We start from the raw sequence: 57,671 nt of genomic DNA on the forward strand, positions 1-57,671 counted from the left end.
GCCGGCAGCGGCAGCGTGCCGTCGTTGCGCAGGAGGACCAGCGACCGGCGCGCGACCTCGAGGTTGAGTTCGGCGTGCGCGGCGGCTCCCACCGCCGCCTCGATGCGCTCGGGTGCGGGCCGGCGTCGGTCCTCGAACAGGCCCAGCTCGAACTTCAGGGTGAGGATGCGCCGTACGGCGTCGTCGAGGTCCGCCGAGGTCAGACGGCCCTCCTCGATGGCGGCGAGCGCGCCCTCGAAGAACCCGGGCGTGGTCATCACCATGTCGTTCCCGGCGCGGACGGCGGCGGTCGCCGCGGCGGTGAGGTCCGGCTGCACCTTCTGCTCCCAGACCATGCGCCCGACGTTGTCCCAGTCGGTGACGAGGGTGCCGGTGTAGCCCCACTCGCCGCGCAGGACGTCGGACAGCAGCCAGTCGTTGACGGTGATGGGCACGCCGTCGATGGTCTGGTAGCCGAGCATGAACGTGCGGCAGCCCTCGCGCGCGACGCGCTCGAACGGGGGCAGGTGCCACGCACGCAGTTTGCGGCGGGACAGGTCCGCCTCGGACGCGTCGCGGCCGCCCTGGGTCTCGGAGTACCCGGCGAAGTGCTTGGCCGCGGCGAGGATCGCCGTCGGATCGCTCAGGCCGTCGCCCTGGTAGCCGCGTACCGCTGCCGAGGCGAGCTCGCCGATCAGGTGCGGGTCCTCGCCGAAGGTCTCGTTCACGCGCCCCCAGCGCAGGTCGCGCGCGATGCACAGCACCGGGGAGAAGGTCCAGTGGATGCCGGTGGCGCTCACCTCCACGGCGGTCACCCGTGCCACCCGCTCGACGAGCCCGGGGTCCCAGGTGGCGGCCATGCCGAGCTGCGTGGGGAAGATCGTGGCGCCCTCGAAGAAGGAGTGGCCGTGGATGCAGTCCTCGGCGACGAGCAGCGGGATCCGCAGCCGGGTGCGGTCGGTCAGCTCGTGCGCGGCCCGGATCCGTTCGGGCGAGGCGTGCAGGATGGAGCCGGCCTGGCGCCGCAGCACGTGGTCCTCGAGATCGTCCCGCGCGTCGAGCTGCAGCATCTGCCCGACCTTCTCCTCGGGCGTCATGCGGGCGATCAGGTCGGAGACCCGGTCCGCCACGGGGAGGGCGGTGTCGAGGTAGGGCAGATCGATCACGCTGGTCACGCAGTGCTCCTCTTCGTTCGCTTCTTCTGCAGCCGTGCTCGTTCGCCCGCGGACCGCAGGCGCGGATTGACGTACTCGTCGATGCCGAAGCTGATCAGGCTCAGCGCCGCGCCGAGCAGCGCGATCGCGAGGCCCGCGGGCACGTACCACCACCAGAACTCCGGGAACGCGCCGTTCTGCTGGGCCCAGTACAGGATCGTTCCCCAGTTGAGGTTCGTGATCGGGATGACGCCGACGAACGCCAGCGTCGTCAGGCCGAGCACGGCGGCCGTCACGGTGCCCACGAAGCTGGAGGCGATGACGGCCGTGAGGTTGGGCAGCATCTCCACCGCGATGATCCGCCACAGCGGCTCGCCGTTGGCGCGGGCCGCCTGCACGAAGTCCCGGCTGCGCAGCGACATGGTCTGCGCGCGCAGCACGCGCGCGCCCCACGCCCAGCCGGTGATCGCCAGGACGGCGGAGATGAGGAACAGGCTCGGGTCGTCGTACTGCGACGCCACGATGATCATCAGCGGGATCGCGGGCAGCACGAGGAACACGTTGGACAGCGCCGAGAGCGACTCGCCGCGCCAGCCGGTGAGGAACCCGGCGCTCACGCCGACGATCACGGCGACGAGGGTGGCCAGCACGCCGGCGGTGAGGCCGACGAGCAGCACGCCGCGCGTGCCGTGGGCGATCTGGCTGAAGATGTCCTCGCCCAGGTGGGTGGTGCCGAGCCAGTGCGTGGCCGACGGAGGCTGCTTGAGCGCGGTGTAGTCCTTCTCCAGCGGCCCGAACGGGGCGACGACGTCGGCCAGCGCGGCGAGCAGGGCGAACAGGCCGAGGATCACGAGGCCCGTGATCGACTTGCGGTTGGTGAACATGTCAGACCTCCCCCTGCCGGGTGCGCGGGTCGAGCGCGGCGTAGGCGACGTCGGCCAGGAGGTTGGCGACGAGCACGGTCAGGGTGATGACGAGGAACAGGCCCTGCATGAGCGGGTAGTCCTTGGCGTTGGTGGCGTCGAGCAGCAGCTTGCCGACGCCGGGGTAGGAGAACACGAGCTCCATGACGAGCGTGCCGCCCACGATGAACCCGAGGGCGAGGGCGAAGCTCGACAGCTGCGGCAGCACCGCGTTGCGGGCGGCGTAGGCGAACACGACGCGGCGCCGGGACAGGCCCTTGGCCTGCGCGACGGTGACGTAGTCCTCGTCGAGGACCGTGATCATCATGTTCCGCATGCCGAGCACCCAGCCGCCGAGGGACGCGAGCACGACGGTCAGGGCCGGCAGGGTGCCGTGCGCGATCACCTCGCCGATGAACTGCGCGCTGAACTCCGGCGTCGTGCCCTTGCCGTAGGCGTGCGACGCCGGGAACCAGCCCAGCCCGGTCGCGAAGACGGCGATGGCGATGAGCCCCATCCAGAAGTACGGGACGGCGGAGAAGAAGGTCGCCACGGGGACGATGACGTCACCGCGCCCGCCACGGAACCAGCCGACGAGCGTGCCGAGCGTGGTGCCCAGCAGGAAGCTCAGCACGGTCGCGATGCCGACGAGGCCGACCGTCCAGGGCAGGGCCGAGGCGATCACGTCGGCCACGGGCGCCAGGCCGTGGGAGAACGACCGGCCGAGGTCGCCGGAGAGCAGCAGCACCCAGTAGTCGGCGTACTGCTCGGCGAGCGACTTGCCGGTGTCCAGGCCGAACAGGGTGCGCAGGGCGTCGGCCGCCTCCGGGCTGACCAGCCCCTGGTTCTTCTGCAGGTAGGCCGAGACCGGGTCGCCCTTGAGCATCCGCGGCAGGAAGAAGTTGATCGTGATCGCCGCCCAGGCCGTGAACAGGTAGAAGGCGGCGCGGCGCAGGAGGAGTCTCATGAGCGGCTCCCGGTGGTGTCGGCCGTCCGGCCGCCGCCGAAGTGGCGGTCCGGGTCGGGTGAGGCGTCCCGCAGCGCGCGTGTGTACTCGTGCCGCGGGTGGAGGATGACGTCGTCGGACGGACCGCGCTCCACGACCCTGCCGTGGTGCAGCACGACGATCTCGTCGCTGAAGTGGCGGGCCGTGGCCAGGTCGTGGGTGATGTACAGGACGCCGAGCCCGTCGGCCTCCTGGAGTTCTGCCAGGAGGTTGAGGACGCCCAGGCGGATGGACACGTCGAGCATCGACACGGGCTCGTCGGCCACGAGCAGCGCGGGCCGCGACGCGAGCGCCCGCGCGATGGCGACGCGCTGTCGCTGCCCGCCGGACAGCTCGTGGGGGCGGCGGGCCGCGAGCCCGGGTTCGAGGCGGACCTTCTCCAGCAGGCCCGCCACCTCGTCGTCGACCCCGGCACGCGGCACGACACGGTCGAGCAGCAGGGGCCGCGCGATGTGGTGGTGCACCGTGTGGTACGGGTTCAGGGACGCGAACGGGTCCTGGAACACCATCCGCACCTGCTGCCGGTAGGCCCGCAGCCCCCGCCCGCGGCGCGGGATCGGCGCGCCGTCGAGCAGCACCCGGCCCGAGGTCTCGCGTTCCAGCTGGGTGATGATCTTCGCGATCGTCGACTTGCCGGAGCCGGACTGTCCCACCAGCGCGACGGTGCGGCCGGAGGTGATCGACAGGTCGACGTCGTCGAGGGCGAGCATGTGGCCGGAGCCGCGTACGCGGTAGCGCTTGGTCAGCCCGCGCAGTTCGAGCGTCGTCATACCGCGGCCCCCTTCCGGACGAAGTCACCGCGGTCGCCGGTCAGGCTCGGGAACGAGCCCAGCAGGCGCTTGGTGTACTCGTGCCGCGCGGCGTGGTAGATCTCCGACGCGGTCCCCACCTCCACGACCCGCCCCGCGCGCATGACGGCGATGCGGTCGCTGATCTCCAGCAGGAGCGGCAGGTCGTGCGTGATGAACACGACGGAGAACCCGAGCTCCTCGCGCAGCCGGGAGATCTCCTGCAGGATCTCCCGCTGCACCAGCACGTCCAGGGCCGTCGTCGGCTCGTCCATGATCAGCAGGCGCGGCCGCAGGGCGAGTGCCATCGCGATCATGACCCGCTGGCGCATGCCCCCGGACAGCTCGTGGGGGTAGGACCGCAGCCGGTCGGCTCCCACCCCGACCATCTCGAGCAGCGCCCCGCAGGTCGCGGTGCGCTCGGCGCGGCCCATGGCCGGGCGGTGCCGTGTGAACACGTCGGCGAGCTGGGCGCCGATCGTCAGGACGGGGTTGAGCGAGTTCATCGCGCCTTGGAACACCATGGCGACCTGGTCCCAGCGCAGCCGGTCCATCTCGGCCGGCGAGAGCGTGGTGAGGTCGACGTCGCCACCGGCGGCGCCGTCGACGGCGTGCAGCACGACCTGGCCACCCGTGATCTCGGCGGGAGGCCGCAGCAGCCGCTGCACGGCGTAGGCGAGGGTCGACTTGCCGCAGCCGGACTCCCCGGCCAGGCCGAGCACCTCGCCCTGCCCGACGGTCAGCGAGACGTCGCGCACGGCCTCGACCGGCGGGTCGACGTCGTAGGTCACGCTGAGCCCGGACACGCTCAGCACGGGGTCACGATTCACGAACGAACTCCTGTCTGTGTCCGCGGCGCCCGGATGTCGTGGGCCTGCCCGGCGCCGCGGCGCTCGCCGCGCGGCGGTAGGCACGCCCACGACCCCGGTCCCAGGACGGGATCGGTGAGGGTCAGCCCTTGGCCTCGAGCGAGGTCAGGATGAGCACGGCCGTCGGCTGCGTCGGGTCGGGGCTGGTGTAGGGGTCGTCCTCACTCGGCCAGCCGACGTAGCTGCGTGTGTTGTACTCGCCGATGAACGGGCGGTTGCCGACGGGCATGATCGGCACCTCCTCGACGAAGATCTCCTGGACCCGTGCGAGTGCCTCGGCGCGGGCCGCGTCGTCGGTGGCGGTCAGGTACTCGTCGAGCGCCTTCGTGGCGTCCGGGCTGTCGAACCGGCCGAAGTTGTAGTCCGCGGCCTCACCGACCGGCTTCAGCCAGCGGCCGTCCATCGCGTCGCTGTACAGGTCGTACGGGGTGGCGCCGGTGTCGGTCCAGTGCAGGATCGCCTGGAAGTCACCCTCGGTCTTGGCCGTCCACCAGGAGTCGGCGTCGGGAGTGTCGAGCGTCGTGGTGACGCCGAGTTCCTTCGCGGCGTCGGAGATCAGGCTGATGCCGGTGACGTAGTCGCTCCAGCCCTGCGGGACGCTCAGCTCGAACTCGACCGCCTCGCCGTCGGGGTCGACCAGGGCCTCGCCCACGCCCGTGTAGCCGGCCTCCTCGAGGACCGCCTTCGCGCCCTCGACGTCGACCTCGTACGTCTGGCCGGCGTACGCGGGGGCCACGAACTCGTCACCGGCCGGGCTCGGGAGACCGGTCACGGACGTCAGGGGCGGGACCCCGCCCTCGCGGGCGATCTCGGCGTGCTTGCCGCGGTCGATCACCATGTTCATGGCCCGGCGGAAGGCGACGTCGTCGAACGGCTTCTCGGTGGTGTTGACGAACATCGCGTCGATGCCGAGTCCGGTGGCCGCCCAGTAGACGTTGTCCTCGTCCTTGTCGACGTACGCCGACTGCACGTTCGGGATGAACGCCTGCGCCCAGTCCGCCTCGCCGTTGGCCAGGGCCGTGGTGAGGGCGGTGTTGTCGTTGTAGGACACGTAGTACAGCGTCGGCACGGCCAGCTCACCGCCCCAGTAGTCGTCGCGTGCGGACAGCTCGACCGACTGCGTCGTGAACTCGGTCAGCGTGTAGGGACCGGTGCCGACCGGCTCCGGGTTCTCGTACGTGGTCGGGTCCTCGACGTCCGCCCACACGTGCTCGGGGACGATGAACCGGTGCAGGACCTTGTCCTGCTTGGCGTACATCGAGCCGGCGAACGCGATCGTCACCTGGTCGCCGTCGGTGGTGACCTCCTCGATGCCCAGGGCGGCGGTGTCCAGCTCCGGCGTGTCCTGGAGGAGCCCGAACGTGAACGCGATGTCGTCCGCGCCGAACTCCTCGCCGTCGTTCCACGTCACGCCCTCGCGCGCGGTGACGGTGAGGGCGGTGTAGTCCTCGTTCCACTCGAGCTCGGACGCGAGCCACGGGCGGACGTCGTCGGACGGGTCCACCATGTTGACGAACGCGAGGGGTTCGAGGATCGCGTTGACGTACCCGAGCGTGAGCGCCGACGAGTCGCCCACCCAGGGGTTGTTGGATTCGGTCGTGATCGCGCCGTCGGGCTTCGCGATCGTGAGCGAGCCGTCGCCGGGGGCGACCGACTCGTCGTCGCCGCCGGCGCCGCCCGCGCAGGCGCTGAGCAGCAGTGTTGCGGCAAGAGTCGCGGCTGCTGCCGCGATGGAGCGTGAGGCACTACGCCTCGGACGGGACGTCGGTGTCACCTTCGTACTCCTCGTCGTCGAGTGGCTGTCGAGCACAACTTACTACTCTGTAAGTAACTTTGTGAAATGCTGGGGCCCACGGCGCCGTCACCACGGCCGACGGCGCCGCACCGCTTACACTCGGGACACCGCGACGACACCGGACGGACCACGCCCGACGGACGACGCCGGCGGGCGAGGCGGTCCGGGCAGGACCGGCCGGGCAGGACAGACCAGGCAGGACAGACGATGCGCGACAAAGGTGTGAACGACCCGCGATGAACTCGACCACGCGACAGCCCCGACGCTCCCGGCCGGAGACCCTCGCCCGACGCGAGCGGATCCTCGAGGCCGCCATGACGACCTTCGGGGCGCGCGGATACAACAAGGGCCCGCTGACGGAGATCGCGGAACAGGTCGGCATGACCCACGCCGGAGTGCTGCACCACTTCGGGTCGAAGGACCAGCTCCTGCTCGAGGTGCTCCGCTACCGCGACGAGAGCGACGTCAAGGACCTCGAGGGCCAGCACATCCCCGGCGGCATCGAGCTGTTCCGGCACCTCGTGCGCACCGCCCTGCTCAACGCCCGGCGCGCCGGGCTCGTGCAGGCGTACGTCGTGCTCTCGGCCGAGTCCGTCACCGAGGGACACCCCGCCCGGGACTGGTTCGTGGAGCGCTACCGCACGCTGCGCCGCGAGGTCGGCGAGGCGTTCCGCGCCGTCTGCGCCGAGCGGGGCATCGACGAGCCGGCCACCGTCGACCGGGCCGCCGCCTCGATCCTCGCCGTGATGGACGGCCTGCAGGTCCAGTGGCTCCTCGACCCCGAGCAGGTCGACCTCGCCGAGTCGAGCGCCTTCGCCATCGAGGCGATCGTGGCCCAGGTGCTGGATCCCCGCGAGGCCCTCTGAGGCCCGGCGCGGCGGGACCGACCCCCGATGGGTGGTCCCGCCGCGCCGTCGGCCCGTCACGGATCGATCAGCTCGTAGTCCTCGTCCATGACCGCACCCCGGTGCGGCTTGTACAGGTCGTAGCCCCGCGGGTCGCACTGGAGACCGCCGTTGATGCAGTGCTCCACCAGCCGGCGCAGCACCTCCGGGTCCCAGGCGTTCACGAAGTCGTAGTGCCACGACTGATCCGAGCCGCTCACCAGCGCCACGTCGGTCATGTCACCGTCCACCGGCCACGCGATCTTGAACTCCAGCATCGGCACCGCCACCGGGTGACTCATCGGGCACTGCCCCGCCACCGGGTACGCCATGTGCGCCGATCCCTGCGCGTAGAGGCGCTCGCCGTCCCAGCAGCTCGGCGCCTGGTACCTGATGTTCAGCTGCGTGCCCGGAGCGCAGTGGTCGGGGATCGACCAGTTGTGGGCGCTGTCGCCGCACTCCCAGCCCTCGACCGCGCCCGGCGCGTCCCGGAACTCGTCGGGCGTCGCCATCATGTCGCCCGCCACGAACCGCAGTCCCTCGGGGAACGGCACCACCCGCGTGTAGTCGTCGATCCCGGACTTGTAGTACACCGTCATGGGGATGTCCGGCGCGACGGGTTCACCGCCCTCGGTGAGGGCCGGGTACCAGTACGCGGACCGGTCGTGCGGCACGGTGCACGAGGTGGCCGGGTTCGCGTTCAGGCTGTCGGGCGTGGTGAACGCGTCCGTGGAGCGGTTCCCGATGAACGTGTGCAGGTGGGACGCGCCGGGCTGTCCGGGGAACACGATCGGGTCGTCCGGGCCGAAGCGCGAGAAGGTGCAGTTGGCCTGGAACTCGTGGTGCGTGACCTCGTCGTCGGGATACTCCGGCGGGTCGCCGGGATCGGTCGGCTCGCCGTCGCCGAAGACCTGGAACTCCCACAGCGAGTAGCCGTAGTGTGTCGCGCGCTCGCTCGCGGCGAGCTGGACGTAGCGGCCCGTGACGGTGACGGGGAACGACTGATCGCCGCCGGCGCCGTCCGTGACGTCGGCGACGGTCGTCCACGTGGTGCCGTCCTCGGACACCTGCAGCGTGAACGCGGTCGCGTACGCGGCCTCCCAGTCCAGGTCGATCCGGTCCAGCGCGTAGGACGCGCCGAGGTCGACCCGCAGCCACTCGTCGTCCGACGGGTTGCTCGCCCAGCGCGTGGCGGGGTCGCCGTCGACGGCGAAGCGCGGACCCAGGTTGGCGGCCTCCGAGCTGGACGCGGCGGTGAGGCCGCCCTGCGAGAGCAGGGTGCCCGGCTCGGCGGACGCGCCGGTGCCGACCGCCGTGACGGCGGCGGCGATCAGGGAGCCGACGGCGGCCCCGGCGAGGGTTCTTCTGACACGTGATCTCATGGTTCTCTCCTCCGTGCGTCGTTGCGATGGAGTGGTGGTGGAGTGGTGCTTCGGGCCGTTCCGGGCCGGGCGGCACTCAGTTCTGGTAGACCCCGAGCTCGTACAGGGAGTAGCCCCACTCGGTGCCGCGTTCGGTGAGGTTCAGGCGCACGTACCGGCCCGTGCCGGAGACGTCCAGGTCGTCCACTCCCCCGTCGCCCCCGGTGACCGAGCGGATCGTGGTCCATGAGGCGCTGTCGTCGGACACCTGCACGTCGTAGGCCTTGCCGTACGCCGTCTCCCAGACGAGCTGGAGGTGCTGGAACGAGCGCACCGACCCCAGGTCCACCTGGAACCAGGCGGACGGGCCCCACTCGCTCGCCCAGCGCGTGGTCGTGTCGCCGTCGACGGCCTGACCGGGCGTGAAGTTCCCGTTGTACGGGTCGAACGACGACGCCGACGCCTCGGCGCCGAGCGCGATGTTCTCGCCGTCGACGTGCGGCGCCACCACCCGGAACGACCGCGTCTCCACACCGACGTTGCCCCGGCCGTCCTCGGCGAAGACGTAGACCTTCCAGACGCCCAGCGTGTCCGGCGCCGTCACCCGGTAGGTGCCGGGAGCGGTCTCGGTGAACTCCGCGGCCGCGATCCCGCCGGCGCCGTTGACGTACTTGCTGTTCAGCATGACCACGGGCGTGATGTCGTCCCCGTCGGGATCGGTCATGTCGACGGACACCGTGAACTCGCCGCCCGCCTCGACCGAGGCGGCGTCCGGCACGTCCATCGCGGTGATCTCCGGCGGCGTGTTCAGCACCGACGTGTCCACGCCCCAGGTTCGCGCGATCGAGTAGTAACCCAGCCGCTTGTTGTCGCCGGGGATGACGTTGAACCACACGCCGCCGAAGTCGCCCTCGATCCCGAAGTGGAAGAACGTGGCCCCCAGGGCGACGCCGTCGTGCTCGCGCAGGCACCGCCAGGAGTTCACGTAGGCGGCCGCCTTCTCCAGGTCCGAGGGCTCGGCCGGCACGCCGTGGGCGTCGTCGGGCACCTCCCACTCCCCGGCCGCGCCGCCCTCCGTGAGCAGGTACGGCCGGTCGTGACCGCCGGACTCCCAGGCGGCGCGGATGTTGCAGACGTCGCCGTACGAGTTCACCGACAGCAGGTCCAGGTCGGGCGCGCTCCGCTCGATGTACGGCCAGGCGCCGGTCCAGGCGTCCGTGCTGGTGGTGGGGTGATGCGGGTCCGCGGCGTGGACGGCGACGCTGACGTCGTTCACGAAGGCCGCGTACGCGTGCCGGACCTCCTCCAGGTCGGTCCCGGAGAAGCAGTCCTGCAGCCCGAGGATCGACTCGTTGCCGATGTTCCACATGAGGACGGCCGGATGCTCCTTGTAGACGTCGACCCAGTGCAGGATGTCGGCCCTGGCCTCGGACTTGTAGGCGTCGTCGGTGCGGTAGTCGATGCACCCGCCGGAGCCCGGGCCACCGCCCGGGAGCAGCCAGAAGCCCATCACGACGCGCACGTCGTGCGCCGCCGCGGAGTCGAGCAGCGTGCGCGTGTCGGCGCCCGTGCCCCACGTGCGCACGGTGTTGGCGTTGGTGGCCGTGAGCATCGGCAGGTAGTGGTCCGCCGTGTGGAACGACGGGCCCCAGGTGAACCCGCGCACCGTGTACGGCTGCCCGTCCACGGTCAGGTCCCAGCTCCCGTTCCCGCCGGTCACCTCGACGTGGCTCGGTCCCGTCCCCGGGACGGGGACGTTCGGGTGGCCGGGGTCGACGACGTCGGGGTCACCCGGGTCGCCAGGGTCTCCCGGGTCGGCCACGCCGAACACCCGCATCTCCCACAGCGAGACGCCGTAGCCGCCGCTCCGCGCGGTCGAGTGCATCCGCACGTAGCGGCCGGATCCCTGGAGGGCGATCACGTCGTTGCCGCCGTCGCCCGCGTCGGTCGAGGTGAGGGTCCGCCAGGTGGTCCCGTCGTCGGAGACCTGGATCGAGTACGACGTCGAGTACGCCGCCTCCCAGTCGAGCTCGACCCGGTCCAGGGTCACGACGCTGCCCAGGTCGACCCGCAGCCACTGGGGGTCACTGAACTCGCTCGACCAGCGGGTGCCCGGGTCGCCGTCGACGGCGGCGGCCGCGGGCGTGTAGTCGGGGTTCTCCTCCGACGACGCCGTGGCGGGCATGCCCTGGGACAGCAGCTCCGGGGCGGCCTGAGCAGGGCCCGCCGGGGTGAGGAACGCCGCCGCGACGAGGGCCGTCGTCACCGCGGCGAGGCGGCCCGCGCGGATCCTGTGCCGGCCGGTGCGCGTTCCGGCGCGGGTGCCGGCGCGTGGGATGGTCATGGTTGCTCCGTCTCCGTCGCCCCGCGATGCGCGGGGATCCTGGTTCGTCGTCGAGCCGTCGCCCGGCCGCCACGATGCGACCGGATACGATTGGGAGAGCGCTCTTACCGATGTCGAGTCTGGACGGGGATACTGGCGGGCGTCAAGAGGTTCGGGCGCCGACATGCCCTCGGCTTTGCTGTCGTAAGATGATTGAAGATAATCGTTTATCCTTTCTCGCGAACCACGACCTGCCGGCGGGCCGGGATGCGATACGCCGGCGCGGCGATCTTGGGCAAACGCTCTCACCCTGTTATCGTCAAGCCGTGACGGAGGACCTGCGGCAGTCGGTACCCACGCTGGAGGACGTCGCCCGGGTGGCGGGCGTCTCCCGCGCGACCGTCTCGCGCGTCATCAACGGCAAGCGCAAGGTCGCGGCGACGGTCCAGGAGACCGTGCTGGCGGCGATCGCCGAGACGGGGTACGTGCCCAACCGCGCGGCGCGCTCGCTGGTGACCCGCCGGACCGGGATGGCGGCCGTCGTGGTGTCCGGGTCCGCCGCCGGCCCGGGCGAGGAGGCGGACCCGTCGCGCGCTCTCTCGGACCCGTTCTTCGGGCGGGTCGTGGGTGGGTTCGTGCGGGCGCTGCGGCGCCACGACGTGCACCCGGTCCTCCTGTTCGCCGACACGCCGGAGGCCGAGGACCAGGCCGTGAACTACCTGCGCCTCGGAAACGCCGACGGCACGCTCCTCGTCTCGACGCACGGCGACGATCCGCTGCCGGGACGCCTGGCCGAGGCGGGCCGGCCGGTCGTGATGTTCTCCCGCCCGGCACGGCCGGTCCCGGTGAGCTACGTCGACCTCGCGAACGCCGACGGCGGCCGCCTGGCCGCGGAACACCTGATCGCGCGCGGATGCCGGTCGCCGGGCCTGGTCACCGGCCCGCTCGGCGTTCCGGCCGCGCGTGACCGAGCCGACGGCTTCCGCGACCGCGCGGCCCGCCACGGCCACGCGTACGTGCCGGGCGCCGCCGATGACTTCACCTTCGCCGGGGGCGAGGCCGCGACCGAACGGCTCCTGGCCGAGTGCCCCGAGGTCGACGGGATCTTCGCCGGGAACGACCTCATGGCCCAGGGCGCGCTCCACGCGTTGCGCACGCACGGCAGGCGGGTGCCCGACGACGTCGCCGTCGTGGGCTTCGACGACAGCCCGGTCGCCACGCAGACGCGGCCGCTGCTGACCACGGTGCGACAGCCGGCCGAGGAGATGGCCGCGACGATGGCGGACCTGCTCGTCGAGCGGATCGAGGATCCGGGGCTGCCCCACCGCTCGGTGATCTTCGACCCCGAACTGGTGATCCGCGACTCGACCTGAGGGGCTCCATCCCCGCCCTGGCCGCGTGCGGCGGTCACGCCGAGCTACGGATCACCAGTTCCGGGGCGAAGGTCACCACGCGGCCCGGCCGCGCCGCGTCGTCCGGCGCGTCCGCTCCGGGGTCCGTGCCGGGCTCCCGGACGCCCATGCCCTCCAGGAGGAGCTCGGCCATCCTCCGGGCCATGTCCTCCACCGGCTGGCGGACGGTGGTCAGCGGCGGATGTGCCTGCGCGGCGGCGCTCGAGTCGTCGAAACCCACCACGGCGACGTCGTCGGGCACGCGGCGGCCCGCCGACTGCAGCGCGGTGCTCACGCCGTCGGCCATGAGGTCGTTCCCGGCGAAGATCCCGTCGACCCCGGGGAACCCGGCCAGGAGCCTACGCGCGGCAGCCTCTCCGCCGGGGCGGGTGAAGTCGGCATCGGCCACGGCAGGGCGGCCGAGTCCCGCAGCGGTGACGGCGGCGACGAACGCGTCGAGGCGGGCGCGCATGAACGGTGCGTCGGTCGGGCCCGTCACCACGGCGAGCCTCCTCCGGCCCGTCGCCAGCAGGTGCTCCGCGGCCAGCCGCCCGCCCGCCGCCTGGTCGAGATCCACCGCGGGCACGCCGCCGGGCATCGCGCCGCCCGTGATCCGCGCGGACAGCACGACGGGCACCCCGAGCCCGACCAGCCGCGCGGGCAGCGGGTCGTCCGCGCTGGAGGTGATGAGCAGGACGCCGTCCACGTGCCCCTGCCGTACGTACCGGACCACCTGGTCGTGCGCGGGCGGGTCGGCGGGCATGATCGCAAGGTGGACGTCGCGCGGACGCAACGCCTCCTGCGCCCCGGCCGTGACGCGACCGAGGTACGGGTCGGTGAAGATGCGCTCCAGGAAGGGCAGCGGCGACCGGTGCCCCGGTGGCTCCGAGACGACGAGCGCGACCGAGCCGGTGCGGCGCGTCACGAGCGACCGCGCGGCGAGGTTGGGAACGTATCCGGTGTCCTCGATCGCCCGCCGAACGACGTCGACGATCGCCGGGTCGACCGTCGGCACGCCGTTGATCACCCGGGACACCGTCGCCCGGGACACGCCGGCCACGGACGCCACGGCCTCCAGCGTGGGCCGGCCGGAACTCGCTGACGCCATGCGCCAGTTATACCGGCCGGCCCTCGCCGGGGTGCGGCGATGCCGACAGATGTCGGCATCCCGGCTGTCTCGCGGGTGGCTACTGGTAGACGCGGACGTAGTCGATCACGTACCGCGACGGGAACGGCGTCGTCCCGTCGGGCGGCCCGGGCCAGTCACCGCCCACGGCGAGGTTGAGGATCATGTAGAACTCGTGGTCGTAGATCCAGGGACCGCGGGTCGCCTCCACCGTCGCCTTGTCCGCGTAGAAGACCTCCTGGCCATCGAGGAAGTACCGGATTCCGTGGCTGTCCCACTCCGCCGCGAACGTGTGGAACCCGTCGGAGATCTTCCCGCCGCCGGGCAGGCCGTAGCTGCCGCCGTACCCTCCGGCACCGTTGTAGGCGGGCGCGTGCAGGGTGGAGTGCGCCTCGTGCGGCTCCTGGCCGATGAACTCCATGATGTCCACCTCGCCGTTGTACGGCCAGGGGCGGCCCTCCAGGAAGTCGGTGCCCATCATCCAGAACGCCGGCCACAGCCCGCGCCCCTCGGGAACCTTGACGCGCGCCTCGAACCGCCCGTACTGCGCGTGGAACCTGTTCGACGTGTTCATCCGGTGTGACGTGTACTCGCGGCCCTCGTAGGCCTCGCGGCGCGCCTCGATGACGAAGTTGCCCTGGCCGTCGTGGAAGCCGTTGCCCTCGGGGGTGTAGTACTGCTGCTCGTTGTTGTTGGGCAGGCCGGGATCGACCGTCCACCTCGACGGGTCGGCGGGCGTTCCGGCGGCGCCGTCGAACTCGTCGCTCCACACGAGCTCGAGGTCGTCGAAGTCGGGATCGGCAGGCTCGGCGGGCGGTTGCTGCGGTGCCCCGCCGGTGCCGTACACCTGGAACTCCCACAGGGAGTAGCCGTACGGCCCGCTGCGGTCGGTCATGTGCACGCGCACGTGCCGGCCGTCGGCGTCGAGCGGGATCGTCTCCTTGAAGCCTGAACCGCTCGTCGTGGAGTGGACGGTGATCCAGGTCGCCCCGTCGGCGGACACGTCGACGCTGTACGACGTCGCGTACGCCGGGTCCCACTGCAGGACGACGCTCGTCACGTGCGCCGTGGCCCCCAGATCGACGGCGATCCAGCCCTCGTCGGTCCAGCCGGTGTCCGCGTCGGTGGCCCAGCGGCTGGCCGGGTCAAGGTCGAAGGCCTTGTCCGGGGAGCACTCCCAGCAACTGGAGTCGTGCTGCTGGGAGGAGGCGGAGCCGGGCCTGCCGTACGACAGGAGGGTCTCGTCGGACGGGTCGGGTGGCGTGCCGTCCCCGGGGCCGAAGACCTGGAACTCCCACAGGGAGATGCCGTACGGCGTGGCGCGCTCGGTGGCCACGAGGCGCACGAACCGGCCGCTCCCGGAGATGGCGAGGGTCTCGTCACCACCGGTCGAGTCGGCGGTCGAGTAGATCGGGGACCAGCCGGCGCCGTCGTCGGACACCTCGATCCGGTATCCGGACGCGTAGGCGGCCTCCCAGTCAAGGGTGACGCCATCGATCTCCTGGACGCTGCCGAGGTCGACGCTGATCCACTGGCCGTCGGACCATGCGCTGGACCATCGGGTGCCGGGGTCGCCGTCGACGGCGTTCTCCCCGGTGCTCCAGTCGAACTCGGCGCTGGACGTGGTCACGGGCCGCCCCTGCGAGAGGGGCTCGGGCGCCGCGAGCGCGGGTGTCACGGTGATCGCCCCCGTGACCAGGGCCGCGGCCGCGACTACGGCCGCGAACAGGCGGGATGTTCGCCGCATGACGTGCTCCTTCGAACGTCGGACTCGTGCGGGTCGTGAGAGAGCGCTCTCTCACTCGCAACCCTGGCGGACGGGAGGCGCGGGCGTCAAGGGTTTCGCGGAAAGTCACTGACAGTTCAGTTAGCATTCTGGAGCGCGGGCCGGCGGCACGTGTGGTGCCGCTCGGTGGCGCGTGTTGTGCCGCTCACAGTTCGTTGACCTGTGCCGACGCGGTGCATAGCGTCGCAGTATGGATCTCTTGCCCGATCCGGTGTGGCCCATGGTCCTCCTGGCCGTCGTCCAGGCCGTCGATGCCGCGCTCTGCGTCAAGCCCGTCGACTGGCCCGTGGGCCAGTGCCTGCGTGGCGTGAACTTCCCGGAGCGCTGGTGGTGGGTGTTCCCGTGGATCAAGGCGGCCGCGGCGCTGGGTCTGGTCGCCGGGATCTGGGTGCCCGCGCTGGGGACCGTGACCGCCGTGGCACTGGTGGTGTACTTCGCGCTCGCCCTCGGCTATCACGTCAGGGCCCGCAACCTCGGGATCTTCTTCGTGAGCGCCCTGGCGATGTTCGCGCTCTGCTCGGGCGTGCTGTGGTGGTCGTTCGTCGCCTGAGACACCGGTGTCAGAAGAGGGCGTCCTGGCCTGGGGCGTCCGGCGCGGCCGGTGCACCTCGCGACGGCTCGGCCGATGCGGGCATCGCCCCCTCGGGATAGGCACCCTCGTCGCCGCGGGCCGGTCCGGGACCACCCGAACCAGAACTGCCCGGCCCGGGACCGCCCGGTCCGGAGGAGCCGGATCCGCCGCGGGTGCCGCCGTCGTCGTCGACGGCCTTGTCGGGGCCGCTGTCGAACCGGGAGGCGGCGCGGCCCAGGCCGCGCTCCGCGAGGAGCGGCTCGGCCCGCTCCCACAGCCAGTCCTGGTAGCGGCGATCGACGTAGGCGCGATCGCCGAAAATGCGCCGGTATCCCGCCGCGTGCTGCGGGAATTCGCGTCGCAGCCACTCCAGGTACCACTCCCTGGCGCCCGGCCGCAGATGCAGCGGGAGCACCGTCGCCCCTGTGGCGCCCGCCTCGGAGACGGCGTCGAGGAGGCGCGCGAGGTGGTCGCGGGAGTCGGTGAGCCACGGGAGCACGGGTGCGACCATGACCCCGCACGGCAGGCCGGCCTCCCGGATGGCGCGGATCAGCGCGAGCCGGGCGCGTGGCGTCGGCGTGCCGGGTTCGACCCTCTGCTGGAGTTCCTCGTCCGCGAAGGCGAGGGAGACGCCCAGTCCGACCTCGACCCGCTCCGCGGCCTCCGTGAGCAGCGGGAGGTCGCGGCGCAGCAGTGTGCCCTTGGTGAGGATCGAGAACGGGGTACCGGAGTCGGCCAGCGCCGAGATGATCCCGGGCATCAGGCGGTACCGGCCCTCCGCACGCTGGTACGGGTCGGTGTTGGTGCCGAGCGCGACGGACTCGTGACCCCAGGAGGGCCTGGCCAGCTCCGCCCGGAGGACCTCGTCCACATTGACCTTGACCACCACCTGGGAATCGAAGTCCGCCCCGGCGTCGAGGTCCAGGTAGGTGTGGGAGCCGCGGGCGTAGCAGTTGTGACTGATCACGCCGTCGGCGACGAAGTCCCCGGTGCCCGTGGTGATGTCGACCAGGTCGGTCTCGTGGCCCAGGTCCTCGACCGACACCACCGTTCGGCCGGGGGAGGTCCGCACGAGCCGGCCGACGACGTCGACGGGAGACGGAGCACCGGAACCCGGGAGACCGGGCCCGCCGACGGGATCGATTCCCGCGAGACCGTCGCCCGGGCGCAGCACCGGGCGCTCGGCACGCGCGGTGCCCGGATCGACCGAATCGGCCGACGGGTGGCCGTGCGGCACGCGTCCCGCGGACGGCGCGAGGCGGGCATCCGCCTCGTCGGCGGAGGCTCCCGCCACGTACCGCCAGCCGTCGCCGGTGAGGAACCGGTGGTCGCCGCTGGCGACGAGGGTGGTGCCGTCGGCGGTCGTCACGCGATATGCGCGCTTGACCGTACGCCACGCGTCCCGGACGTCGGTCTCGACCAGGACGCGGCGGCCGCCGTCGGGCAGCGTGCCGATGACGCGGTCGCCCGGGACGAGGTCGCCGATGGGACGCCACGTGCCGTCGCCGAGCAGTACCGGCGTGTCCGGCGCCAGGCAGTAGCGACAGGCATGACTGCAGCCGCGGTAGGGGTTCACGGTCCAGCGGAACGGCATCCGGGACGCGGCCGGAACCTTCGACAGCGCGCTCCGGGCGACGACCTCGTGGAACGTGACGCCGTCGAACTCCGGGCTGCGGACGGCACGGATCAGCCCGGCCGTGCGCAGCGCGGGGAGCTCGAGTCCCGGCAGCGCGCCGTCGTCCGTGGTGAGTTGCTGGCCTGCCCATCGCACACAGAGATTCGAACACATGTTCCCATGGTTCGCAACTCTTCGGCCGCGATATGCGTGATATGTGCGCAATGTGATGGGGCGGAGCGGCGGCGCAGGACCCGGTAGGGCATCGCGCCGCCGTGTCCTGACGCGCGTGGTCGGGCGTCACATGCCGCGGACGTTCAGCAGGACGTTCGGCGACCCGCGCCGCGCGTCCGAGGCGACGCCCGTTGTGCCGCCGGTCACGAGCGCGGAAGCCTCGGGGTGAAAACGTACCGACGGGCGCTCGGGGCATACCAGATTTTCATCACTGTTGATGTATGCCCTCGGCGAGGCGGGCTCGCCTGGCCTGGCTACTTCCCGGACTCGGCGCCGGGCACCGCGCGGGGGTGCAGGTCCTCGGCCGGGGGTTCCCATGTCGTCGCGTCGGCGTCGACCTGCTCGCCCGAGCGGATGTCCTTGACCGAGCCGGTCAGGCGGCCCGCGAGAGCAGGCGCGCCGGCGTCCTCGGGGGCGGGGACCGCTGTGGCGGGGGCTGCGTCGGCGGGGGCACTGTCGGCGGGGACTGCGTCGGCGGGAGTGGAGTCCGCGGCGGCGGCGTCCGCGGCGGCGGTGCCCGCGGCGGCGTCCGCCGGCGCGGACGGCTCGGGCGCGGACGGCTCGGGCGCGGACGGCTCCGGTGTGGAGGCCTCCCCGCCTGGCTCGCCCGGGAACCAGACGAACGGGATCCCGCGGCGATCCGCGTACCTGATCTGCTTGCCGAACTTCGCGGCGGTCGGGGCCACCTCGCACGGGATGCCCCGGCCGCGCAGGGCGGAGGCGACGGCGTCGGACACCGGCCGCGTCTCCTCCGTCGTGACCGCGACGAGCACGGCGGCGGGCACACCACGGGTGGCGGTCACGAGGCCGCCGGAGAGCAACCGGGACACGAGCCGGCTGACCCCGACCGACAGGCCGACACCCGGGTAGGTGTTCTTCCCGTCCGACGCCAGCGTGTCGTACCGGCCGCCGGAGCAGACCGAGCCGAGCTGCTCGTGCCCCACCAGCACCGTCTCGTAGACCGAGCCGGTGTAGTAGTCCAGCCCGCGGGCGATCTTCAGGTCCGCGACGACGACGCCGGGCACCCTCTCCCCCGCCGCCACGACGAGCGCCTCGAGCTCGGCGAGCCCGGTGGTGAGGAGCTCCGTCACGGCGCCGTACGACTCCGCGAGCGTCCGCACGTCGGCGATCACCGACACGTCGGAGCCGCTGATGCCCGCGAGCGCGAGGCACGCCTTGGCCTGGTCCTCGCTCGCCCCGCACTCCTCGACGAGGAGCGCGGCGACCTTCTCCGGGCCGATCTTGTCGAGCTTGTCGATCTGCCGCAGCGCGCCCTCGACGTCCGACAGGCCGATGCCGCGGTAGAACCCTTCGGCGACCTTGCGGTTGTTGACGAGGATGCGTACTGGCGGCAGGCCGACCTCGCGCAGGGCACCGAACGCCTCGGCCATGACGAGGGGGACCTCGACCTCGTAGTGGTACGGGAGGTCCCCGGAGCCGACGACGTCGATGTCGGCCTGTGTGAACTCACGGAACCGGCCCTCCTGAGGGCGCTCACCGCGCCAGACCTTCTGGATCTGGTACCGCTTGAAGGGAAAGGAGAGCCTGCCGGCGTTCTCCAGCACGTAGCGGGCGAACGGAACGGTGAGGTCGAAGTGGAGTCCGAGCTGCTTGTCGCCGCGCTCCCGCTGACCGGGCTCGTCGAGCTCCTGGAGCCTCGAGAGCACGTAGACCTCCTTGGAGGTCTCGCCTTTGCGCAGCAACTGCTCGAGCGGTTCGACGGCCCGGGTCTCGATCCCGGCGTACCCGTGCAGCTCGAACGTACGACGCAGCACGTCGAGCACGTGCTGCTCGACGACGCGGTCCTGCGGGAGCCATTCGGGGAAACCGGAGAGTGGAGCGATACGGGCCATGCGTCAGATCCTCCCACGGGAGGGGGACATCGAGCCCGGGCTTTCCACAGGGCAGGCGCCGCTCACGGCGTGGACAAATGCAGTTCACCCCTGCCCGGCGCGGCACAGGCAGAATGTCCTGGCCCGCGATGCCTACACTGTCCCCGCACGGACTGCAACGGCCCAGGGTCCCACGATGACCCGCCCGGCGCGGGACGCGTGCCCCGGATGAGCAGCGAGCGGAGAGGAGCCCGGCGACGGTGTCGACCAGCAAGCAGCGTCAGCGCGCCCAGCAGGCCAGGAAGCAGCAGGCGAAGCAGGAGCAGCGCAGGGCCGCCCAGCGGGCTCGCCGACGGCGCCTGACGGCGCTGATCGCCGGTGTGGCGGCGTTGGCACTGGTGGCGACATTCGTGGTCGCCGCGCTGGTGAACACGGGCCCGGCCGAGGCGGTCGAGTGCGATCCGGGCACCACCGACGCCCGTGCGGATCACGAGCTGCCCGATCCCGGCGTCGCCGAGGACCGTACCTGGACCGTCACGCTGCACACGTGCGCGACGGGTACCGAGCAGGACATCACGCTCGAGCTCGACGGTGCGGCGGCTCCGCAGGCGGTGGCCAGCTTCGTGACGCTCGCCGGCGAGGGCTACTTCGACGGCACCGGCTGCCACCGGCTCACCACGTCCGGAATCTACGTGCTGCAGTGCGGCGATCCGACCTTCACCGGCACGGGCGGCCCGGGCTACGAGTTCGGGCCCATCGAGAACGCCCCGGAGGACGACGTCTACCCCGCCGGCACCGTCGCGATGGCGCGCCAGGGCGGTAACGGCGAGTCCATGGGCTCCCAGTTCTTCCTCGTGTACGAGGACTCCCAGATCCCGTCGGACGAAGCCGGCGGATACACGGTCTTCGGGGAGATCACATCCGGCCTGGACGTCGTCCGGGCAGTCGCGGACGAGGGCGTGGCCGATGGCGCCACGGACGGCGAACCTGCCGGCCCCGTCACCATCGAAGGAGTTGAGACCCAGTGAGCGAGAGCACCGAGCAGGGAAGCGGACCCGTCGAGGACGGGGCCGCCACCGAGCCCGTGGCCGAAACTCCCGAGACACCCGCGGACCAGGAAACCGCGACGCCGGAGCCGGCCCCCGAGGCCGCGGAGGAGAGCACGGCGGAGCCCGCTACCGAGGCCGCGGCCGAGCCGGCAGCGACCGACGAGCCGGCACAGGCCGACGAACCGACGACGACGGATCAGCCGGCAGCGACCGACGAGCCGACGACGCCGACCGGTGAGCCGGCAGCGACCGACGAGCCGACCCCGACGGGCGAGCCGGCAGCGACCGACGAGCCGGCTGCCGAGGCACCGGCGGTGCCCGCAGCCGAGGCCGCCGCTGCCGAGCCTGCCGAGCAACCCTCGGCGGAGACGGCTCGGACGGACGAGCCGGACAACGACGCAGAGCCCGAGAGCCAGGCAGAGTCGACGAGCGAGGCGGTGCCCGAGAACGAGGCAGAGCCGGAGAGCCGGACGGAGCCCGAGAACGAGGCGGAGCCGGAGAGCCGGACGGAGCCGTCGGGTGCGGCGCCGGAGAAGCCGGAAGCGAAGCCGGCCGAGCCGGCGCCGGCCCCCAAGCCCTCCGTCCCGAAGCCGTCGGAGGTTCCCTCGCCGGCGGCGCTGGCCAAGCCGCGGCCGCCCAAGTCCGGCGTACCGCGCCCGGCGACCCCGGCCGCGCGCCCTGCGGCCGCCGCGGCCCAGTCCACGCCCGCGGCGCCGGCGCCCGTGCCCGTGGTCGACGACGCCGCTGCGACGGCCGAGGCCGAGAAGCACGGCCGCGTCGCCGAGGACGGCACCGTCTACGTCGTCGAGAAGTCCGGTGAGCGCGCCGTCGGCCAGTTCCCCGGGGTCGGCACGTCGGAGGCGCTGAGCCTCTACGTCCGGCGCTACCTCGACCTCGTCGCGAAGGTGTCGCTGTTCGAGACCCGCCTCGACAGCGCTGACCTGTCGGTCAAGGAGATCGACCAGACCCTCGCCAAGCTCGCGGAGGAGACGGCCGAGCCGGCCGCCGTCGGCGACCTCGACGGCCTCCGTTCCCGAGTCGAGGGCCTCAAGGGCCGGGCCGCCGAGCGCCGGGCCGCGCTGGAGACAGAGCGCGCGGCCGCCAAGGCGGAGGCCGTCAGGGCGCGCGAGGCCATCGTCGAGGCGGCCGAGAAGATCGCGGGCACCGATCCGAGCAAGATGCAGTGGCGCCCGGCGGGCGAGGAACTCCGCGCGCTCCTGGACCGCTGGAAGGCGGCCCAGCGCGGAGGCCCGCGCATCGACCGCGGCACGGAGGAGTCGCTCTGGAAGCGGTTCAGCCACGCCCGGACCGCGTTCGACCGCGAGCGCCGGCACTTCTTCGCGGATCTGGAGCAGCGGAACAAGGAGGCCAAGGCCGCCAAGGAGCTGCTGGTCTCGGAGGCCGAGGCGCTCTCGGACAGCACGGACTGGGGCTACACGGCCGGGGCCTACCGCGACCTGATGTCCCGCTGGAAGGCTGCCGGCCGTGCGTCCCGCAAGGACGACGACGCGCTGTGGGCGCGGTTCCGCGCGGCTCAGGACAGGTTCTTCCAGGCGCGTGATGCCGCCAACGCGGCGATCGACGCCGAGTACGGGGAGAACCTGAAGGTCAAGGAGGAGCTGCTCGTCGAGGCGGAGAAGCTGGTCCCGGTGAAGGACCTCGCGGCGGCCAAGCGGGCGCTGCGCGGTATCCAGGACCGCTGGGACGCGGCCGGCAAGGTGCCGCGGCGGGACATCCAGCGCGTCGAGAACCGGATGCGGGCCGTGGAGAACGCGATCCGCGACGCGGAGCAGGAGCAGTGGCGCCGCAGCAATCCGGAGACGAAGGCCCGGGCGGAGGGGGCGGCCGCGCAGCTGGAGTCCGCGATCGCCGAGCTGGAGTCCGACCTCGAGTCCGCGCGCGCCAAGGGCGACGATCGCAAGGTCTCGGAGCTGGAGTCCTCCCTGGCCGCGCGCAGGTCCTGGCTGGAGCAGGTCGTCCGGGCCGCCGAGGACAGCACGGCCTGATCTCTCCGGCCTGCTCGCCGTCCGCGGCCGGCGGACACCATCGGCGGGCGACTCGGCAGGCGTGGCACCCCGTGTGGCCCCGGCACCTGTGGACAGCGGGTGCCGGGGCTGCGCCGTCCCCTGCATAGGCTGGGACGGTGCGACTCGCCCAGCTTCTCGACCCGCGGCCCGCGCCGGTCCCGCCGGTGGTGACGCCGGCCCGGGTGGGCGGCCCGGCCGCATGGCAGGACCTGTTGCGGTCCGGTGCGCTCACACCGCTCCGTGATGCGCCCCTGGACACCACCGGTGCGGTGGCCGTCCCGGCGGGTGTCCGAGTCACGCCCACGCACCGGGCGCTCGTCCTCGCCGAGTCGTGCGGCGGCGTGCTCCCGGCACGTGCGGTCCTGGCGGGAGCGTCGGCGGCGTGGGTGCACAGCGGCCTGCGCGGCGGCATCCACGTCCCGCGCCTTCCCACCGACGCCGGCTTCCCCGAGCTCGCCCATGACGCCGCGGTCCGCCGCCCGGACGTCCCCGCCGGAGTGCTCGTGCGCTGCGCCGCCGGCCTCGTGCGCGACACGATGCTGCTCGCCGGCGTTCCCGTCACGACGCCGGCCCGCACCGCGGCGGACGTGGCTTGTCGCCTGCCGTTCGAGCAGGCCGTGCCGGTTCTGACCGCGCTCGCGGCGGGAAGCGCGGATCTCGACCCGGTCGACCTCGACGCGGTCGAGCGGGCGCTGGAGGCACGCCGCCGCGTCGTCGGGCGCCCGGCGGCCCGCCGCGCGCTCGCCGCGGCCCGCGGACAACGGCCAGGCGCACCGTCGCCCCGGCGATCCCTGGTCGAGTAGTCGGGCCCTTGCCCGTGCGGTCGGTCGGATGTCGGATGATCGGTCGCCCGAGGGGCCGGCCACGCGACATCCGGCCGACCACGCGACGTCGTACCGGCTGTCGGTCTTCAGATCGCCGAGGCCGGCTTGTCAGACCGGCACGGTCCAGCTCTGGTATACGTCGGCGTCGGACCCACCGGCCGGCAACCGGCCGACGGCAGCGTTCAGCGAGCGCGGTCCTTGTCGCGGCTGGGCTGGACGCGCTTGGGCTCGCCTGGCTGCTTCGGATACTCCGGCGGGTAGGGGAGGTCGCCCAGCCCTTCCGCTTCGTCCTGGTCGGCGAGGTCCAGCGCGGGGCGCAGGTCGCAGTCGAGCGCGGGGTCTCGATCGGCCCGTAGCGGCGCGTACAGGTCTCCGACGTCGGCGAGCCGGCTCGGGGCCGTGCGCACGTCGAAGTCGTCGGGGTGCACCCGGGCGATCTCGTCCCAGGCGAGCGGCATGGAGACGGTCGCGCGCGCGTTGGCACGGATGGACCAGGCCGACGCGATCGTCCGGTCACGAGCCATCTGGTTGTAGTCCACGAAGATCTTCCGGCCGCGCTCCTCCTTCCACCACTTGGTGGTGACCTGGTCCGGCAGGCGCCGCTCCAGCTCGCGACCGACGGCGATCGTGGCGCGGCGCGCCTGGGTGAACGTCCACTCGGGGGCGAGCGGCACGAAGACGTGCAGGCCCCGTCCGCCCGAGGTCTTGGGATACCCGGTCATGCCGAGCTCGCCCAGCAGATCGCGCAGGTGCGGTGCGACGACGGCGGCGTCGTCGTAGTCCGTGCCGGGCTGGGGGTCGAGATCGATCCGGAGCTGGTCGACGCGTTCGGTCGCGTCGTCGCCCGGTCCACGCCGGACCGGCCACGGGTGGAAGGTGAGCGTGCCGATCTGTGCCGCCCACACGGCGACGGCGGGCTCGGTGGGACAGACCTCGTCCGCGGTGCGGCCGGACGGGAATGCGATCCGCGCGGTCTCCACCCATTCCGGGGCGCCCTTCGGGATGCGCTTCTGGTAGAACGCGTCCCCATGGCTGTCGGACCGCGTGGCCATCACCGCGTCCGGGGACCAGCCCTTCGGCCAGCGCTCCAGCGTCGTGGGCCGGTGCAGCAGGGCGCCGGTGATGCCCTCGGCGACGTCGGCGAAGTACCGCACGACGTCGAGCTTGGTCAGCGCCGGCCCGGCGGCCGATTCGGGGAACACGACCCGGTCCGGCGACGACACACGTACGGTGCGCCCGGCGATGTCGATCTCGACCGGCTTGGCCTTCTGTGCTGGAGCCATGGCCCCAACGTACGCCGGGTGACCGACATCCGGCTCGCGGGCGGTATCGGCTGGCCTCCCGGACCCGGAGAAGGGATGCTCGGACCATGACGCCCGCCATGCCACTCGACCTTCCCGTCACTCCCCCGGTCAAGCCGATGCTCGCGAAGTCCGTCCCGAGCGTGCCGGACCAGCCCGGCCCCGGCGCGGCGTCGAGCTCCGGTTACGTCTACGAGCCGAAGTGGGACGGATTCCGCGCGATCGTGTACCGCGACGGGGAGGACGTCCACATCGGCTCCCGCACGGGCAAGCCGATGGAGCGGTACTTCCCGGACGTCGTCGCGGCGGTGCGCGACGCGCTCCCGGAGCGCTGCGTCGTCGACGGCGAGATCGTCATCGCGCAGGTGCCCGCCGACGACGCCGGCGCGCGGTCCCACCTGAACTTCGAGCTGCTGTCCCAGCGGATCCACCCGGCGGAGTCGCGCGTGAACATGCTCGCCGAGACGACCCCCGCCGCGCTGGTCGTGTTCGACGTCCTCGCCGTCGGCGACGACTCCCTGATGGACCGGCCGCTCGCGGACCGCCTGGAGGCCCTGGACGCCCTCGGCCTGACGGGTCCGCTCGTCTTCGCCACGCCCCGTACCCGCGACACCGCGGTCGCGAACGAGTGGTTCGAGGCCTTCGAGGGCGCCGGACTCGACGGGGTGATCGCCAAGCCGCTGGACGGCGTCTACGAGCCGAACAAGCGCGCGATGGTGAAGGTCAAGCACGCCCGCACGGCCGACGTCGTCCTCGCCGGATACCGCCTCCACAAGACCTCGACCCCCGAGCGCCCGCTGCTCGGCTCCCTCCTGCTCGGCCTGTACGACGACGACCGTGGCGAGGGCGGCGCGTACCTGCAGTTCGTCGGGGTGTCGGCGTCGTTTTCGGAGGCGCGTCGAGCGGAGCTGGTCACGGAGCTGGCCGACCTCGTGGTCGTGCCGGGCACGCCGGAGGCGGACGAGCATCCGTGGAGCGGCTGGGCCGACCCGGCGAAGGCGCTGCCCGCCGCCGAGGCCGGCGACAGGCTGCCGGGCGCGGTGTCCCGCTGGAGCGGCGGCAAGGACCTGTCGTTCACACCGCTGCGCCCCGAGCGCGTGCTGGAGGTGGGCTACGACCACATGGAGGGCACCCGGTTCCGGCACACGACGCAGTTCAAGCGCTGGCGCCCGGACCGGGATCCGGAGTCGTGCACCTACGAACAGCTGGCCGAGCCGGTCAGGTTCGACCTGACCGAGCTGCTGCCCGGCGCCCCGGGTACGGCGCGCTGAGCACGGGCACCGCGCGCAGGGCCGTCAGACGGGCAGCTGAGGGCGTTCCACCGGCTTGGTGCCGGTGATGCGGTGGACGTCGAAGACGCCCTCGACCTTGCGGACCGCCGCCAGGACCTGGGTCAGGTGGCCCGGCTCGGCCATCTCGAAGATGAAGCGGGAGACGGCCAGGCGGTCGCTCGAGGTGGAGACGAAGGCGGAGAGGATGTTGACGTGGTAGTCGGACAGGACGCGCGTCACGTCCGACAGGAGCCGTGACCTGTCCAGCGCCTCCACCTGGATCTGGACCAGGAACATCGTGTTCGCGCCGGCGGTCCACTCCACCTCGACCAGCCGTTCGGGCTGCTTGCGCAGCCCTTCCAGGTTCACGCAGTCCACCCGGTGCACGCTCACGCCCTGGCCCCGGGTCACGAACCCGATGATCTCGTCGCCCGGCACCGGGGTACAGCACTTCGCGAGCTTGACCCACACGTCCGCGCTGTCGGAACCCTTCAGCACGACTCCGGGGTCGCCGGTGCGCACCCGCCGCGGCGCGCGGCTCCCCGCGCCGGGCCGGGCCGCCTCAGCGACGTCCTCGGTCGCGCCCTCGTCCCCGCCCAGGGCCTTGACCAGCTTCTCCACGACGTGCGCCGCGGACACATGCCCCTCGCCCACCGCCGCGTAGAGGGCCGACACGTCGGGATACCGCATCTCGTCCGCGAGGCCCACGAGCGTCTCGTGCGACATGAGCCGCTGGATCGGCAGGCCCTGCTTGCGCATCGCCTTCGCGATCGATTCCTTGCCGGTCTCGATCGCCTCCTCCCGGCGTTCCTTCGTGAACCACGCGCGGATCTTGTTGCGGGCACGCGGGGACTTCACGAATGCCAGCCAGTCGTGGCTGGGACCGGCCGTCTCGGACTTCGAGGTGAGGATCGCGACGACGTCGCCGTTCTCCAGCGTGGAGTCCAGCGGGACGAGGCGGCCGTTCACCCGGGCGCCCATGGTCCGGTGCCCCACCTCGGTGTGCACGGCGTAGGCGAAGTCGACGGGCGTGGCGCCCGCCGGGAGCGGCATCACGTCGCCCTTCGGCGTGAAGACGTAGACCTCGTCGCCGCCGATCTCGAAGCGCAGCGAGTCGAGGAACTCCGACGGGTCCGCCGTCTCCTTCTGCCAGTCCACGAGCTGACGCAGCCACGCCATGTCCTGGGCGTGGGTGTCCTCCTTGGCCTGCGGGCCGCCGCCGTTGCGGTCCTTGTACTTCCAGTGGGCGGCGACGCCGTACTCCGCGCGACGGTGCATGTCGTGGGTGCGGATCTGGATCTCGACGGGCTTGCCGCCCGGGCCGATCACCGTGGTGTGCAGCGACTGGTACATGTTGAACTTCGGCATCGCGATGTAATCCTTGAACCGGCCGGGAACCGGGTTCCATCGCGCGTGCATGGCGCCGAGCGCCGCGTAGCAGTCGCGCACCGTGTCCACCAGGATGCGCGTGCCCACCAGGTCGTAGATCTCCGTGAAGTCGTGGCCGCGCACGATCATCTTCTGGTAGATCGAGTAGTAGTGCTTCGGCCGGCCCATCACCGACGCCTTGATCTTCGCCGAGCGCAGGTCCGACTCGATCTGGCCCTTGACGACGCTCAGGTACTCCTCGCGGGCCGGGGCGCGCTCGGAGACCAGGTGCACGATCTCGTCGTACACCTTGGGGTACAAGTTCTGGAAGGACAGATCCTCCAGCTCCCACTTGATCGTGTTCATCCCGAGCCGGTGTGCCAGCGGGGCGTAGATCTCGAGGGTCTCGCGGGCCTTCTTCTCCGCCTTGTGCGGCGGCACGTACTTCCAGGTGCGCGCGTTGTGCAGGCGGTCCGACAGCTTGATGACCAGCACGCGGATGTCCTTGGCCATGGCCACGACCATCTTGCGCACGGTCTCCGCCTGCGCGGCGTCGCCGTACTTCACCTTGTCGAGCTTGGTCACCCCGTCCACGAGCAGCGCGACGTCGTCCCCGAAATCGGCGCGGAGCTGGTCGAGCGCGTAGTCCGTGTCCTCGACCGTGTCGTGCAGCAGCGCGGCGGCGATCGTGGTGCCCTCGAAACCGAGCTCCGCCAGAATCGTGGAGACGGCCACCGGGTGCGTGATGTAGGGATCACCGCTCTTGCGCATCTGCCCGCGGTGCGCCTTCTCGGCGGTCACGTACGCGCGCTCCACGAGCGCCAGGTCCGAACGCGGGTGGTTGCTGCGGATCACCTGCAGCAGCGGCTCGATGGCGGCGGGCGTGGAGGAACCGGCCCGCGCGCCGAACCGGGCCAGCCGGTGGCGCAGGCCGGGCACCGGGGTCGGCGCTGAGGCGGGCGCGGGCCGCGAGGCTTCGTTCTCGGCCATGTGCATGCCTCCTTCGCGCCGGTGGATGGCTCAGTCTAACGGCCGTGCGGCCTGACCCGGCCCTTCACCTCATTCCTGTGCGGGCCCGACCTGCAGGAGAGTAGTCACCTCGTGACCGCCGAGCCTCTCGCGGCCGTGAAGCGCGACGAGTTCGAGGAGGAAGGCCAGTCCGGCGACCACACCGCCGCTGCGCCGCACGAGATCCGCCGCAGCGGCGGCGGTGCCGCCGGTGGCCAGGACGTCGTCTACCAGAAGAACGCGGGAACCCGGCTGAAGTGTTCCCGCACGCAACTCGATCGACGCCGAACCGTACTCCAGGTCGTAGTCGACCCGTTCGACCGGCGGCGGGAGCTTGCCCGCCTTGCGCAACGGCAGGAAGCCGACGCCGAGTTTCGTGGCGAGCGGCGCCCCGAAGAGGAAGCCGCGGGCCTCCATCCCGGCCACCATGTCGATCTCCCCCAGGTCCGCCACCGCCGTGGCGAACCCGTCGAGGACGTCGGCCAGCCCCGCCGCGTCCGCCAGCAACGGCGTGATGTCGCGGAAGAGAATGCCCTCGGCCGGATAGTCGGGAACGTCGCGGATCAGGGAGCGCACGCGCGCCGCGCGCTCCGGCTCGAGGCCGGAGAGGGCGGAGAGGGCGATGTCGTCGGTCACGGGAGGTGAGCCTACCCGGGAAACGACCGGGCCCCCGAGGGAGCAGCGTCCATCGGGGGCCGGGCGGCGTGTCGAGAGCGTCGTCAGCGCCCCTTCTTCCGACGGGGTTGCGCCTGCTGTCCCTGATGGCTCCCGGGGATGAGTTGAGCAGTGCCGGCGGCGGCTGCGGCGAGGGCCGCATCCGAAGCGCCCTCGCCCATCAGCTCCTGACGAGCGGCCAGCACCTTGGCCGTGTGCTGCTTGATCTTCGCGTCGCTCTGCCGGAACGTGACGTCGAGCGGCGGGGCAAGGAAGATCGACGACGCGGCGCCCACCGCGATCCCGACGAACAGCGACAGCGACAGGTCCTTCAGCGTGCCGGCACCCAGCAGGAACGCGCCGACGAAGAGGATGCCCGCCACCGGCAGGAGCGCCACGACCGAGGTGTTGATCGAACGCACGAACGTCTGGTTCACCGCGAGGTTGGCCCGCTCGGCGTACGTGCTGCGTGTCTGCTCCAGCACCGTGGCGGTGTTCTCCCGGACCTTGTCGAACACCACGACCTTGTCGTAGAGCGAGAAGCCGAGGATCGTCAGGAAGCCGATGATGGTCGACGGCGTGACCTCCCAGCCGACCGCGGCGTACACGCCCGCCGAGACGAGCAGGTCCAGGAGGACCGCGACGATACCGGCCAGAGCCATCCGCCACGCCCGGAAGTACAGCGCCATGAAGGCCGCGGCCGCGGCGACGAACACCAGCGTGCCGTACAGCGCCTTCTGGGAGACGCTCTCGCCCCAGGTGGGCCCGATGAAGCCGGAGGTCACCTCACCGGCCGGGACACCGTAGGCCTCGGCGAGGGCGTCCCGGACGCCGTTGAGCTCGGCGTCGTCGGTGAGCTCCGCGGTCTGCACGCGCACCGCGCCGTCGCCGACCTGGGAGACCAGAACTTCCTGGTTGGGTGCCACCGAGTGCACCGCGTCGATCGCCGTGTCCTCGTCGGTGCTGGTCACACCGGAAACGGTGAACTCCGAGCCCCCGCGGAAGTCGATGCCGAGGTTGAGCCCCTGCATCGCGATGATCGCGATCGACACCGCCGAGAACAGCGCGACGATCGAGAACCAGATCCGGCGCTTCTGCATGATCGGGTAGGACCGCTGGCCCGTGTACAGGTCGTTGCCCCACTGGGCGAAGTTGAACGCCATCAGAGCTGCTCCTCGTTCTTCGCGGCCTCAGCGGCGGCCTTGCGCTCCGCGGCGCGCCGCTCGGCGATCGTCATCCTGCGGCCGTCGGGCGCCCCGCCGGGCACGGCCGCGCCGGCGCCGGTCGGGAGGCTCTGCGCCTGCGCGCCCGCGTAGGCCGGAGTCCGCTCGGCCTCCTCGCGCGCCCCCTCGAGGTCGTCCGACGGCGCCTGCGGGGTGGCGGGCTCCCACTCGACCCGTCCCGCGCCCTTGTAGCGCGGACCGGAGGAGATGCGCAGCCGGTCCGGCGACAGGCCGGACCACTTGTGTCCGTCGCGGAAGAACGGCACCTTCGCGAGGAGCTCCATCACCGGGTGGGTGAACCAGATGACGACGAGGATGTCGATCACCGTGGTCAGACCCAACGTGAACGCGAAGCCGCGCACGCCGCCGACGGTCATGAAGTACAGGATGATCGCCGAGAGCAGGTTCACGGACTTCGCCGCGTAGATCGTGCGCCGGGCGCGCACCCAGCCGCGCTGCACCGCAAGGCGCAGGGAGCGCCCGTCACGGAGCTCGTCCCTGATGCGTTCGAAGTACACGATGAACGAGTCCGCCGTGAAGCCGATGGCGACGATCAGACCGGCGACACCGGGCAGCGACAGGCGGTAGCCCATCCCCCACGACAGCAGGGCGATCACGACGTAGGTCATGACACCGGCCACGACCAGGGAGGCGACGGTCAGCATGCCGAGCGTGCGGTACTGGAACAGCGAGTAGACGACCACCAGGATCAGGCCGATGAGCCCGGCGAACAGGCCGCGCTGCAGCTGCTCCGTACCCAGCGTCGCCGAGACCGTGTTCTGCGACTGGACCTCGAAGGTGAGCGGCAGCGAGCCGAAGCTGAGCTGGTTCGCCAGGGTGGCGGCCGAATCACGCGTGAAGGTGCCGGAGATCTCCGCCTGGCCGTTCGTGATGATGACGCCCGGGCTCAGCGAGGGGGCCGAGACCACGAGGCCGTCGAGCGTGATCGCGAACTGGTTCCGCGGCGACTCGAGGCCCTGCAGGCGCTCGGTGGTCTCGCGGAACGCCGCGGTGCCCTCGTCGTTGAACGTCAGGTTCACGACCCACTCGTTCGTCTGCACACCGTTCGCGCCGACCCCCAGACCGGACGAGGCGGACGTCAGCTCGGTGCCGGCGACCTCGACGGGCCCGAGGATGTACTTGGCGACCCCCGTCTGGTCGCAGGTGACCAGCGGCAGGTCCGGGTCGTCGCCGCCCCCGCCCTGGAGGTTCGCCGGGTCGGTGCAGTCCGTCCGGTCGGCGAGTTCCTGGACGGCGGGGGTGATCTGGGCCAGGTCGCTCGGGTCGGTCGGGTCCAGCTCCGCCTGCTCGTCCGCGATCTGCTGCAGCAGTTCCTCGTCCGAGGAGGCCGCATTGCCGTCCTCGCCCTCGGTCCCCGAGTTCTCGCCGTTCCCGTTCTCGCCGTTCTCGTTGCCGGGGTCCGCGTTCTCGGAGTCGCCGTTGTTCCCGGAGTCCGCGTTCCCGGAGTCGGCGTCGTCGCCGGACTCCCCTTCCGCGTCCTGGCCGGCCGTCGCGACCGGAGACCCCACCGTCAGCACCGGCCGGAACTTCATCTGCGCGGCCTTGGAGATCAGCGCGATCGTCTCGTCGTCCACCTTGCCGGGGATCTCGACGATGATCTGCTCCTGGCCCTGGACCGCGATCTCCGCCTCCGTGACGCCGTTCGCGTCCACGCGCTGGCGGATCACACCGACGGCCTCTTCCATGGCCTCGGGCGTGATCTCCGAACCGTCGGTCGTGACGGCCTGGAGCACGATCTGGGTGCCGCCCTGCAGGTCGAGGGCGAGGGCCGGAGCGAAGCTCGCCCCGTCGGGATTCTCTTCAGAGCGCGCGTCGAGCTGCGATCCGGCCACGAGCACCGCGAGGGGCAGCAGCATCGTGAAGATCGTCATCAGGACGATCGTCCGGACCGGCCGTGAGCGCCGGTTGTCAGTCGCCAACTTGTCGTCTCTTCTCGGTTGCGCGCCGCCGGGGCGGCACGGGTTCGACGTCGCCGCGGGCTCACGCCCCCGGCGACGCGGTCGTCACTTGCCGTCGGTGTCGTCGTCCTTGCGCGCCTGCTGGTCACGGTACTCACGCTGGGCGGAGTCCAGACCGGAGATGTCGTCCGGGACGTCGATCACGTCGGGCCCGATGGTACTGCCCGAACCTTCCTGCTCGGTGACCTCGGACTCGTCCGTGTCGTCCGGGTCCTCCGGGACCGGTGTCGCGAACTGCGCCGGGACCTCCTTGACCGCGGGCATGACCCAGTCGGTCACGTGGCCGTCCGACGACTCGATGCGCACGATCTGCCGGTCCGTGTCGACGGCCACGACGACGCCGACCATGCCGGACTGGGTCATGACCTCGACCCCGGGCTGCAGGCTCTCGCGGAACTGGGCGGCGGCGCGCTGCTGCTTGCGGCTTCGGCTCGTGGTGAAGAAGAGCATCGCCGCGAGCGCGATGATGAGAATGAGGAAGGTGATGTCCACGATGGTCCAGTCGAGTTCGGGAGTATGGGGTGCCGGCCCAGTCTATGCGTCGAAGAGGGTGTCCGTCGTCGCCCCTGTGGACAGCGCCTCGCCGCCCGGCCGGGTCGGGGCTCCCGAGTCCTGCGGGGGCGTCAGTCCGAGGTGCTCCCAGGCCGCGAGCGTGGCCACGCGGCCCCGGGGGGTGCGGGCGATGAGGCCCTCGCGCACCAGGTAGGGCTCCGCGACGGTCTCGACCGTGTCCGACTCCTCGCCCACGGTCGCCGCGAGCGTGGTGAGCCCGACCGGACCGCCGCCGAACCGCGTGCACAGCGCGGTGAGCACCGACCGGTCGAGCCGGTCCAGCCCGATCGCGTCGACCTCGTACACCCGCAGCGCCGCCTGCGCGGCGTGCAGGTCGAGCGTGCCGTCGCCGCGCACCTGGGCCCAGTCGCGCACCCGGCGCAGCAGGCGGTTCGCGACGCGGGGGGTGCCGCGGGAGCGCCCGGCGATCTCCGCCGCGGCGTCGTGCCCGACGTCGGTCCCGAGCAGGTTCGACGAACGCAGGATGACCTGCTCGAGCTCGGCCGCCGAGTAGAAGTCCATGTGGCCGGTGAAGCCGAACCGGTCGCGCAGCGGCGCGGGCAGCAGGCCGGACCGCGTGGTGGCGCCGACCACCGTGAACGGTGGCAGCGCCAGCGGGATCGCCGACGCGCCCGGGCCCTTGCCGACGACGATGTCGACGCGGAAGTCCTCCATCGCGGAGTACAGCAGTTCCTCGGCCGGACGGGCGAGGCGGTGGATCTCGTCGATGAACAGCACCTCGCCCTCCTCCAGCGAGGAGAGGACGGCGGCGAGGTCTCCCGCGTGCTGGATCGCCGGGCCCGAGGTGATGCGGAGGTTGGAGCCGATCTCGGCCGCGATGATCATCGCCAGGGTCGTCTTGCCCAGCCCGGGCGGGCCGGACAGCAGCACGTGGTCCGGCGCGCTCCCCCGCGCCACGGCGGCCCGCAGCATGAGCGAGAGCTGCTCGCGCACCACGGGCTGGCCCACGAACTCCTCCAGCCGCTTGGGCCGCAGCGCCGCCTCGGCCGCCCGCTCGACGTCGTCGGACGCGGTGCCGACCAGGCGCGTGGCGCCGCCCTCCGCGGCAGGCGATCCCGCCGTACCGCCGATCGACCCCTCAAACCCCTCAGCCACGAGCGCCTCCGAGCACGCGCAGCGCCGCCCGCAGCGTGGTGGCGACCTCCGCCGGCGCGACGACGTCGGCCCCCGCCTCGGCGAGCACCTTCGCCACGGCGTCCTCGGCCGCCTTCGCGGGCCAGCCCAGTCCGGTGAGCGCCTCGACGACCTGCGCGGACCCGGCATCGGGCACGGACCCGCCCGCGGCCACCGGGCCGTCGTCGGGCGCGATCACCGTCGCACCGGACGGCGGGCCGAGCCGGTCACCGAGTTCCAGGAGGATGCGCTGCGCGCCCTTCTTGCCGATACCCGGCACGCGCGTCAGTGCCGCGGTGTCCTCGGCGGCCACGGCACGCCGCAGGCCCTCGGGCGTGTGCACGGCGAGCATCGCGAGCGCCAGGCGCGGCCCGACGCCGCTGACCGTCTGGACGATCTCGAAAGCGTCCCGCTCGTCGGCGTCGGCGAAGCCGTACAGGGTCATGGAGTCCTCGCGCACCACCATGCTGGTGGCGACCCGCGCCTCCTCGCCCACGCGCAGCCCGGCGAGCGTGCCGGGGGTGGCGTGCACCAGGTACCCGACGCCTCCGACGTCGACCACGGCGCGGTCCAGGGTCACGTGCTGCACGACTCCCGTCAGCGATGCGATCACGCCCTGTCCCTTCCGTCGGCTCCGATGATCGAACCCGCCGAGGCCACCGCCTCGAACGTCCGTGCGATCCTAACGTGACCGCCGGCGCGGGCGAAGGCGACGCGCAGGGTACGGGCGGAAACCGGGTACGGGAGGAACGGGGCGCGCGGGGCCGAGCACGGGATCAGCCCTTGCGGCGCGCCGCCGTCTCCGCGGCCGCCCAGGCGCGCTGAGCGGGGGTCAGCTCGTGCCGTTCCCCGCCCTGCAGCGCGCCCGCAGGGCGCCACAGGTGGCAGACCGCGAGCGCGAGCGCGTCGGCGGCGTCGGCCGGTCTCGGGGGGTCGTCGAGCCGCAGGATGCGGCTGATCATCTTCGTGACCTGCGCCTTGTCCGCACGGCCGGAGCCGGTCACGGCGGCCTTGACCTCGCTCGGCGTGTGCAGGGCGACGGGGATGCCGCGGCGGGCGGCGGCAAGCATTGCGATGCCGGCCACCTGGGCGGTGCCCGTCACCGACGCGACGTTGTGCTGCGCGAAGACGCGTTCCACGGCGACGACGTCGGGCACGTGCGCGTCGATCCATTCGTCGAGCCCCTCGGCGATGCGCAGGAGCCGGAGATCCACCGACAGGTCGGCGTCGGACCGGATCACGCCCACGCCGGCGAGCTGGGCCCGACGACCCGGCAGGGAGTCGACGACTCCGACACCACACCTGGTCAGGCCGGGATCGACCCCGAGAACGCGCACGCCCCCACCCTCTCACGGGGCAGGGGCGCGGCGGTCGAACCCACGCCGGGCGTCACGCCGGGCGGAACCGGCGGCTCAGTCCTCGGCGTCGAGGGCTTCCATGACCTCGTCGCTCGCGTCGAAGTTCGCGTAGACGTTCTGCACGTCGTCGCTGTCCTCGAGGGCGTCGATGAGGCGGGTGATCTTGCGGGCGCCCTCGACGTCGACCTCGACCTGCATCGACGGGTGCCAGACGACGTCGGCGGAGTCGTAGTCGATCCCGGCGTCCTGGATCGCCTTGCGCACGGGGACCAGGTCCGTGGCCTCGGTCATGACCTCGATGACCTCGCCGAGGTCGGTGACCTCCTCGGCACCCGCGTCGAGCGCGGCCAGCATGACCTCGTCCTCGCCCACGCCGTCGGACTTGGGCACGACGACGAGGCCCTTGCGCGAGAACAGGTACGACACCGAGCCCGGGTCGGCGAGCGAGCCGCCGTTGCGGTTGAACGCGGTGCGGACCTCGGCGGCGGCGCGGTTCTTGTTGTCGGTCAGGCACTCGACCAGGACGGCGATGCCGTTGTTGCCGTACCCCTCGTACATGATCGTCTGGTAGTCGACGGCGTCGGCGCCCTCGCCGGAGCCGCGCTTGACCGCGCGATCGATGTTGTCGTTGGGGACCGACGACTTCTTCGCCTTCTGGATGGCATCGAACAGCGTCGGGTTGCCGGCGGGGTCACCGCCGCCGGTGCGGGCCGCGACCTCGATGTTCTTGATGAGCTTCGCGAAGAGCTTGCCACGCTTGGCGTCGATCGCCGCCTTCTTGTGCTTGGTCGTGGCCCACTTGGAGTGACCTGACATGTACCCGTTAACTCCTTCGCGAATCTTCGATGATGCGGGCGAACAGGCCGTGCACGCGCGCGTCCCCCGTGATCTCCGGGTGGAAGGCGGTGGCGAGCAGAGGGCCCTGCCGTGCTGCGACGATCTTACCGGCGGCCGCCACCGGACGGCCCGAGGTGTCGGTGGCGGGGATCCGGGCGAGCACCTCGACGTCGGCCCCGGCCTCCTCGATCCACGGCGCGCGGATGAACGCGGTGCGCACGGGTCCGCCGGAGATCCCGGCCAGTTCGAGGTCCGTCTCGAACGAGTCGACCTGTCGCCCGAACGCGTTGCGCCGCACGACGACGTCCATGCCGCCGAGCGTCCGCTGGTCCGCCGTGCCCGCGGTGATGCGATCCGCGAGCAGGATCATCCCCGCGCACGAGCCGTACACGGGCAGGCCCTCCTTGATCCTGGCGCGGAACGGCTCGGCCAGGCCGAACACGTGCAGCAGCTTGTCGATCGTGGTGGACTCCCCGCCCGGGATCACCAGGCCGTCCACCGTCTCCAGCTCGGTGGTCCGGCGTACGGGGATCGCGCGGGCTCCCACGGTGGCGAGCGCCGCGGCATGCTCCCGGACATCGCCCTGCAGGGCGAGGACTCCGACGGTCAGTGTGCGTGTCACGGGAATCGATCCTATGACGACGTCGGCGCCCCGCCCTCCTCGATGTCCACGAGCACGTCCACGGCCCGGTCCGGCGACGCGCGTCTGCCCCGCTCCCGCGCGACGAGCTCGACGCTCTCGTCACGCAGGGCGAAGGCCTCCTGCACGGCGGCGGTGGCCGCCTCGGCGCGGCCCAGGCTGCGCAGCACGGTCGCGAGGTTGGTGAGCGCCACGGCGAGGCTGTCCTGGTGGTGCGGCTGTTTCGAGCGTGCTAGGTCGCGCAGCATGCTCACCGCCTCCGTCGCCGGCGCCACGGCGTCGAGCGGCCGCGCGACCTCCGTCAACCGCACACCCAGGCGCGACAGCGACCGGGCCAGGTCCTCCTCGTACCGGCCGGGCACGCGGCCCGCCAGTTCCCGCCGGATGCCGACGGCCTCCTCCTCGAGCGGCAGCGCCTCGGCGAACCTGCCGAGCCGCGCGTAGGTGACCGCGAGGTTGGAGCACGACGTCGCCAGCATGTCGCGGTACCGCTGCGGTGTCTCCTGGGCCAGCTCGCGGCGGATCCGGACGGCCTCCTCCTCCAGCCCGGCCGCCTCGGCCGCGCGGCCCTGCTCGGACAGCAGCGACCCGAGCCCCGCCAGCGACCACGCGACCAGCCAGCGCATGCCGACCGGGTCCTGCTCCGCGAACCGGCGCCGGATCGCGAGCGCCTCCCGCGCGGCGGCGACCGCCTCGGCCGGCCGGTCGAGCTGCGCCGCCGCGTCGCTGAGGTTCGACAGCGCGAAGGCGAGGTACTGCTCGTGCTCACCGGGTCGACGCAGCGTGAGCCGCCGGCGGATCTCCACGGACTCGCGCAGCCCGTCGATCACGTCCGCGGCGCGGCCGAGCTCGACCTGTCCCACGGTGTTCGCCAGCACGAGCGCGAGCGTCGCCTCGTGCGCGGCGGGGTCGCGGGCCACGAGGCGGCGCAGCGTCGCGACGGACGCCGTGTGGCACACCTCCACCTGTTCGGGACGGCCGAGGAAGTCGTACGCGACCGCCATGCCGTTCAGGGCGGTCGCCAGGACGGGGTCCGTCCACACCCGCTCCTCGGCGGGCGCCGCCCGGCAGGCGGCCGCGACCTCGTCCGAGATCTGGAGCGACTCGGTGTACCGGCCTTTGCCGAACAGCACGGCCGCCATCACGGTGCGCGCCCCCAGCAGCGCGGACCGGTACCGGCCGGGGTCCTGCCGCGCCAGCTCCCGCCACGCGGTGACGGCTCCCTGCGCCGACGGCGGCACCTCGTCGTACGTCTCGGGCGCCCCCAGCGCCCGCGCGAGCGTCGCGGTGGCGTCGGCCCGTTCCGGTGTCGCGGGCCGCCCGTCGGCACGGTGCTCGCCGACGACGGCGACGAGCCGCTCCGCCAGGCCCAGCGCCACGTCGCGCGGCAGCGGGCGGCGGCCGAAAAGCCGCAGCACGTGCGCGAGCGCCTCCGCGTCGTCGGGCAGCGCGTCCGCGACCCGCTCCAGCAGCACCGTGGCGAGACGTGCGGCCTCGGGCACGCCCGGGTCGTCGACGTCGAGCCGGTGCGCGAAGACGGCGAGATGGAACGCCTGCGATGCGTCCAGGCCCGCGGTGCAGGCCCGGACCCGGGCGGGATCGGCGGCCAGCGTCCGCGCGACGTGCAGCTCGGCGAGCCGGTTCGGCAGGCCCCCGGGCCCGCTCATGAGGCGCGGACGGGTGGCGGACCGGCCCGGGGCGTGACTCGCCGGCCCGAACTCCTCGCCGCGCAGCATCGCTCCGGCGATCTCCTCGTCGGGTGCGGACCACCGCTCACGCTCCACGTCGAGCAGTGCCCCGACCCCGCGTGAGACGTCGGCGACGCCACCACGCAGGAGCGCTGCCAGGGCCGCGGCGTGCACGTCCAGCACCGGCGCGGGCTCGGGGCCCTCGCGCACCTCGGGAACGGCGGGCGCGGCCGCGGCGATCTTCCGCCGCACCCCGGCACGCCGGGCGAAGGCCCGCACGGCCGTGGACACCATGGCCGGCGCGGGCACCCGGGGCGGCGCGAGGTGCACCTGCGACGTCGGCACGATCTCCGGGCCGGCCCACAGATCGCAGGCCCACCGCAGCCGCGTCCACCACTCCCGGCCCGTGCGGCCGAGCAGGATGACGCGCAGCCGGCTCTCTCCCGCGCCCGCGAGCGCGCCGAGCTGCTCGGCCAGCCGGGGGTGCGCGGCGGCGTCGTCGACCACGACGAGGACGCGCCCGCCGCGGCACGCGGCGGCGACCTCGGCCGGGGAGTCGTCCGGTTCCGGCCACACGCACGTCCACCCGCGGCGGCGCAGCCGCGCGGCGAACTCGAGGGCGAGCCGCGACTTGCCCACCCCGCCGGCCCCGGTCACGAAGCGGACCTGGACCCTTGCCCGTTCCCGGCACCAGGAGTGGAGTTCGTCGAGCTCGGCGTCGCGCCCCGTGAACGGAACGATCCGCAGCGCCGGATCCAGCAACCCGGCTGCGGAGACCTTCGCGCGCTGAGCACGCAGGCGGCTGTCGGGATGAGGGGGACGCCACATAGGCATATTCAAACTCATGCACGCTCCGATCGCGCAGCAAGGAAGGGACCTTTGCGTGATCCGTCCGTGGGCAAGGCGGCCTCGATGTCGGCAAGCACGCGCACCGATCGCGCAAGGTCGTCACCGAACCGCCGCTGGTCCGTGGCGGCGAGCCGGTCGCGGATCCGGACCGCCTCCCGGGCGGACGCGGCCGCCGAGACGTAGCGACGCTGCTCGCCGAGGGCGACGGCCAGGGCGGTCAGCGCCGACGCGAGGCCCGGCAGGTGCTTCTCCGGATGTTCCCTGCTCAGGTCGCGCAGCGCCCCGACCGCCTCGTGCAGCGGGCCGACGGCGTCCTGGGCGCGGGAGAGGTCCGTGTACGTGGCCCCCAGGTTGGCCAGCGCCGTCGCGAGATCCGGGAGGTGCTGCCACCGGTCGTCGCGGGCCGCCTGCCGCATGAGGCTCACGGCCTCCTGCGTGGGCTCGACGGCGTCCTCGGTGCGCCCCATGTCCGAGTAGCGCACGCCCAGGTTCGACAGGGACCGGGCGAGATGCTGGCGGTGCCGGCTCGAGGAGGAACGCCGGAGGAGATCACGCCGGATCTCCACCGCCTCCTGCTCCAGGCGCAGCGCGTCGCCGAACCTCCCGAGGCGCGAGTACGTCACGCCGAGGTTCGAGCACGACGTGGCGAGCTCCTCGCGGTAGCGGTCGGGAGCGTCGCCGGCGAGATCGCGGCGGATCGACAACGCCTCCTCCTCGAGCGAGAGCGCCTCGTGCGGCCGCCCTTGCTCGGACAGCAGGACGCCGACGCCGGACAGCGACCACGCCAGCTCGAACCGCAGCTTGGGTGCACCGCCGCGGGCCGACGACGACGCCTTCCGCAGGGCCCGCCGACGCAGCGCCAGTGCCTCCTGCCCCGCGGCGAGGGCCTCTGCCACATCTCCCAGTGCGGCGAGCGCATGGCTGAGATTCGACAGGCTGTACGCCAGCTTTCGCTCGAACGCCTCCGGCCGGTCGCGGGCGAGCCTGCGCCTGATCGCCACGGACTCGCGCAGGCCCTCCAGCGCCTCGGCGGGTCTCCCCCGGTTCACCAGGAGCAGCAGATTGGCCTGGACCATCGCGAGCATCTCCGCGTACGCCACGGGATCACGGGCGACCAGGCCGCGCAGGAGCGCGACGGCCCGATCGTGGTACCAGCGCGCCGCGTCCACGCTCCCCGGGGCGCTCGTCGCCTCCAGCGAGTGCATCGCCCACGCGAGCTCCGGTTCCGTCCACACCGCCTCGACGTCGGGGACCGAGCTCCACGCGGACACGGCCTCGTCCACCAGCGTCGCGAACTCCTTGTCGCGTCCGGTCCCGAAGCACATGACCGCGAGGTCGTGCATCGCGTACCAGAGAGCGATCCGGTAGCGCAGCGGGTCGGCCCGGGTGATCCGCCGCCACATCGCCTCCGCCCTCTCCGCCGGGCCGTACGCCTCGTCGGGTCGCCCCGTCTCGTCGAGCGCGCGCGCCAGTGCGCCGAGTGCCTCGGCGTGGCTGACCGAGTCCCCGGCCTCGTCCGCCGCGAGCACCGTCACGAGCCGCGATGCCAGATCTGCGGCCTGCGCCGCGGGCGCGGGCCGCCGGGGGAACAGCCGCAGGACCCGTTCCAGGTGCCCCCGGTCGTCGGGCAGTTGGTTGGCGACCTGCTCCAGCAGCGCGCCCGTGAGGCGGCCCGCCCCGGTCACCGCCGGGGTGTCGACGTCGAGACGGAACGCGAACATGGCGACCTCGAACGCCTCGTCGGGCGTGATCCGGGCGGTGCAGACCTCCGTCATCCCGGGGGCGGCGGTCAGCGTCCGTGCCACGTGCAGTTCGGCGAGCCGGTCGGGCAGGTCGCGCCGGTCACCGCAGAGCAGGGCGCGCGCCACGACGGCGTCCGTGTCCTCCCACCGATCCCGCTCGTGGTCCAGCAGCGCTCCGGGCCCGCGCGCGACATCGACCACCGCGTCGGCGTCGCCGGCCTCCCGCCCGGCCAGGACCGCCAGCACCGCGGCGTGCACGTCGCCGAATCGCGGCGGGTCCGCGTCGGCGGGCAGGTCGGCCACCACGAGGTCCGGGGTCTGGGTCCCGAGTCGCGCCGCGAACGCCGACGCCGCCGCCCGGACCATCCGGGCCAGGCTCTGCGCCGGCGGCCCGACATGGGACATCGAGGTCGGCACGGCTCTGGGGCCCGTCCACAGGGTGCTCGCCCAGCGCAGCCGCGTCCACCAGTGCCGGCCCGTCCGTGCGAGCAGCAGCACCCGGATCCGGCCGGCCTCCGCGTCCCGGAGCGCACCGAGCTGGTCGTCCAGGCGGGGGAAGGACGCGGCGTCGTCCACGACGACGAGGACGCGCGGACCGCGGCACGCCGCCGCCACGTCCCGGGGTTCGTCGGCGGGGTCGAGCCAGACCGACCGCCAGCGACGACGGCCGAGCCGCGCGCTCAGCTCCACCGCGAGCCGCGACTTCCCGCAGCCACCGAGCCCGGTCAGCAGCCGCACACGGACCGGCTCCGCGCCGCCCGCCCAGCTCGTCAGGTCCCCCATCTCGGTGTCGCGCCCGGAGAACGGCACGGCCCGCAACGCGGGATCGAGCAGGCGCACGAGACCGCCGTCAGGCAGCGACGCCGCCCCGCGACGGTTCCAGCCCTCACGCCCACGCAACACGGGCCAAGTCAACCGCAACCGGACACCTGAACACCAGGACGCGCGCCGAACGATCGGCCGATGCGTACTTCGTGACCCTCGAGACGCCCGACCGGCGGTCCGGCTGCCGCCCGGGAGTCATGCACCGATCAGTCGTCGTTCTGCGTCCCCAGGTGGCGGACCGTGCCGTCCCAGCCCGCGACGAGGGCGTCGACGACGTCGGGCAGCTCGTGCGGGAACACCTCCAGCGGCTGGGCGCGCAGTTCGTCGGCCGACAGCCACGCCATGTCGTCCAGCACCTCCCGCTCGATCTCCGTCCAGCCCGAGCGATCCGGCGTGTGCCCACCGGGCAGACGGGCGAGGAAGAACACCTCGTGCTGCCGGCACGTCTCGGCGTAGAAGTCGAAGATGCCGGTGCGGGTGAGCACCGGCCCCTCCAGGTCCTCCGGGGACAGGATCAGGCCCGCCTCCTCACGGACCTCGCGCAGCGCGGCCTCGAGGGCGGTCTCCCCCGCGTCGATCCCTCCGCCCAGCGTGAACCACCACGAGCGGCCCGGCTCGTCCAGATCGTGTCCCCGCACGAGCAGCACGCGGCCCGCGTCGTCGAGCAGCACGACGCGGGCCGCGTCGCGCTCGCGGATCCCGTCCGGCGCGAGGCGCCAGTCGGGTCCCAGGGAGCGTGCGACGCCCTCGGAGGTCGCCAGGCCCGCTCGGCCGGGTGGACGCGTTACGGCTCCTTCTCGACGGTGATCATCGTGGTCGCTGCGCCAGGTCATGCCGAAGACGATACGGAATGGTGGGTGTGGTGGGTCTAGGGTCTCGTGCCGTGACGACGATCGAGCCTCTGGCCGGCGCGACGCTTCCCGACGGCGTCGTGGTGGAACGTCTGGTGCCGCATCCGCGGCTGCCGTGGGTCGCGGGACTGGACGCGGCGCGGACGACGGTGCACGTGTGGGGATGGGAGTCCGGAGACCTGACTTGTGTCGCGACGGTCGGCGAGGACGCGTACGGCGACGCGCCCGGGTGGGACCGGATGCGGCTCGTGCCGTCGGCGGCGTGGCATCCGGAGAGGGCGCTGCTCGTGGTGAACGGCTCGGACGGCTTGGCGTGGTGGGCCCCGGACGGCGCCACGACGCCGGGCTGGGCACCACCCGTCGCGGATGACGACGGCGCCGGTGGAGACGTGGCGTTCACGCCCGACGGTGCCACGCTCCTGGTCAGCGGCTACGAGCGGTCGACGACGATCCGCCTGGCGACCGGCGACGTCGGGTCCTCGCCGGGGTGGGACACGGGGTTCTCGGTCTGGCCCGGCGGGCGCCTGGCCCTCTCGTACGTCAGCGACCAGAGCGCGACGCACGGCCTGTTCACCCGGATCGACCCCGCCACCGGCAGGAGGAGCGTCGTGGACCGGGCGCTGCTGCTGGATGTCGACGGGTACGAGACGCCGGTGGTGAGCCCCGACGGGCGGTACGTCGCGATCCGCGGGAACGCCTACGGCCAGACGTTGCAGGTGTTCGAGATGCCGAGCCTGCGGCTCGTGCTGTCCACCACGCTCATGGACGAGAGCCCGGGCTTTCCGTACCCGCCGGAGTGGCTTGCCGAGCTCCACTCGTGGTCCCGGCACGACATCGCGTTCGGCGATCCCGGCACGGTGTGGGTCGGGACCCCGCACGGCACCCTCGTCGCTCTCGACGTCGCCCGTGCCGAGGCCGTCGCCCACGAGCTGCCCGACGGCGCCCCGGTCACCGCCCTCGCCGGTGGTGCGGGTGGTGTGCTGGTCGTCGCGACCGGCGGCGGAAGCCTGCGCCTGTTCCCCGACGGCTCCGACCGGACCGCCGCGCCGTCATGGGAGGCGACCGCGACCGGCGTCGTCCAGGACTTCCTTGCCACCACTGCCGAGGTGCCCGACGACGCGGCCGGCGACGACGGCGACCTGGACGAGTTCCTGGAGCGATTGACGACCACCGACGGGCGTGAAGGTCTGGCGGCCCGGGGAACGGCGCAACTCTGCTACTCGATCAGGCCGTGACGGTAGGCGTGGGCCACGGCCTGCACCCGGTCGCACAGCTGGAGCTTGGTGAGGATCCGGGAGACGTGATGGCCGCCGAGGGCGGCGATGCAGGCGATCACCAGCCCGAACAGGCTCAGCCCGAGGTCATGCCGTGGACCCTACGAACGCGCCACCGGCACGCACATCACCCTGTGGAGCACACTTGACGATCCCCCGGACGGGGGATCCTCGGCGGGCGCTCGGCGAGGCGCACCGGCCGCGAGGTGTGACTCGTCGAGAGCCTCAGGGCAGTGGTCCTTCGACGCCGCGGCGTGTTCGCCCGAGCGCGTCGAACGCCGTGCGGCCGAAGGTCCCCAGCGCGCGCCACCAGTAACGCGCCGGGCTCAGGCCGCACGCACGGAGTGCGTCGCCGTGGTCGACGACCAGCACAGTGACGGCACCGATCGCGACGATGCTCCAGCCGAACCCCACCAGCGCCCGCAGCACAGCGGGTGTACCCACGAAGCCGACGCGAAGCCGGTCGACCTGGAACCGCAGATGGTGACGTTCGTCGTGCGCGATGCGGCGCCCGATGCCACGCAGCACGGCGTCGGGCGCGGCGGTGGCGAGCGCTGTGAACCAGCCCATCGCCACGGATTCGGCGACGAGGAAGAGCGCGAGCTCGGTACGCAGGCCGAACGAACGGCGCAGGACGGTGAAGGCGGCGTCCGACCAATGGGACCTCATCACCGGCGCACCCAGATGTTCCAGCCCGCGTCGGAACAGGGCGGAGTGCCGCTGCTCCTCTGCGACCAGGAGGGACAGCGCACGATGGTAGACGGGGTCGCCGGCTGCCTTCGCGTGGGCAAGGAGCCTTTCGCCGTCCCCGTTCTCACCCAGTTCGAATCGCTGGAACGAACGGACGAAGGCCCGCCGCACCGGGTCGGGCAGGCTGCACGGGGCATCCCAGTCGACGTCGCGCTCCATCGCGACCTGGACGGCGACGTTGGCCTCGAAGTGCTCGACCCAGGCGGTAAAGTGCGGGTTCGTTGCGCCGTTCGTCATGGGTGGAACCTGGCACGTGCCGGAAACGAGTTCCAGCCGGTCCACTGCCCTTCCATCACCTGCCCGCCGAAGATGCCCTGGTCGCACACACACCGCCACGAGGCTCGAATCCAAGCCCGAGACCCCTACCCAACCGGGCCGGGCAGGAGTAGCGTAGAAGTTGGCCTGCGAGACAGGCGAGGGAGCCGAGAGGCTGAGAGGCCAGAAGGTTGAAAAGGCCGGCTGGCGACCCCCACTACCTGATCCGGACAATGCCGGCGAAGGGAAATCGCCTCGCAGGTCCCTTCATGCTCTGACAGGAAGAGGACGTCGAGCCCCCGCGGACGTGACGTCGGCAGGGCCGCGGCGCGTTGGTCAGGACCTGATCACCAGCCGCGCTCGGCCAGGTGCACCGGCTCCGGGTCCTCCTCGACGTCGATGCCGTGGTCCACGATTGGCGCGCTCCCCGGGCAACTCCGGATCGACGGGTGACCCGGTCAGAGGTCCCACAGAGATGCGATGGGCAGCCCGATGAGGTTCTCGCCGAACCGCACCTCTGATCCGCCGTGCCCAGCACGACACCGCCCAGGAACCTGTCGCCCAAACGCTCGGCAAGGCGCTGCAGACCACGGAAGTGCTCGGGCTTGTAGGTCTGCTTCGCTTTCACCTCGAGGCCGAGGACCCGGCCGTCGTCGAGTTCGAGGAGGATGTCCACCTCGACGCCCGACGTCTCGCGGTAGTGAAAGACGGAGTAGCGGGTGTCGCTCCAGGTCTGCTGCTTGCGCAACTCGGAGACCACAAGGCCCTCCAGCAGCGGCCCCAGCAGTTCGCCACCACCGACGAGTGCAGCGGCACGGGCAACATGACACCCTGCAGTCGCTGCTCTGCAAACCGAAAGTCGCTGTTCTGCACCACCGAAGTCGCTGATTCCGCAACTAGAGAGGCCCCGCACATACTCGGTCCGCGGGGCCTCTCGCTCAGTTCCCGGACGGGCCGGCCGGGCTCACCAGCCGCGCTCGGCCAGGCGCACAGGCTCCGGGTCCTCCTCGACGTTGATGCCGTGGTCCAAGATCGTGCGTCACAGATCGACAACTCGCCGCAGGCCCGCATCGACGGCATCCATCAGATTCTCTGGCAGAACGCTGCCGGTCTGGTCGATGTCCGCGCGGTCCACCGTCATCGGCTGGGATACATTCACCACCGAGTCCTTCGGCAGTCCGGAGGCCGGCGCCGGCAGGAACACGTTACCTGGGTGCCTGGCAAGGGCGGTGTTGGACGTGATCGGCAGAACGACGACGGTCGCGATGCGGGACTTGTTGTACTGGTCGGACTGCACGACCACGGCTGGACGCCGCTTGGCAGGTGCACTCCCCTTGGGCTCTCCGAAGTCGACCCAGCACACCTCCGCGCGCCGGATCACCACTCGTCCGGCTCCTCCACCAGGCGGGCGTTCGCAGCCCGGCGGAACTCGGCGGCGTCGTCGCCAGGCTGCCCTATGGCGTCGATCGCATCGTCGATCTGAGCTGTCAGGTCTGCACCGGTCAGCTCGTCGGCGTAGTGCTCGGCGGCACGTCGATAGAACTCCGACCGGGTCATTCCGTGCTTCTGGGCGATGTGGTCGAAGCGCTCGGCCGCGTGGTCCGGGAGGCTGATCGCTGTCTTCATGAACCAATGGTATAACTTTTTCTACCCAGATGCCAAGGCAAGTCGCCCGCCTGCCGACCCTGCACGTCGCTGTTCTGCACCACTGAAGTCCCAGATTCCGCTGATCGAGAGGCCCTGCAGACGCTCACGTCTGCAGGGCCTCTCGATCGGCTCCCGGGTCGGCCGGCCTGGCTTACCAGCCCCGCTCGGCCAGGCGCACCGGTTCCGGGTCGTCCTCGACGTTGATGCCGACCATCGCCTCGCCCAGGCCGCGGGAGACCTTGGAGATCACGTCGGCGTCGTCGTAGAACGTCGTGGCCTGCACGATCGCCTTGGCGCGCGTCACCGGGTCGCCGGACTTGAAGATGCCCGAGCCCACGAACACGCCCTCGGCGCCGAGCTGCATCATCATCGCGGCGTCGGCCGGCGTGGCGATGCCGCCCGCGGTGAACAGCACGACGGGCAGCTTGCCCTCCCGCGCCACCTCCGCGACCAGCTCGTACGGTGCCTGGAGCTCCTTGGCGGCGACGTACAGCTCGTCCTCCGGGAGCGAGGAGAGCTTGCGGATCTGCTGGCGGATCTGCCGCATGTGCGTGGTCGCGTTCGACACGTCGCCCGTGCCCGCCTCGCCCTTGGAGCGGATCATCGCGGCGCCCTCGGTGATGCGGCGGAGCGCCTCGCCCAGGTTGGTCGCACCGCACACGAAGGGCACGGTGAAGCCCCACTTGTCGATGTGGTTCGTGTAGTCGGCGGGCGTGAGCACCTCGGACTCGTCGATGTAGTCGACCCCGAGCGACTGCAGCACCTGCGCCTCGACGAAGTGCCCGATGCGCGCCTTCGCCATCACCGGGATGGAGACGGCGTCGATGATGCCGTCGATCATGTCCGGGTCGCTCATACGGCTCACGCCGCCCTGCGCCCGGATGTCCGCCGGGACACGCTCCAGGGCCATCACGGCCACCGCGCCGGCGTCCTCGGCGATCTTCGCCTGCTCGGGCGTGACGACGTCCATGATCACGCCGCCCTTGAGCATCTCGGCCATGCCGCGCTTCACGCGCGCGGTGCCGACAGTGCCCGCACTCCCCGTGCCAGCGCCCGTCGTCGTCTCGTCAGCCACCACTACCTCGCTCGTTCCGGTCCGTACCGGACGCCGGTCCGGCGCCCTCACCAACGATCCTACGCGCCGGGTCCGACACCCCGGTCCAACCCTTCCGGCATCCGGTCGTCCAGTTCCACGGTGTGCGGCATCGGCGCACGTCCGGGAAGGTGGGCGGCGCGCACGTACCAGCGCCGCCGCACCCGCCGGGCCTGGGTCACGGCCTCGTTGTGGAACCTGCGCGCGAGCGTCGCCCGGTACCAGGCCGCGGCCAGGGCGGCCGCCTGCTCGCCGGCCGGCCCGGCACGCAGCCCGGCGATCTCCTCCGCGTCGCCGAGTGCCTCGCGCAGGGCCGCGCTCAGGTTGCTCTCGGCGTCCTCGCGCGCCGTCGGCAGGCCGTCGATCGCGAGCACGTGCTCGCCGGTCTCGGGATCGGCGGCGTCCAGCACCACGTAGGCCGCGTCGACCACGACCAGGGCGGAGGCCGGGTCCATCCCGCCCGACGACGCCAGGTCCACCGCCGCCCACGCCCGGCGCACCAGCTGCGCGTCGAGCGCGCCGCGGGATCCGGCGACCTTGCGGTGCAGCCCGTCCAGGCGCGACGCCACCCGCCACGCCGCCCACAGCACCACGAGGGCGACGACCAGGGACCAGAACGCGATCTCCGACCAGCTCATCGCCATCCCCTGCGAGCCCGGCCGAGCACCTCGCGCACGCCGTCGGCCAGGCCGGGAAGGCGGCCGCGGGGACCGAGGACGTCACCGGCGGACAGGACGGTCTCGTAGACGGCCAGCACCTGTCCGGTGACCACCGACCAGTCGTAGGCGCGTACCGCCTCCCGCGCGCGGTTCCGGTAGCGCTCGCGCCGTTCCGGATCCCCCGCCAGCGCGACGACCTCGGCCGCGAGCGCCTCCGGGTCGCCGGTGGCGAAGAGCGCGCCCGCCGCGCCGTCGTCCAGGACGCGCCGGAACGCCCCGAGCTCGCTGGCGACGACGACGGCCCCGGCACTCATCGCCTCGACCAGCACGATGCCGAACGACTCGCCACCGGTCTGCGGCGCGACATAGAGGTCGGCGGAGACGAGGAGGGACGCCTTCTCCTCGTCGGTCACCCGCCCGAGGAGTTCGACGGCGTGAGCGTGTTCACCGAGGGCGGCGCGGACGCGCGCGGGGACGTCGGTGCCGGATCCGGCCACGAGGAACCGGGCGCCCGGCAGCCGGTCGAGGATCGTGGCGGCGGCCGCGAGGAGGACGTCAAGGCCCTTGCGTGGTTCGTCGAGCCTGCCGAGGAAGGCTATCGTCGGCGCGCCGGACGCTCCCTGCCACTCGGGGCGCGGCCGTGCGTGGGCGAAGTCCTGCGTGAACACGCCGTTGGGGATGACGACGGCGTCGCCCCCGAGGTGGTCGACGACGGTGCGGCGGGCGTCCTCGGAGACGGCGATGCGCCCTGCGATCTTCTCGACGAACGGGCCCGTGAGCGGGAAGGCGGCCCGCAGCGCGCGCGAGCGCGGCATCGAGCTGTGGCAGGTGGCCACGAGCGGCACCTCGGCGTACCGGAGCGCGAGCAGGGAGACCGACGGCGTCATCGGTTCGTGCAGGTGGACCACGTCGAACTCCCCCTCCGCGAGCCAGCGCCGGACCCGGCGGGCGGTGACGGGCCCGAACGTGAGGCGAGCGACGGAGCCGTTGTAGCGGATGGGGACGGCCCGGCCGGCGGGTACGACGAACTCCGGTACCGGCGTGTCCTCGGACGCCGGCGCGAGGACCGACACGTCGTGCCCCGCCGCGCGCAGCGCCCGGGCGAGGTCGCGCACGTGGAACTGCACGCCGCCGGGAGCGTCGAACGAGTAGGGGCACACGATGCCGATGCGCAGCGGGCGCGCCGGGCCGGAGCGGCCGCCGCGCCGGTGTGCGACGCGTGGACGACGATGCGGGTCGGGACGGCGGCGCCGGTCAGGCACGCGAGCTCCGCCGGCCGAGGTCGTCGGTGAAGACGCGTTGCAGCATGTGCCAGTCGGCGGTGTGCTCGGCGACGGAGCGTCCGAGGGCGTCGACCCAGCCCTGGGTGAGGCGCCGCACGCGTTCGGCACGCGGCAGGGTGTGCTCGGGGACGATGACGGGCTCGTGGAACGTGATGACGATGCCCCACGGGCTGCCGGCGGCCCGACGGCGGGCGCCACGGAGGCGTTCGTAGTGGATGCCGGCGGGGACGAGCGGCACGTCGGCGTCGAGCGCGAGGGCGGCGGGGCCGGCGGCGACCCGGGCCCGGTGCCCGAGCAGGTCGACCTCGACGCCGCGGGCGGTGAGGTCGCGGTCGGCCAGGAGCGGCACGATGCGGTTGCCGTCCTTGGCTCCGGCGACCAGGGCCGCGAAGACGCCGTCGTCCCCCAGGCCGAGCGCGGTGATGCCGATCGACCGGCGGAACTCCACGAACCGGTTGAAGAGCTCGGTGGGCCGCAGGCGCTCCGCGACGGTCAGGACGGGCGCGATGTGCAGGGCGCCCCACGCCCCCGCGAGGTCCCAGTTGCCCGTGTGACCGAGCACCAGTGCGGCGGCACCGCGCCGGTCGGGCGGGGTCCCGGGGCCGTCGAGGTCGAGGTACGGGCGCAGGTTCTCCTCGTACCCCTCGGTGCGGACGCGGGCGTCCACCTGGTGGGGGCGCAGCGCGTGCAGCGTGAACGCCTCACGGAAGTACCGCATGTAGGAACGCATCCCGGCGCGGGACAGGCGGCGTATCCCGGCCTCGTCCAGGTCCGGCCGCACGCGCGCGTAGTTGGCCTCGAGGCGCCGCACGCCCGTGGTCCGGCGCAGCCAGGTGAGGTCGGCGATCACCGAGAAGAGGGCCCGCAGCAGCGGCTCGGGGACCATCGGGGCGAGCTTCCAGGCGAGCACGTAGGCACGCGTGGCGAGGTGCGACTCGGGCGCGGCGGGCTGCGCGGCGGCGTTCTTCACTGAGGGACCTTCGCGAGCTGTCGGTGGACGGTGGTCACACGCTGCCCGACCGTGACGGCGCTCGCCACCGCGAGCACCGTGAGTGCGGTGGTGGCGGCCACCATCGGAAGGCCGATGTCGGTGAACGCGACGGGTGCGAGGCCGATCACGAGGCGGTCGGTGCGCTCCGCGATGCCGTTCTTCGCCGTGGCGCCCACGGCCTCGGCGCGGGCCCGGGCATAGGGGACGATGCCGCCGAGCGCCAGGCACGCGAGCGCCGCGACCGCGCCCCAGGTCGCGTGGGGAACGTCCGGGTGGAGCACGAAGTAGAGGGTGATGCCCGCGAACACGGCGCCGTCGGACACCCTGTCCAGCGTGGAGTCCAGGAACGCTCCCCACCGGCTGGTGTGGCCCGAGAGCCGTGCGAGCACGCCGTCCAGCGAGTCCAGGAGCGCGAAGAAGCCGATCAGGAGCCCGCCGAGCAGCAGGTGTCCCAGTGGCAGGAGCGTGAGTGCGAGCGCCGTGACGGCGATGGCGCCCGCGACGGTCACCGCGTCGGGCGTGACGCCGAGGCGCAGCAGCCAGCGGGCCACCGGGGTCAGCACGGTGGTCATCAGGCTGCGAAGCCGACCGAACATCTCCGCCTCCGATCGCTGCGATGCCCCTTTGCCGGTCAAGTATGCCGGTGGGCGGTCCTCGGATCCGGTCCGGGCCATGCCTCGGCGAGTCGGCGCCGGGTGTCGGCGAGCAGTTCGGGCAGCGACTTGGTCTGCGCGACCACGGGCAGGAAGTTGGAGTCGCCGGGCCAGCGTGGCACCACGTGCTGGTGCAGGTGGGCCGCGATGCCCGCGCCGGCCACCTCGCCCTGGTTGATGCCGAGGTTGAACCCGGCGGGGGCGTACGCGGCGCGCGTGGTACGCATCGCCGTCTGTGTCATGGCGGCCAGCTCCGCGGTCTCGGCGTCGTCGAGGTCGGTGTAGTCCGAGACGTGCCGGTAGGGCAGCACCATCATGTGCCCCGAGTTGTACGGATACAGGTTGAGCACCACGTAGCAGCGTTCGCCGCGGGCGACGACGAGGCCCTGCTCGTCGTCGCCCTGCGGGATGCGGCAGAACGGGCACCGGAGTTCCGAACCGTCGGCGGGCTTGCCCTGCCCGCCGACGTACACCATGCGGTGCGGGTTCCAGAGGCGCTGGTAGTGGTCCTGGGCCGGGCCGAAGGCGCTCGCGTCGTCGGCGCTCTCCGGCTGGTCCTGATCCGCCGACGACGGGCCGGGGGCCGATCCGGTCGGTGCCCCCGGACCCGGCGTCGTACCGTTCACGTCCATGCCTCGGGCCGGGTCAGACCTGGGCCCGGTCCCGGACCGCCGCGACGATCTTCTCGACCGCCTCGGCGACGAGCACCCCGTTCTCCTGGGTGCCGTCCCGGAACCGGAAGGAGACCGCCCCGGCCTCGGCGTCCTCGCCGCCCGCGATGAGCGTGAACGGCACCTTCTGCTTGGAGGCGTTGCGGATCTTCTTGGCGAAGCGGTCGTCGGACAGATCGATCTCGGCGCGGATGCCCTGGGCCTTGAGCTGCGCGACGACGTCCTTCAGGTAGTCGTCGAACGCCTCGGCCACCGGGACCGCGAGAACCTGCACGGGCGCGAGCCAGACGGGGAACTGGCCGGCGTAGTGCTCGATGAGCACGCCCATGAACCGCTCGATGGAGCCGAACTTCGCCGAGTGGATCATGACCGGGCGCTGCTTGGTGCCGTCCGGCGCGGTGTACTCCAGGCCGAAGCCCTCGGGCTGGTTGAAGTCGTACTGCACGGTGCCGAGCTGCCAGGTGCGTCCGATCGCGTCCTTCGCCTGGACGGAGATCTTCGGGCCGTAGAACGCGGCGCCGCCGGGGTCCGGAACCAGTTCGAGGCCGGTCTCCGTGGCGACGTCCTGGAGCACCTTGGTCGCCGCGGCCCAGTCCTCGTCCGAGCCGACGAACTTGCCCGGCTTGGCGTGGTCGCGCGTGGAGATCTCCAGGTAGAAGTCGTTCAGGCCGAAGTCCTTGAGCAGGCTGAGCATGAAGTTCAGCAGGTGCTTCACCTCGGCGGGCGCCTGGTCGGGCGTCACGTACGAGTGCGAGTCGTCCTGGGTCAGGCCGCGCACCCGGGTGAGGCCCTGCACGACGCCGGACTTCTCGTACCGGTAGACCGACCCGAACTCGAACAGGCGCAGCGGCAGTTCACGGTAGGAGCGGCCGCGGGACCGGAAGATCAGGTTGTGCATCGGGCAGTTCATCGCCTTGAGGCGGTACTCCGACCCCTCGAGGTCCATGGGCGGGAACATCGTGTCGGCGTAGTAGGGCAGATGGCCCGAGGTGTGGAACAGGCCCTCCTTGCTGATGTGCGGGGTGCCGACGTAGTCGAAGCCCTCCTCGATGTGCCGCTGGCGGACGTAGTCCTCCATGACCCGCTTGATGACACCACCCTTGGGGTGGAACACGGGCAGGCCGGAACCGATCTCGTCCGGGAAGCTGAACAGGTCCATCTCGGTGCCCAGCCGGCGGTGGTCCCGGCGCTCGGCCTCCGCGAGGCGCTCCTGGTACGCCTTGAGCTCGTCCTTGCTGGGCCAGGCGGTGCCGTAGACGCGCTGCAGCATCGGGTTCTTCTCGCTGCCGCGCCAGTAGGCGGCGGCGGAGCGCATCAGCTTCACGCCCTGGCCGAGGATCTTCGTGTTCGGCAGGTGCGGGCCGCGGCACAGGTCCTTCCACACCACGGTCTCGCTCTCGCGCCCGGCTCCGCGCACGTTCTCGTAGATGGTCAGCTCACCGGCGCCCACCTCGACGCTCGCGCCGTCGGCCGCCTCCTCGGCGTCGTCGCCCGACCCCTTGATCCCGATGAGCTCGAGCTTGTACGGCTCACCGGCGAGCTCCGCGCGGGCCTCCTCCTCGGTCACGACGCGCCGGCGGAAGGTCTGCCCCTCCTTGATGATGCGGGCCATCGCCTTGTCCAGGGCCTTGAGATCGTCCGGCGTGAACGGCTCGGCGACGTCGAAGTCGTAGTAGAAGCCGTCCTTGACGGGCGGCCCGATGCCGAGCTTCGCCTCGGGGTTGATCTGCTGCACGGCCTGGGCGAGCACGTGCGCCGCGGAGTGCCGCAGGACGTCGAGCCCGTCCGGCTCGTCGATCGTCACGGGCTCCACGACCGCGCCGCCGGGAATCTCGCGATCCAGGTCCCACAACGTGCCGTCGACCCGTACGACGACGACGTCCTTGCGGTCGCCGTACAGATCGGCACCGGTGGTGGGCACCGTGGTCGTCGTCGTCGCCTCCGTCTCGGTGACGTCACCGGGGGTGAGGTCCTGGCGGGTGGGCGGCGATGCGACGTCGGACACGGACGGTCTCCTTCAGCAAGCTGACGACCCTCGCGCGCGCGAGGGGCGTCGTCCCAGATGGACGACGCCCCTCGATCGTACCGATCCGAGTGCCCAGGGCGAACTCGATACCGGCCTCGGCTCCGTGCCTCATGCGGGGCGCGGACCCTCACCCTCCGACGCCACGGCCGGCTTCTCGTCGCCCTTCGGGTTCTCCTCCTCTTCCGGCTGCTCGTCGCCCTCCGGCGGCGCGGCCTCCTCCGGCGTCGCGGCCGGCCGCTCACTGCCCTCCACCGCCGGCTTCTCGTCCTCGGGGCCGCCCCACTCCTTGGCCTTCTCCGCGAGGCCGTCGACCGCGCCCCTGGCCTGCTCGGGGGCGAGTTCCCTGAGCTTGGCGGCAGCGGCGTCGACGTTCTCGTCGGTCAGCAGCTGCTTCGCCCTGGCGATGTTCTCCGGGTCGGTGACGAAGTTCTTGGCCGCCTCGAAAAGTCCCATATCCAGTTCCTCCTGCTGCTCGCAGGCACGTCGTCCGTGATCCCCTGCCGGCGACGGCACCTCCGCCGCCGCCGTGAAGTTACCCAAGACGGACGAAAACCGCATCCCTGAGCGACGGAATCGCTCCGGGATGCGGCTTCGCGGGCGGCCGCGCGGTGCCTCCCCGCGCGACCTCGCCGGGTCAGTTCCCGCCGAACTCCTTGGCCTTGTCTGCGAGACCGTCGATCGCACCGTCCGCCTGGTCCGGCGCGACCTCCTTGAGCTTGTCGGCGGCCGCGTCCACGTTCTCGTCGGTGAGCAGCTCCTTCGCCTTCTCGACGTTCTCGGGATCCGTCGCCATCTCCCTGGCCTTGTCGAAGAGTCCCATGTCTGCCTCCTTGTGCCCATGGCACAGGCGGGTATCCACGCCCCCTGTGGGCGGCGGATCGTCCGCCGCCGGTCCCGAAGGTAGCCCCGTAGGACAAGGCCCGCCACCGCACGAGGCCCCGCCCCGGACTCTCGTCCCGATGGCCCCGGACTCCCGCCCGACACCGCCGACCGGGCCACGCGGAGGTCACGCCTCGACGCGAATCCGCTTCACCAGCGCGTCCCGCTGGCCGTGGCTCAACCCGCCACGCGCGAGGTAGTCCGCGACCGAACCGTGCTCCGCCCGCAGGCTCGCCAGGGTCTCGAGCATGACGTCCCGCGTGGCAGCCGTGCGCCGCGTCGGGTGCAACCAGCCCGGCAGCACGCCGTCGTCCACCTCCTCGCCCGGAACCCGCCCCGCCGACCTCCGCGCCTCGTGGGCGGCACGCGCACGCTCCAGCTCCACGACGTGCCGTTCCCAGCGCGGGGCGAGCCGCGAATTCGTCAGTTCGTAGTCGTCGGCGATCAGGTCGTCGTCCGCACCCGCCAGGGACAGCACGAACGCGACCACCAGCCCCGTGCGGTCCTTGCCGGCCGCACAGTGCACCAGCACCGGCCCCTCGGGCGCGTCCGCCACCGCGCCCACCGCCCGGGCGAACAGCCCAGGCCGGCGCTTCAGCATGCCGGCGTACAGATGGGCCCACGGCCCCTCCTCCGGGTCTTCCGGCTCCTGGACGGGCAGGTTCAGGTACTCCGGGTCGCCGCCCGCCAGCCCGGCGTCGGAGCCGCCACCGCCCGACGCACCACTCAACGGATGCGGGTACTCCACCGTCTCCGCCGGGCGCCGCAGATCGATCACCCGCGACATCCCGTAGGCGCGCACCGCGCGAACGCCGCCCGGCTCGAGCCAGCTCAGCGACTCCGAGCGGATCAGGGCGCGCTCGGCCACGACGGCACCGCCCGCGAGCGGCATCCCGCCCAGGTCACGCGCATTGAGCAGACCGGGCCAGTCCAGGTGCAAGGGGGTGTAGGTCACGACGCCGAGCGTAGACCGGGTCACGGACATCGCCGCCGGACACCCGGCGAACCCATAGCACACCCCACGGCCCGAGCCTGTGGACGACGGTGGTCCGGCGGTCCGCCCTTCCGCGTAGAGTCTTCTGCCATGGGTGAGCTCGGACAGGTGATGCGCGTGGTGCGCACGATCCTGCTCGCGTCCACCTCGCTGAGTCTCGCGACGCTCGCCCACAGCCTCGGCGGCGGCGAGCTCCCCGGAACCGGCCCGATGGTCGTGCTCGGCATCCTGACGGTGTCGGCCAGCTGCGTCGTCGCCGGAGTCCGGCCGCGCGTGTGGGTGCTCGCGCCGTTCCTCGGCGCCCTGCAGTTCCTCCTGCACCAGACCCTGAGCTGGTCCACTCTCGCGAGCGCCGCGGCCACCCCCGGCACCGTCCAGTCGCTCGGGCACGCCGGCCACCACGCCGGCACGGCCACCACGCCCGCCACCGCGCAGATCGCGGCCGACGCGGCGCACAGTCACCTGTCCAGCCCGCGGATGACGGCGCTGCACGTCGCGGCGATCCTGGCCACCGCCGCCCTCATGGCGGCGGGCGAGGGCACCGCACGGGTCGCCCTGCAGGTGTTCGGGCACGTGCTGCCCGCGCTGACCGCGCCCCGTGTTCCCGCGCCCGTCCGGCCGGCGTTCCATCCGCGTCCGGCCCTCACGCCGACACCGTCGTCCGTGCTCGTGGCCAGGAGCACTCCCCGCCGCGGCCCGCCGGCGGCGCTCGCGGTCCTCGCCTGAGCCGGTCCCCACGCCGCGCCGTCGCGCGGACGTGCGATGGCGCGCGCCTCGGGTGAGTGCCACGCCACCGCTCGCGCGGCCCTCGCCGCGCGCCAGCACCTGGACCTCCCACACACATTCCCGCACGCCACGGCCCGCTGCCGCGTACACCGCCGGCGCCGGGCGTCTCGGCGTGCTGCGCAGAAAGCAGAGGAAACCATGAACCGCACCATCATCTCCCGCCCCCGTCCCCGCGTCCTGGCAGCGGCGGCCGTCGCCGGGCTGGCGCTGCTCCCCGCGGCGTGCACCTCCGGGTCGCAGGCCGCCCCGGAGGACACGGCAGCGGCGGACACCGAGGCGGCGGCGCTGACCGTCGAGGACCCCTGGGCCAAGGCGGTGGACGAAGGCATGACCGCCGTCTTCGGCACGCTCACGAACGCCTCGGGCCACGACGTGCGGCTCGTGTCGGCCGAGTCGGAGGCCGCGGAGTCGACGGAGCTGCACGTGTTCGTCGACGACGGTGGGACGCCCGTCATGCAGGAGGCCGACGGCGGTCTCGTGATCCCCGCCGGGGAACCGTTCGACCTGGAGCCGGGCGGGCCGCACCTGATGCTGCTCGGCGTCACCGACCCGCTGGAGCCGGGTGAGGAGGTCACCGTCGTCGTGGCCGCGGAAGACGGGTCGGAGCTGGAGATCAACGCGCCCGTGCGGTCCTTCGACGGGGCGAACGAGAGCTACGAGCCGGAGGGTGCCGAGCACGCGGAGTCCGAGCACGGGGAGTCGACGGACCACGCCGCACACTCCGACGACGAGCACTCCGGGCACGAGGAGGACAAGTGACCGGCGGAGCGGCCCGCTCCGGCGGGACGGCGGAGGACGAGCCCGCGGGACCGCCCGCGCCGTCGCGCCGAGGATTCCTGCGGGGCGGCGCGACCTTCCTGGGCGGTGCTCTCGGCGGAGCGGCGGTCACGCTGGGCGGTACCGCCGCCCGGAGC

Annotated in this window: 51 protein-coding genes (2 of these 51 running past the window's edge); 11 read left to right on the top strand and 40 right to left on the bottom strand. The window is 72.3% G+C overall.

What is annotated here, in order from left to right; genetic code table 11:
• The 6 genes from IIE03_RS13600 to IIE03_RS13625 form a co-directional block, all read right to left on the bottom strand.
• Positions 1-1,154 carry the 5' portion of an exo-beta-d-1,3/1,6-glucosidase gene (locus IIE03_RS13600; protein ID WP_318842971.1) on the bottom strand. The gene continues 1,108 nt to the left of window position 1, outside the view, so 1,154 of the gene's 2,262 nt are visible here — the first part of the coding sequence; the start codon lies at positions 1,152-1,154; the stop codon falls past the left edge of the window.
• Positions 1,151-2,017, bottom strand: coding sequence for an ABC transporter permease (locus IIE03_RS13605; RefSeq protein WP_192863308.1), 867 nt, complete (start codon positions 2,015-2,017; stop codon positions 1,151-1,153). The genes IIE03_RS13600 and IIE03_RS13605 overlap by 4 nt, the downstream gene beginning before the upstream one ends.
• Position 2,018: 1 nt before the next feature.
• Complete coding sequence (locus IIE03_RS13610) at positions 2,019-3,002, bottom strand: ABC transporter permease (RefSeq protein WP_192863309.1); 984 nt, start codon at positions 3,000-3,002, stop codon at positions 2,019-2,021.
• Positions 2,999-3,811, bottom strand: a complete 813-nt coding sequence (locus IIE03_RS13615) for an ABC transporter ATP-binding protein (protein WP_192863310.1) — start codon at positions 3,809-3,811, stop codon at positions 2,999-3,001. Before IIE03_RS13615 ends, IIE03_RS13610 begins: the two co-directional genes overlap by 4 nt.
• Positions 3,808-4,659, bottom strand: coding sequence for an ABC transporter ATP-binding protein (locus tag IIE03_RS13620; RefSeq protein ID WP_192863311.1), 852 nt, complete (start codon positions 4,657-4,659; stop codon positions 3,808-3,810). The genes IIE03_RS13615 and IIE03_RS13620 overlap by 4 nt, the downstream gene beginning before the upstream one ends.
• A 121-nt stretch (positions 4,660-4,780) precedes the next feature.
• The gene (locus tag IIE03_RS13625; protein WP_318842972.1) at positions 4,781-6,472 is read right to left on the bottom strand and encodes an ABC transporter substrate-binding protein; all 1,692 of its coding nucleotides are present in this window, start codon (positions 6,470-6,472) and stop codon (positions 4,781-4,783) included.
• 257 nt (positions 6,473-6,729) lie between these two features.
• On the opposite strand from IIE03_RS13625, the gene IIE03_RS13630 reads away from it, so the two are divergent.
• On the top strand, positions 6,730-7,359 hold the full coding sequence (locus IIE03_RS13630; protein WP_192863312.1) for a TetR/AcrR family transcriptional regulator: 630 nt from the start codon (positions 6,730-6,732) through the stop codon (positions 7,357-7,359).
• A gap of 56 nt (positions 7,360-7,415) precedes the next feature.
• Here IIE03_RS13630 and IIE03_RS13635 read toward each other — a convergent pair whose 3' ends face one another.
• Positions 7,416-8,759: a DUF1996 domain-containing protein gene (locus IIE03_RS13635; protein WP_192863313.1), complete on the bottom strand. Its 1,344-nt coding sequence runs from the start codon at positions 8,757-8,759 to the stop codon at positions 7,416-7,418.
• 76 nt (positions 8,760-8,835) lie between these two features.
• Entirely contained in the window at positions 8,836-11,082 is a 2,247-nt protein-coding gene (locus tag IIE03_RS13640) for a discoidin domain-containing protein (protein ID WP_192863314.1), read from the bottom strand.
• Between the two features lie 305 nt (positions 11,083-11,387).
• Here IIE03_RS13640 and IIE03_RS13645 point away from each other — a divergent pair, with 305 nt between their 5' ends.
• Positions 11,388-12,434 carry a LacI family DNA-binding transcriptional regulator gene (locus tag IIE03_RS13645; protein WP_192863315.1) on the top strand — a complete coding sequence of 349 codons (1,047 nt, stop codon included), beginning with the start codon at positions 11,388-11,390 and terminating at the stop codon, positions 12,432-12,434.
• A gap of 34 nt (positions 12,435-12,468) precedes the next feature.
• Here the strand turns inward: IIE03_RS13645 and IIE03_RS13650 are convergent, their stop codons facing one another.
• Together IIE03_RS13650 and IIE03_RS13655 are read right to left on the bottom strand one after the other, a co-directional pair.
• Positions 12,469-13,560, bottom strand: coding sequence for a LacI family DNA-binding transcriptional regulator (locus tag IIE03_RS13650; protein ID WP_192863316.1), 1,092 nt, complete (start codon positions 13,558-13,560; stop codon positions 12,469-12,471).
• 79 nt (positions 13,561-13,639) lie between these two features.
• A complete protein-coding gene (locus IIE03_RS13655; RefSeq protein ID WP_192863317.1) occupies positions 13,640-15,325 on the bottom strand; it encodes a discoidin domain-containing protein in 1,686 nt (561 codons plus the stop codon).
• Positions 15,326-15,554: 229 nt separating this feature from the next.
• Here IIE03_RS13655 and IIE03_RS13660 point away from each other — a divergent pair, with 229 nt between their 5' ends.
• Positions 15,555-15,914 (top strand): DoxX family protein, encoded by a 360-nt coding sequence (locus IIE03_RS13660; protein ID WP_192863318.1) that lies wholly within the window; start codon positions 15,555-15,557, stop codon positions 15,912-15,914.
• A 10-nt stretch (positions 15,915-15,924) separates the two neighbouring features.
• Here the strand turns inward: IIE03_RS13660 and IIE03_RS13665 are convergent, their stop codons facing one another.
• Positions 15,925-17,724 (bottom strand): Rv2578c family radical SAM protein, encoded by a 1,800-nt coding sequence (locus IIE03_RS13665; protein ID WP_225997728.1) that lies wholly within the window; start codon positions 17,722-17,724, stop codon positions 15,925-15,927.
• A gap of 314 nt (positions 17,725-18,038) precedes the next feature.
• A complete protein-coding gene (hisS, locus tag IIE03_RS13670; protein ID WP_225997729.1) occupies positions 18,039-19,637 on the bottom strand; it encodes a histidine--tRNA ligase in 1,599 nt (532 codons plus the stop codon).
• A gap of 239 nt (positions 19,638-19,876) precedes the next feature.
• Between hisS and IIE03_RS13675 the strand changes: the two genes are divergently transcribed.
• The 3 genes from IIE03_RS13675 (at position 19,877) to IIE03_RS13685 (ending at position 23,495) form a co-directional block, all read left to right on the top strand.
• On the top strand, positions 19,877-20,644 hold the full coding sequence (locus IIE03_RS13675; RefSeq protein ID WP_192863320.1) for a peptidylprolyl isomerase: 768 nt from the start codon (positions 19,877-19,879) through the stop codon (positions 20,642-20,644).
• Complete coding sequence (locus IIE03_RS13680) at positions 20,641-22,671, top strand: DUF349 domain-containing protein (RefSeq protein ID WP_192863321.1); 2,031 nt, start codon at positions 20,641-20,643, stop codon at positions 22,669-22,671. Before IIE03_RS13675 ends, IIE03_RS13680 begins: the two co-directional genes overlap by 4 nt.
• Positions 22,672-22,808: 137 nt before the next feature.
• Positions 22,809-23,495, top strand: coding sequence for a hypothetical protein (locus tag IIE03_RS13685; protein WP_192863322.1), 687 nt, complete (start codon positions 22,809-22,811; stop codon positions 23,493-23,495).
• Positions 23,496-23,698: 203 nt separating this feature from the next.
• Here IIE03_RS13685 and IIE03_RS13690 read toward each other — a convergent pair whose 3' ends face one another.
• On the bottom strand, positions 23,699-24,799 hold the full coding sequence (locus IIE03_RS13690) for a DNA polymerase domain-containing protein (RefSeq protein ID WP_192863323.1): 1,101 nt from the start codon (positions 24,797-24,799) through the stop codon (positions 23,699-23,701).
• A gap of 86 nt (positions 24,800-24,885) precedes the next feature.
• Between IIE03_RS13690 and IIE03_RS13695 the strand changes: the two genes are divergently transcribed.
• Positions 24,886-26,088 (top strand): ATP-dependent DNA ligase, encoded by a 1,203-nt coding sequence (locus IIE03_RS13695; RefSeq protein WP_225997730.1) that lies wholly within the window; start codon positions 24,886-24,888, stop codon positions 26,086-26,088.
• Between the two features lie 24 nt (positions 26,089-26,112).
• Here the strand turns inward: IIE03_RS13695 and IIE03_RS13700 are convergent, their stop codons facing one another.
• The 13 genes from IIE03_RS13700 to IIE03_RS13760 all read right to left on the bottom strand — a co-directional run bounded on the left by IIE03_RS13700 (position 26,113) and on the right by IIE03_RS13760 (position 42,778).
• Complete coding sequence (locus tag IIE03_RS13700; protein WP_192863324.1) at positions 26,113-28,446, bottom strand: RelA/SpoT family protein; 2,334 nt, start codon at positions 28,444-28,446, stop codon at positions 26,113-26,115.
• A gap of 69 nt (positions 28,447-28,515) precedes the next feature.
• Complete coding sequence (locus tag IIE03_RS13705) at positions 28,516-29,100, bottom strand: adenine phosphoribosyltransferase (RefSeq protein WP_192863325.1); 585 nt, start codon at positions 29,098-29,100, stop codon at positions 28,516-28,518.
• Between the two features lie 83 nt (positions 29,101-29,183).
• Positions 29,184-30,281: a protein translocase subunit SecF gene (secF, locus tag IIE03_RS13710; protein WP_192863326.1), complete on the bottom strand. Its 1,098-nt coding sequence runs from the start codon at positions 30,279-30,281 to the stop codon at positions 29,184-29,186.
• Entirely contained in the window at positions 30,281-32,233 is a 1,953-nt protein-coding gene (gene secD, locus IIE03_RS13715; RefSeq protein ID WP_225997731.1) for a protein translocase subunit SecD, read from the bottom strand. Before secD ends, secF begins: the two co-directional genes overlap by 1 nt.
• Before the next feature lie 132 nt (positions 32,234-32,365).
• Positions 32,366-32,812: a preprotein translocase subunit YajC gene (gene yajC, locus IIE03_RS13720; protein ID WP_318842973.1), complete on the bottom strand. Its 447-nt coding sequence runs from the start codon at positions 32,810-32,812 to the stop codon at positions 32,366-32,368.
• 42 nt (positions 32,813-32,854) lie between these two features.
• Positions 32,855-33,964 (bottom strand): Holliday junction branch migration DNA helicase RuvB, encoded by a 1,110-nt coding sequence (gene ruvB, locus IIE03_RS13725; RefSeq protein ID WP_192863414.1) that lies wholly within the window; start codon positions 33,962-33,964, stop codon positions 32,855-32,857.
• Between the two features lie 16 nt (positions 33,965-33,980).
• Entirely contained in the window at positions 33,981-34,619 is a 639-nt protein-coding gene (gene ruvA, locus IIE03_RS13730; RefSeq protein ID WP_192863327.1) for a Holliday junction branch migration protein RuvA, read from the bottom strand.
• A 163-nt stretch (positions 34,620-34,782) separates the two neighbouring features.
• A complete protein-coding gene (gene ruvC / locus IIE03_RS13735) occupies positions 34,783-35,343 on the bottom strand; it encodes a crossover junction endodeoxyribonuclease RuvC (RefSeq protein WP_192863328.1) in 561 nt (186 codons plus the stop codon).
• 75 nt (positions 35,344-35,418) lie between these two features.
• Positions 35,419-36,180, bottom strand: a complete 762-nt coding sequence (locus tag IIE03_RS13740) for a YebC/PmpR family DNA-binding transcriptional regulator (RefSeq protein WP_192863329.1) — start codon at positions 36,178-36,180, stop codon at positions 35,419-35,421.
• Positions 36,181-36,187: 7 nt separating this feature from the next.
• Positions 36,188-36,823: a pyridoxal 5'-phosphate synthase glutaminase subunit PdxT gene (gene pdxT / locus IIE03_RS13745; protein ID WP_192863330.1), complete on the bottom strand. Its 636-nt coding sequence runs from the start codon at positions 36,821-36,823 to the stop codon at positions 36,188-36,190.
• An 11-nt stretch (positions 36,824-36,834) separates the two neighbouring features.
• Positions 36,835-39,357 (bottom strand): tetratricopeptide repeat protein, encoded by a 2,523-nt coding sequence (locus IIE03_RS13750; protein WP_192863331.1) that lies wholly within the window; start codon positions 39,355-39,357, stop codon positions 36,835-36,837.
• Between the two features lie 14 nt (positions 39,358-39,371).
• On the bottom strand, positions 39,372-42,023 hold the full coding sequence (locus IIE03_RS13755) for a tetratricopeptide repeat protein (RefSeq protein ID WP_192863332.1): 2,652 nt from the start codon (positions 42,021-42,023) through the stop codon (positions 39,372-39,374).
• A gap of 128 nt (positions 42,024-42,151) precedes the next feature.
• The gene (locus tag IIE03_RS13760) at positions 42,152-42,778 is read right to left on the bottom strand and encodes an NUDIX hydrolase (RefSeq protein WP_192863333.1); all 627 of its coding nucleotides are present in this window, start codon (positions 42,776-42,778) and stop codon (positions 42,152-42,154) included.
• Positions 42,779-42,828: 50 nt separating this feature from the next.
• On the opposite strand from IIE03_RS13760, the gene IIE03_RS13765 reads away from it, so the two are divergent.
• On the top strand, positions 42,829-44,031 hold the full coding sequence (locus IIE03_RS13765; protein WP_192863334.1) for a TolB-like translocation protein: 1,203 nt from the start codon (positions 42,829-42,831) through the stop codon (positions 44,029-44,031).
• 264 nt (positions 44,032-44,295) lie between these two features.
• Here IIE03_RS13765 and IIE03_RS13775 read toward each other — a convergent pair whose 3' ends face one another.
• The 14 genes from IIE03_RS13775 to IIE03_RS13840 all read right to left on the bottom strand — a co-directional run bounded on the left by IIE03_RS13775 (position 44,296) and on the right by IIE03_RS13840 (position 55,932).
• Positions 44,296-45,057, bottom strand: a complete 762-nt coding sequence (locus IIE03_RS13775) for a ferritin-like domain-containing protein (RefSeq protein WP_192863335.1) — start codon at positions 45,055-45,057, stop codon at positions 44,296-44,298.
• 235 nt (positions 45,058-45,292) lie between these two features.
• A complete protein-coding gene (locus IIE03_RS27125; protein WP_456299262.1) occupies positions 45,293-45,988 on the bottom strand; it encodes a DUF4143 domain-containing protein in 696 nt (231 codons plus the stop codon).
• A gap of 126 nt (positions 45,989-46,114) precedes the next feature.
• Positions 46,115-46,459: a type II toxin-antitoxin system PemK/MazF family toxin gene (locus IIE03_RS13785; protein ID WP_192863336.1), complete on the bottom strand. Its 345-nt coding sequence runs from the start codon at positions 46,457-46,459 to the stop codon at positions 46,115-46,117.
• Entirely contained in the window at positions 46,453-46,701 is a 249-nt protein-coding gene (locus tag IIE03_RS13790; protein WP_192863337.1) for a ribbon-helix-helix protein, CopG family, read from the bottom strand. The genes IIE03_RS13785 and IIE03_RS13790 overlap by 7 nt, the downstream gene beginning before the upstream one ends.
• Before the next feature lie 172 nt (positions 46,702-46,873).
• Positions 46,874-47,797, bottom strand: a complete 924-nt coding sequence (pdxS, locus tag IIE03_RS13795; RefSeq protein WP_192863338.1) for a pyridoxal 5'-phosphate synthase lyase subunit PdxS — start codon at positions 47,795-47,797, stop codon at positions 46,874-46,876.
• 59 nt (positions 47,798-47,856) lie between these two features.
• Positions 47,857-48,453: a hypothetical protein gene (locus IIE03_RS13800; RefSeq protein ID WP_192863339.1), complete on the bottom strand. Its 597-nt coding sequence runs from the start codon at positions 48,451-48,453 to the stop codon at positions 47,857-47,859.
• Complete coding sequence (locus tag IIE03_RS13805; RefSeq protein ID WP_192863415.1) at positions 48,450-49,649, bottom strand: glycosyltransferase family 4 protein; 1,200 nt, start codon at positions 49,647-49,649, stop codon at positions 48,450-48,452. The genes IIE03_RS13800 and IIE03_RS13805 overlap by 4 nt, the downstream gene beginning before the upstream one ends.
• Before the next feature lie 79 nt (positions 49,650-49,728).
• On the bottom strand, positions 49,729-50,727 hold the full coding sequence (locus IIE03_RS13810) for a phosphatidylinositol mannoside acyltransferase (protein WP_192863340.1): 999 nt from the start codon (positions 50,725-50,727) through the stop codon (positions 49,729-49,731).
• Complete coding sequence (gene pgsA, locus IIE03_RS13815; protein ID WP_192863341.1) at positions 50,724-51,344, bottom strand: phosphatidylinositol phosphate synthase; 621 nt, start codon at positions 51,342-51,344, stop codon at positions 50,724-50,726. The genes IIE03_RS13810 and pgsA overlap by 4 nt, the downstream gene beginning before the upstream one ends.
• Positions 51,345-51,379: 35 nt before the next feature.
• A complete protein-coding gene (locus tag IIE03_RS13820; RefSeq protein ID WP_192863342.1) occupies positions 51,380-52,033 on the bottom strand; it encodes an HIT family protein in 654 nt (217 codons plus the stop codon).
• Between the two features lie 13 nt (positions 52,034-52,046).
• The gene (gene thrS / locus IIE03_RS13825) at positions 52,047-54,077 is read right to left on the bottom strand and encodes a threonine--tRNA ligase (protein ID WP_192863343.1); all 2,031 of its coding nucleotides are present in this window, start codon (positions 54,075-54,077) and stop codon (positions 52,047-52,049) included.
• Between the two features lie 129 nt (positions 54,078-54,206).
• Positions 54,207-54,551, bottom strand: coding sequence for a hypothetical protein (locus IIE03_RS13830; protein ID WP_192863344.1), 345 nt, complete (start codon positions 54,549-54,551; stop codon positions 54,207-54,209).
• Positions 54,552-54,732: 181 nt separating this feature from the next.
• The gene (locus IIE03_RS13835; RefSeq protein WP_192863345.1) at positions 54,733-54,918 is read right to left on the bottom strand and encodes a hypothetical protein; all 186 of its coding nucleotides are present in this window, start codon (positions 54,916-54,918) and stop codon (positions 54,733-54,735) included.
• A gap of 186 nt (positions 54,919-55,104) precedes the next feature.
• Positions 55,105-55,932, bottom strand: coding sequence for a tyrosine-protein phosphatase (locus IIE03_RS13840; protein ID WP_192863346.1), 828 nt, complete (start codon positions 55,930-55,932; stop codon positions 55,105-55,107).
• A 129-nt stretch (positions 55,933-56,061) separates the two neighbouring features.
• Here IIE03_RS13840 and IIE03_RS13845 point away from each other — a divergent pair, with 129 nt between their 5' ends.
• The 3 genes from IIE03_RS13845 to IIE03_RS13855 form a co-directional block, all read left to right on the top strand.
• Positions 56,062-56,697, top strand: coding sequence for a hypothetical protein (locus IIE03_RS13845; protein WP_192863347.1), 636 nt, complete (start codon positions 56,062-56,064; stop codon positions 56,695-56,697).
• A 198-nt stretch (positions 56,698-56,895) separates the two neighbouring features.
• Positions 56,896-57,516 (top strand): copper chaperone PCu(A)C, encoded by a 621-nt coding sequence (locus IIE03_RS13850; RefSeq protein ID WP_192863348.1) that lies wholly within the window; start codon positions 56,896-56,898, stop codon positions 57,514-57,516.
• A protein-coding gene (locus tag IIE03_RS13855; RefSeq protein WP_318842975.1) for a Dyp-type peroxidase crosses the window boundary here: on the top strand, positions 57,513-57,671 show its 5' portion. The gene runs 1,107 nt beyond the window's last position; the window shows 159 of its 1,266 coding nt (coding positions 1-159); its start codon is at positions 57,513-57,515; its stop codon lies off the right edge, out of view. The genes IIE03_RS13850 and IIE03_RS13855 overlap by 4 nt, the downstream gene beginning before the upstream one ends.

The sequence above is a fragment of the Myceligenerans pegani genome (assembly GCF_014892515.1).
GTDB classification, from domain to species: domain Bacteria; phylum Actinomycetota; class Actinomycetes; order Actinomycetales; family Cellulomonadaceae; genus Myceligenerans; species Myceligenerans pegani.

Bases quoted from the DNA above. Each gene is read 5' to 3' on its own strand.
- IIE03_RS13655 (WP_192863317.1), bottom strand. From the start codon at position 15,325: ATGCGGCGAACATCCCGCCTGTTCGCGGCCGTAGTCGCGGCCGCGGCC.
- IIE03_RS13790 (WP_192863337.1), bottom strand. From the start codon at position 46,701: ATGAAGACAGCGATCAGCCTCCCGGACCACGCGGCCGAGCGCTTCGAC.
- IIE03_RS13740 (WP_192863329.1), bottom strand. From the start codon at position 36,180: ATGTCAGGTCACTCCAAGTGGGCCACGACCAAGCACAAGAAGGCGGCG.
- IIE03_RS13610 (WP_192863309.1), bottom strand. From the start codon at position 3,002: ATGAGACTCCTCCTGCGCCGCGCCGCCTTCTACCTGTTCACGGCCTGG.
- IIE03_RS13820 (WP_192863342.1), bottom strand. From the start codon at position 52,033: ATGGACGTGAACGGTACGACGCCGGGTCCGGGGGCACCGACCGGATCG.
- IIE03_RS13750 (WP_192863331.1), bottom strand. From the start codon at position 39,357: ATGTGGCGTCCCCCTCATCCCGACAGCCGCCTGCGTGCTCAGCGCGCG.
- IIE03_RS13845 (WP_192863347.1), top strand. From the start codon at position 56,062: ATGGGTGAGCTCGGACAGGTGATGCGCGTGGTGCGCACGATCCTGCTC.
- IIE03_RS13660 (WP_192863318.1), top strand. From the start codon at position 15,555: ATGGATCTCTTGCCCGATCCGGTGTGGCCCATGGTCCTCCTGGCCGTC.
- IIE03_RS13835 (WP_192863345.1), bottom strand. From the start codon at position 54,918: ATGGGACTCTTCGACAAGGCCAGGGAGATGGCGACGGATCCCGAGAAC.
- secF (WP_192863326.1), bottom strand. From the start codon at position 30,281: ATGGCGTTCAACTTCGCCCAGTGGGGCAACGACCTGTACACGGGCCAG.
- IIE03_RS13690 (WP_192863323.1), bottom strand. From the start codon at position 24,799: ATGGCTCCAGCACAGAAGGCCAAGCCGGTCGAGATCGACATCGCCGGG.
- IIE03_RS13760 (WP_192863333.1), bottom strand. From the start codon at position 42,778: ATGACCTGGCGCAGCGACCACGATGATCACCGTCGAGAAGGAGCCGTA.
- IIE03_RS13695 (WP_225997730.1), top strand. From the start codon at position 24,886: ATGACGCCCGCCATGCCACTCGACCTTCCCGTCACTCCCCCGGTCAAG.
- IIE03_RS13700 (WP_192863324.1), bottom strand. From the start codon at position 28,446: ATGGCCGAGAACGAAGCCTCGCGGCCCGCGCCCGCCTCAGCGCCGACC.
- IIE03_RS13650 (WP_192863316.1), bottom strand. From the start codon at position 13,560: ATGGCGTCAGCGAGTTCCGGCCGGCCCACGCTGGAGGCCGTGGCGTCC.
- IIE03_RS13605 (WP_192863308.1), bottom strand. From the start codon at position 2,017: ATGTTCACCAACCGCAAGTCGATCACGGGCCTCGTGATCCTCGGCCTG.
- IIE03_RS13850 (WP_192863348.1), top strand. From the start codon at position 56,896: ATGAACCGCACCATCATCTCCCGCCCCCGTCCCCGCGTCCTGGCAGCG.
- pgsA (WP_192863341.1), bottom strand. From the start codon at position 51,344: ATGTTCGGTCGGCTTCGCAGCCTGATGACCACCGTGCTGACCCCGGTG.
- IIE03_RS13640 (WP_192863314.1), bottom strand. From the start codon at position 11,082: ATGACCATCCCACGCGCCGGCACCCGCGCCGGAACGCGCACCGGCCGG.
- IIE03_RS13665 (WP_225997728.1), bottom strand. From the start codon at position 17,724: ATGTGTTCGAATCTCTGTGTGCGATGGGCAGGCCAGCAACTCACCACG.
- hisS (WP_225997729.1), bottom strand. From the start codon at position 19,637: ATGGCCCGTATCGCTCCACTCTCCGGTTTCCCCGAATGGCTCCCGCAG.
- IIE03_RS13635 (WP_192863313.1), bottom strand. From the start codon at position 8,759: ATGAGATCACGTGTCAGAAGAACCCTCGCCGGGGCCGCCGTCGGCTCC.
- IIE03_RS13800 (WP_192863339.1), bottom strand. From the start codon at position 48,453: ATGAGCTGGTCGGAGATCGCGTTCTGGTCCCTGGTCGTCGCCCTCGTG.
- IIE03_RS13615 (WP_192863310.1), bottom strand. From the start codon at position 3,811: ATGACGACGCTCGAACTGCGCGGGCTGACCAAGCGCTACCGCGTACGC.
- IIE03_RS13775 (WP_192863335.1), bottom strand. From the start codon at position 45,057: ATGACGAACGGCGCAACGAACCCGCACTTTACCGCCTGGGTCGAGCAC.
- IIE03_RS13630 (WP_192863312.1), top strand. From the start codon at position 6,730: ATGAACTCGACCACGCGACAGCCCCGACGCTCCCGGCCGGAGACCCTC.
- secD (WP_225997731.1), bottom strand. From the start codon at position 32,233: ATGACGATCTTCACGATGCTGCTGCCCCTCGCGGTGCTCGTGGCCGGA.
- IIE03_RS13830 (WP_192863344.1), bottom strand. From the start codon at position 54,551: ATGGGACTTTTCGAGGCGGCCAAGAACTTCGTCACCGACCCGGAGAAC.